The sequence below is a fragment of the Klebsiella sp. I138 genome (genome assembly GCF_051131765.1).
In the GTDB taxonomy this organism is placed as follows: domain Bacteria; phylum Pseudomonadota; class Gammaproteobacteria; order Enterobacterales; family Enterobacteriaceae; genus Klebsiella.
On the sequence record NZ_CP180447.1, the window covers coordinates 4,368,038 to 4,425,708 of the forward strand.

The window sequence follows — 57,671 nt, forward strand, 5'->3', positions numbered from 1 at the left end:
GTCGTCACTGAGCGGTGGGGAGCGGGTGAAAGCGTTGCTGTGCGGGGCCTTTCTGTCAGGCTCAGACTATTTATTGCTGGACGAGCCGACTAACCACCTGGACAGGCAGGGACGCGATTGGCTGTATCAGCAGCTTGAACGCTGGCCCGGCGGGGCGCTAATAGCCAGTCACGATCGCGCGCTGTTGGCCAACATGCCGCGCATACTTGAACTCACGCCCGGTGCGCTGCGCAGCTACGGTGGCAACTACGCTGATTATCAGCAACAGCGTGAAGCAGAGCAGCAGGCGGCGCGTTCGGCGTTGGAACATGCTGCTACCGAGCGCCGTCGCACGCGTGCCCGGATGCAAAAGGAACATGATGCCAGCCAGCGACGCTCTGCTCAGACACTGCGTGTGGTTGATACGCTGAACATCGCCTCCTTTGAGCGGGTGAAATACAAAGGGGCGGCGAAGGAGCGTCCGGGCACATTGCATCGCCAGCACCGGGAACAAAATAGTGCCCTGAACGCTGCGGTTGCTCAGGCACGTGAGCGGGTTGAAGAAGATGCTGTAGTGATGTTTACCCTGCCGGGAAGCCAGGTTGCCGCCGGCAAACAGGTATTTGTCCTCGATGCTTTACGGCTGGCCTTTTCTGACACGCCGCCGCTGGACTGGCGGCTTGACGGGCCGCTACGCGTGGCGTTGCGTGGTCCTAACGGCTGTGGGAAAACCACGCTGCTGAAAACGCTGATTGGCCTGGCGGCACCTTTATCCGGCGAGTGTCGGGTATCGGTGCATGCGGCCTGGTTGGATCAGCACTTGTCGCAGCTGGATTTGTCGCTGTCGGTCATGGCGCACCTTAATCTTGATGATACGCCGCTGGAGGCGGGCGCATTACGCAGCCGTCTTGCCCGGTTGCAGCTGGGGGGGGATAAAATTAATCTGCCGCTGTCGGCATTGAGCGGTGGCGAACGATTAAAGGCCGCGCTGGCCTGTGTGCTGTGGCGGCGTGAAGCGGCGCAGCTTCTGTTGTTGGATGAGCCAACCAACCATCTTGATCTCGCGTCCACCCGGGCTATTGAGTCGGCACTCACGGCGTTTCCTGGCGCGATGATTGTCGTATCGCATGACGATGATTTTCTGCAAGGATTGCGGCTGACCCACTCGCTGGAGTGGCGCAAGGAGGGCTGGCATTTTTCAGCGCTGTGAAGACAAAAAAACCGCCATCAGATGAATGGCGGTTTTTTATGACCAGATAAAAAAATCCCCGCCGTCAGGCAGGGATCTTGAATTTCTGAGCTTAATTTAAGCTTACAGGCTGGTTACGTTGCCAGCTGCCGGGCCTTTAGCGCCGCTTTCGATGGTGAAGGAAACTTTCTGACCTTCATCCAGAGATTTGTAGCCATCGTTCATGATAGCGGAGAAGTGTACGAACACATCTTTAGAACCGTCATCAGGAGTGATGAAGCCGAAGCCTTTGTCAGCGTTGAACCATTTTACGATACCAGTCATTTTACCGGACATAGCGAAATACCTTAAATAATAAATGAACCTTTCGGCGATACGGTCTGGACTACAGATTTAAAGCTATAAAGGTAAAGTTCACTACCGGGGTATCTATGATAACCGCTCAAGGACTACTCTATACTAATGCTCTGTGGTCTGTACATCAAACCTGCGAGCATTAACTCATTTTTGCGGCTCGATAGCAAACGTTTTTTCACATTAATAAAAACGGTCCCTTATGAGGACCGTAACCAGACCTGATTCTTATTATAGAACTTTAGTCGATAAGCTGCCTTGAAAGCTGAGGGTTTGCCTGAATCAGGCGCATTAATTTGAGCTCAGTGGAAGAAGGCTTCACCCGTCTTGACTCCCACTCTTGTACCATCGCCACGCTGACACCCATGGCATTGGCAAAATCATCAATTTTTAAGCCGGTGCCTTGGCGGAGCAGTTCAAACTCGCTAAAGGCGGTCTGCTTACGAGGCTGGGCGATCGTCTGAGAAATATCTTTAAAAACAATTTGTTCCAGGCTGCTAAGCAGTTCAAACACGGGATCTTTATATTCCATTGAGAACTCCTTCTATCACACAGCAAAAGGTAGATGTCATTAAGCCTATTAAGAATAGTCAGAAAAAACGCAAAGAATGATCACGGGGGTGATTATGTGCATGCAGCCTATTACCTGAGAGGCAAAAGGCTGACGAAAACGGCAGATAAGGTGATGATTAATCATCAGACGCGTTGCAATGGAAAATTTTTGTAAACAGGTACGAAAACCAGCAGGCCAGCGGTTTCCCGCTGGCCCGAGAGTCAGGCTTTTTGCATATTTTCGGCTTTTGCCGGAGGGGAGACCGGTTGGCTTTTGCTTGCCTTATATTTCACCAGTAGCGCGATGGCGGATAAGAACGCCGGAATCGACAACACGGTAAAGATGGTAACGAAGGAGAGCTGCGCCTGCATCAGGAATGCTCCGCTGAAGGCACCCAGGATGCCGCCAAACCGGCCAATACCCAGCATCCAGGCGACGCCGGTTGCCCGGCCCTGCGTGGGGTAGAACCCCGCGGCCAGTGCCGGCATCGACGATTGCGCACCGTTCATAATGCTGCCGGCAATAAAGACCATCACTCCCATTAATACCAGGCTGCTGGTTGAGAAACCGACGAGAAAGACAAAAACACCGGTCAGCAGCCAACCCACGGCGACGACTTTATTGGGGTTTATCTTATCCATCAGCGCACCGAGGATCAGGACTCCGATACCGCCACCCAGCGGGAACAGTGCGGTGATAATTGAGGCCTGGCTCATTGAGGCGCCGGTTTCGCGAATCAGCAGCGGGAGCCAACTGGTCAGCAGATAGAAAATCAGCAGCCCCATAAAGTAGGTCATGCACAGCATGACGGTCCCGATGATGTAACGAGGTGAGAAAATCACGGCCAGCGCCGATTTTTCTTTTACCTGGCCGGCTTCATGCAGCTCAAATTCAACCTGTTCAGGCACAGGGGCAATACGACGCAGAATGGCGGCAATGCGCTGCGCTGGCTGGCGCTTAACGACCAGATAGCGCGCCGATTCCGGCAGTAAGAATACCAGGGCAACGGCAAGCAGCAGGGGCATTACGCCACCGAGCACCAGCACGCTCTGCCAGCCGTAGTGTGGAATCATCCAGGCCGAGAGGAATCCGCCCAGTGAAGAGCCCATCGGGAACCCGACGAACATCAGATTGACCAGTAAAGCGCGGCGGCGTTCCGGCGCATATTCGCTCATCAATGTTGCGGCGTTCGGCATCGCAGCACCCAAGCCAAGTCCGGTCAAAAAGCGCAGCAGCGTCAGTTGATTCAGACTGGTAGCGAAGGCGGTCAGCAGGCTAAAGCTACCGAAAACCACAATCGACATGAGCAGCACTTTTTTTCGACCAATGCGGTCGGCCAGCGGACCTGCGGTCAATGCACCTACCGCCAGACCGACCAGCGCGGCGCTCATCACCGGACCTAACGCGGATTTTTCCACGCCCCATTCCTGCACCAGGTCAGAGGCAATAAAACCGATGATGGCGGTATCGAACCCATCCATCGCAACGGTAATAAAGCACAAGGCCAGAATCATCCACTGGTACTTCGTAAACGGATGTTCGTTGATAAAAGCCTGAATATCGATGGTTGTCTTATTCATACGGCATTCCTGGCAGTGCGAGGGAGGAGGCAAGACGGCTGCTGTTTCCCTCGCTGTCATTAATGAAGTTTGTGCGATAATCGAACGTATCGCCGTTAATCGCTCATTTATCAAATCACTGAACCTACTCTCAGGCAACGTAGCCTGGCCAGGAAGCGTGCGATTATCGTTCTCTTTCACCAGTTTTAGTCAGGAATGGAATTTAAATATGAATATAATCAAATGGTTATTATTCGTTTCTCATGGGTGAGTTATGGCGGTAATTGTGATGCGCTTAACAGACGATGGCGATCGTCCATAAAACGCTAAGGATGGAGCTTTTCCTGCGGAAGATTGTCAGGAAAGAGTATCCTGCAAGGCCGACCTGGACTATCCTTGTCAGCGTCTGGCACGTGTGTGTCTGTGTGCGCTTTTTTTGGCTGAAAGGAGTAAAAAAATGGCGACAGGAAAGTCCTGCTCTCGCTGGTTTGCGGCTATTGCGGCCTTATTAATGGTGGTTAGCCTGAGTGGGTGTTTTGATAAAGAAGGCGATCAGCGCAAAGCGTTTATCGACTTCCTGCAAAATACGGCAATGCGTAGCGGCGAACGTCTGCCGACGCTGACTGCCGATCAGAAAAAACAGTTCGGTCCTTTTGTTTCCGATTACGCGGTGATTTACGGCTATTCGCAGCAGGTTAGTCAGGCGATGGATGCCGGTCTGCGTCCGGTTGTAGACAGCGTGAGCGCGATCCGCGTTCCGCAGGATTATGTGACTCAGCGTGAACCGCTGCGCCAGGCAAACGGTGCGCTGGGCGTGCTGAGCCAGCAGCTGGAGAATGCGAAAATGCAGGCCGATGGCGCACATAGCGCGCTGAAGCAAAACGAAGAATTGAAACCGGTCTTCGACCAGGTTTACAACAAAGTCGTGACCGCGCCGGCAAATGCACTGCAGCCGCTGATTCCAGCCGCTCAGGTCTTTACTCAGCAGCTGGTGCAGGTGGGTGATTTTATCGCTCAGCAAAATACCCAGGTGAGCTTCGTGGCGAACGGCATTCAGTTCCCGACTTCGCAGCAGGCCAGCCAGTACAACGCTCTGATTGGCCCGCTGGCTGCCCAGCATCAGGCCTTCAACCAGGCGTGGACGGCGGCAGTTAACGCAACGCGTTAATCGGTTTGCCAGCCCGGGTCAGGCGTTAATGCCGAGCCCGGGTACTGCCCGGCTGGCATTCTGCTAAGCCGGGTAGCGTCAGCTTCTCTCTTCACTTCACCTGCGGGTTGACGCAGTTCTTCTCTACGTGACCATTCAGCGCATCAATCAAATTGTCTACCGCACAGGCCGCCATATTGTAGCGGGTCTCATGAGTGGCTGAACCAATATGCGGCAGCGCGACGACATTTGGCAGACTGAGCAGCGGAGAGTCTTTCGCCAGCGGTTCCTGCTCGAAAACGTCCAGACCGGCCGCGTGAATTTCGCCCGTTTGCAATGCTGAGATTAGCGCTTGTTCATCGACTACCGGGCCGCGCCCGGCATTAATAAAGATGGCGGATGGCTTCATTTTCGCGAACTTTTCCGCGTTGAACAGGTGGTGAGTCTCCGCGGTCAGCGGCAGGATCAGACAGACAAAATCGGCCTCCTGCAGTAGCGTATCCAGATCGCAGTAACGCGCGTTGAAGCGCTCTTCCGCCTGCGGATGCTGGCTGCGGGCGTTATACAGAATCGGCATACCAAAACCGGCGTGCGCCCGCTGTGCCAGGGCCATCCCGATACGGCCCATGCCGACAATACCCAGGGTTTTGTGGTGCACGTCGCTACCGAACCAGTCCGGGCCAATACTTTTAGTCCACTCTCCGGCTTTAACGCGGTTAGCGACTTCCACCACCCGGCGAGACGTGCTGAGCACCAGCGCCATCACGGTATCGGCAACGGTTTCGGTCAGTACGGTCGGCGTATGCATCAGCAGCACCCTGCGCGCGTTCAGCGCATCAACGTCGAAATTGTCATAACCGACGGAGATGGTGGAGGTCGCACGAAGCCTCGGCATTTTCTCCAGTAACGCGGCATTAACTTTTTCGCTCGACCCCAGCAGTCCTTCCGCCTGGGCAAAGGCTTCTGCGTGCTGCTGGATGGTTTCAGGGCTCAGGTTTTTCACCTGAGTGACGGTAAAGTGTTTTTCCAGACGTTGTTGCAGGTCGTCGGGAAGCGTTTTATAGAGAATAACGGACGGCTTCATGCGGATCTCCGTAGTAGTAAAGGTCAGGCGTGACGAGCGCCGATCGGAAGCGTTTGATTGTTAGCAGGCTTAACAATCAAAGTAAGCCATACCGAGGCGAAAAGCGCCACTCCCATGAAAATGTATGAGGCTGACGGACTACCGGTTGTACCGTTGAGATAGCCGACAAACCACGAGCCAAAGAACGAACCCAAGGCACCCATACTGTTAATAAGCGCCATCGCACCGCCGGCGACGTTACGCGGCAGCATTTCCGGAATAATGGCGAAGAACGGGCCGTAAGGGGCGTACATGGCGGCACCGGCAATGACCAGCAGCGTATAAGAGGCCCAGAAATGGTTAGCGCCGACGGCCCAGGAACCAATAAAAGCCAGCCCGCCAATCAGCAGCAGTGGCCAGACGAACAGTTTGCGGTTCTGCATTTTATCGGAGGCCCAGGAGACGACAATCATCGCGATAGTCGCGGCCAGATAAGGTACTGACGAGAGCCAGCCGACTTCCACCATCCCCATATTGACGCCGCCGCTGCGGATAATTGACGGCAGCCACAGAACGAAACCGTACACCCCAATGCTCCAGGCAAAATACTGCATGCACAGCAGGATGACGTTACGTGAGCGGAAGGCCTCGCTGTAGTTACGTACGGCTTTAATACCCTGCTGCTCGCTTTCCAGCTGCGCCTGCAGCGCGGATTTTTCGCTTTCGGACAGCCAGTTCACCTGCGACGGTTTATCTTTTACCAGCACCCACCAGCAGAAGGCCCAGAGCACGGCCGGAACGCCTTCAATAATGAACATTTCACGCCAGCCGAAGGACTGAATCAGGTAGCCGGATACTACCGACATCCACAGCACCGTGACCGGATTACCAAGGATTAAGAAGGTATTGGCGCGTGAGCGTTCGGATTTAGTAAACCAGTTGCTGATATAAATCAGCATTGCCGGCATGACGGCGGCTTCAACGATACCGAGAATAAAGCGGATGGCCGCCAGTGCGGGAATATTGTGCACCATCCCGGTCAGCGAAGCGCAGGCGCCCCACAGGATCAGACAGATGAAAATCAGCTTACGCACGCTACGGCGTTCGGCGTAAATCGCCCCCGGGATCTGGAAAAAGAAGTAGCCGAGGAAGAAAAGGGCCCCAAGAAGCGACGAAATGCCTTTGGTAATGCCTAAATCTTCCGTAATGCCCGCTGCCGAAGCAAAGCTGAAGTTTGCGCGGTCGAGATACGCCAGGCTATACGTGATAAACACGATGGGCATGATGTACCACCAGCGTTTCGTTGCATTGGTTGAGCTATTCATAAGCTTGCCTCTGAAGTTGAGGTTTATGACGCCGCCGCCGTATGTAGGGTACAGGGGAGGCCGTTATGATTACGCCGACCTGGGTTATTCGCCCAGCGCCTCGCGTGTAGGTAATCCTTCGCTGTCTCCCTGGACCTGAATGGCCAGCGAGCCAATTTTATTGCCGCGCTGCACCGCCTGCTGCAACGTTTTGCCTTCCAGCAGGGCGCTAATGACGCCGACGGCAAAGCCATCGCCGGCGCCCACGGTATCCACGACGTTATCGACTTTGATGGCCGCGACGGCGCCTTGCTCACCGGTGGCCGTTTTAAACCAGGCGCCATCGGAGCCGGTTTTAATGATCACCGCCTGAACGCCGCGCGTGAGATAGAAATCGGCAATCCCTTCCGGAGTGTGTTGACCGGTCAGGACCATGCCTTCTTTGATGCCTGGCAGAACCCAGTCGGCCTGGTATGCCAGCTGATTGAGTTTGGCCACCATCTCAGCTTCGCTTTTCCACAGTACCGGGCGCAGATTCGGATCGAATGAAACGGTCTTGCCCTGCGCTTTCATCGTCGTGGCTGCCCGATCCAGCAGGGCGTACGAACTCTCCGACAGCGCAGCGGCCACGCCGCTTAAGTGCAGATGGCGAGCGCTGGCGAAGTAATCGGCGTGAAAGTCTTCTGTCGACAGGTGACTGGCGGCGGAGCCCTTACGGAAATACTCCACGATGGGATCGGTTCCATTTTCGACTTTAGATTTCATCTGGAAGCCGGTTGTATAGCGACTGTCTTCGCTGACGCCGCGCGCATCAATCCCTTCTTTGGCCAGGGAATGAAGGACAAAACGGCCGAAGCTGTCTTTGCCCACGCGGCTGACCCAGCCGACCTTCAGCCCCAGGCGAGCCAGGCCGGTGGCGACGTTCAGCTCTGCGCCGGCCACGCGTTTCATAAAGTGTTCCACTTCGGCCAGGTCACCGGTTTGCGTCGCGACAAACATCGCCATCGCTTCTCCGATGGTGATGACATCTAATGTGTTATCCATGGCTTATTCCTCGCGTAACAAATCTACATAGCGGCGGGTAACGGCCGTCAGGTCGTGGCCAACCAGCGGAAATTCGATCCCGCGCGGGGCGTCGGCTGGCAGGTTGTCGAGCAGGGCCAGCCAGCGCGCCGAAGCTTCATCAGGCGGTACGGCGCGATAGTGAGCATGGTGTGGCTCTGCGGCTTTCACATGGATGTAGCTGACGGCGGGCGCCAGGTGACGTGCGGCCTCTTCCGGCGAATCGCCGACCCACAGCCAGTTGCCCATATCGAAAGTCAGCGTGACAGGCAGTTGATTGACCCGACAGGTGGCTTTAAAGCGCTGCATTGGTGCCAGCTGGCCGCACTGGGTCTGGTCGTTTTCCACCACCAGCGGCATACCGCTCTCCAGCAGAATGCGGCGCAGCGATTCCAGTTCATTGTTGTGGGTGAAGTGGCCGAGGGATAGCTTTAACCACAGGGCGTTGAGGGTCTGTGCTTCGCGTAGCAGCGCCGGCAGGCGCGGGTTAAGTGAGCCATTTTCTTCAAACAGGGCTTCTGGTGCGGAGTAGCAGGCCAGCAGATTGTGGCGCTCGATGGTTGCAGCCAGTTCTGGCAGGTGGCTGAGCTCGTCAGCGCTAAATAGCTCACGACGAATTTCCACGCCGTCGGCGCCAGAACCGGCGATAAACGGCAGTACGGCGGACTGCCCGCCAAGTTTTTTAATGCAATCATGACCATAGGCGGCGGTCACGACAATAATCTTTCTGGTCATCTGACAAACTCCCGGTGCGCTGTAGCGAATCACTCTTTATTACGCTAGATGGTACCGGTTCCAAAGAAAAGGAGAGGATGTCTAATTTATGATCACCATCACGAAGGATGATTAACGGGAGGTTGATCCCCGCACGATCAGCTCGCCAGAAAATACCCGCTCGCAGATGGGGTCATTGCTCCCTTCAATTCGGCGCACAACCTGCTCAACCGCGGCATAGCCAATCTGCCAGGTTGGCTGCTTAAGCGTGGTAATGCCAACGCCTGCCAGTTCCGCCCATTCCAGCTCGTCGAAGCCGAGCAGGCCGATATCGCTGCCCCAGATCAGGTCGACTCGCTTGAGTGCGCGCGCAACCTGCAGCGTCAGGGCGCCGTTGGCGGAAATCAGCGCTTTGCGCATACCGCGGTGGCGGGAGTGAAACTGGCGCAGAACCGTATCCAGCATCGCGCCGTCGTTAAGCGGGACTTCGGCGTTTTCCGCCACAATGCCGGCGTATCGCTGGAGGGTAGCGCGGAACGCACTCAGGCGTTCGCGACGGGTGTTCACCGAGCCGAGCGGTTCGCTCAGGAACAGCAGGGCTTCAAATCCTTTTTCTACCAGATGCTCTGTGGCGGTGGTGGCGGCCTGGGTATTGTCCAGACCCACAACATCACAGGCGAAATCTGGAATTTTGCGGTCAATCAGCACCATCGGCAGCGCCGACTGTTGCAGGCGATTCAGCCCCTCTTCGCGCATTCCGACGGCGTTGACCACGATCCCTTCGACCTGGTAGCTGCGCAGCAGATCGAGATAGTGCAGCTCCTGGTCGAGCTCATTATTGGTATTACACACCAGCAGGGTGAAGCCTTTCTCGCGGCAGGCGGCTTCGATACCGCTGAGCACGTTGACGGAGTAGGGGTTGGTGATATCGGCAATAATCAGGCCAATCAGCCGGGTACGGCCATGCTTCAGGCCACGGGCCATCAGGCTGGGACGGTAGTTGAGTTCGGCAATCGCTTTTTCAATTCTCGCCAGCAGGTCATCGGAAAGCAGATGTTTTTCGCCATTGAGATAGCGTGAAATACTGGTTTTTCCGGTCTTTGCGGCTTTCGCCACATCGCTAATGGTTGCTCGCGCCGCTTTCGCCATGATCGCTTCCTTTGCTGAAATCTGGAGAACACCTTAGCGCGAAAATCCGCTATATCAAGCATTTTGCCCGACAAGTGACCATTGTCGGGCGCTGGAGACGGCGGCTTGAGAGCCGACCGTCGGGCTTACTGGAGCGGGCTGAGAGTGATTTCTACGCGACGGTTCTGCGCTTTCCCTTCCGCAGTGCTGTTGCTGGCGATGGGATTTGCCGGGCCCATGCCGCTGGTGCGGATGCGGTTTGCCGCTACGCCCTGAGTAATAAGGGCACTGGCGACGCTGTCGGCGCGCTGCTGCGACAGGCGCATATTCAGATCCTGGCCGCCGGTGCTGTCGGTATAACCCACGACGTTAACGGCGGTTTTCTCATACTCTTTCAGCACCATGGCCACGCCGGTCAGGGTGTTTGCGCCGGCCGGTTTCAGATTAGCGCTGCTGCTGTCAAAGGTGACGTTGTTTGGCATGTTCAGCACGATGTTATCGCCGTTTCGCGTGACGCTAACGCCGGTTCCCTGCATTTTCTCGCGCAGTTTTGCTTCCTGCACGTCCATGTAATAACCGATGCCGCCGCCCAGCGCTGCGCCAGCCGCTGCGCCAATCAGTGCGCCCTTACCGCGATCTTTTTTCGACGAGGAGAGTGCGCCGACGCCCGCGCCGACCAGTGAGCCGATCCCGGCACCGATGCCGGATTTACCCGCTTCGCGTTCGCCGGTATACGGGTTGGTGGTACAGCCAGAAATCGCCAGTGTGCCGCTAACCATAGCCGCAATCATGAGTACGCGTTTTTTCATGTTATTTCCTTAATCCTTTTTATTCTTTGTCACAGCGCGCGTGACGGTTGATTATGACGTCCAATTACGTAGAAAATTCCCCGGAAGCCCTCTCTTTTTGTAAATAACATTTTGTAAATAACATTGAGCGGCCGCGTAACAGACCGCCACAACACCTGCATTCGCTGACCAGGAGCTCGCTTTGCCAACCTCATCTGCAACTAAAACCATCTTAACCGCGGCCCACTGGGGGCCAATACTGGTTGAAACGGATGGTGAAAATGTCCTTTCTTCCCGCGGTGCGCTGGAGACCTCGTTTGCCAACTCGCTGCAAACCGCCGTGCGCGATCAGGTACATAGCAAAACCCGCGTGCGCTACCCGATGGTACGCAAAGGTTTCCTTGCTTCGCCGGATAGCCCACAGGGCGTGCGCGGCCAGGATGAGTTTGTGCGGGTAAGCTGGCAGCAGGCATTGGATCTTATCCACGCACAGCATCGGCGAATTCGGGAAAGTTACGGCCCGGCATCGATTTTTGCCGGCTCCTACGGCTGGCGCTCGAACGGCGTGCTACACAAGGCGGCGACGCTGTTACAGCGTTATATGAGCCTGGCGGGTGGATATACCGGCCATCTGGGGGATTACTCCACCGGCGCGGCGCAGGCGATCATGCCCTATGTCGTTGGCGGCAATGAGGTGTATCAGCAGCAAACCAGCTGGCCGATGGTGCTGGAACATAGCGAAGTCGTGGTGTTGTGGAGCGCCAACCCGCTGAATACGCTAAAAATTGCCTGGAACGCTTCCGATGAACAGGGGATCCCGTGGTTCGATCGACTGCGTAAAAGCGGCAAGCGGGTGATCTGTATCGATCCGATGCGATCGGAAACCGCTGAGTTCTTTGGCGAGGCCGGCGAATGGATTGCGCCCCATATGGGGACGGATGTCGCGATGATGCTCGGCATTGCCCATACGCTGGTGGAAAACGGCTGGCAGGATACGGCGTTTCTGACCCGCTACACCAGCGGCTACGATATTTTTGCCCGCTATCTGACCGGCGAGAGCGACGGCGTACCAAAAAGTGCAGAATGGGCCGCCGGGATTTGTGGCGTTAACGCAGGTAAGATCCGTGAACTGGCAACGTTATTCCACGAAAATACGACCATGCTGATGTCCGGCTGGGGGATGCAACGCCAGCAGTTTGGCGAGCAGAAACACTGGATGCTGGTGACGTTAGCCGCGATGCTGGGGCAGATTGGCACCCCCGGAGGCGGTTTTGGCCTTTCCTACCACTTTGCCAACGGCGGCAACCCGACCCGTCGGGCCGCGGTGCTGGCCTCGATGCAAGGTAGCGTAGCGGGCGGCACCGATGCAGTAGAAAAAATACCGGTAGCGCGCATTGTGGAAGCGCTGGAAAACCCAGGCGCACCGTATCAGCACAACGGAATGGACCGCCATTTTCCGGATATTCGCTTTGTCTGGTGGTGCGGCGGGGCGAACTTTACTCATCATCAGGATACCAACCGTCTGATTCGGGCCTGGCAGAAGCCAGAGCTGGTCGTCATTTCAGAGTGCTTCTGGACCGCCGCCGCCCGCCACGCCGATATTGTCCTGCCGGCGACAACGTCGTTTGAGCGTCACGATATGACAATGACCGGTGATTACAGCAATCAACATCTGGTGCCGATGAAGCGCGTGGTCGCCCCGCGCGATGAAGCCCGCGATGATTTTGACGTTTTTGCCGATCTCAGCGAGCGCTGGGAAGAGGGGGGACGCGCCCGCTTTACTGAAGGAAAAAGCGACCTGCAGTGGCTGGAGACCTTCTATCGGATTGCCGCGCAACGCGGGGCGAGCCAGGAGGTGACTCTGCCGCCATTTGACCAGTTCTGGCAGGCTAACCAGCTGATAGAAATGCCGGAAAACCCGGATAATGCCCGTTTTGCCCGCTTCGCGGCGTTCCGTGCCGATCCGCAGGCCAATCCCTTGAAAACCGCGAGCGGCAAAATTGAGATTCACTCGCCGACGATTGCTGGCTTTGCCTATCCGGACTGCCCGCCGCACCCGATGTGGCTGGAGCCGGATGAGTGGCACGGCAACGCTCGGGAAGGGCAGCTGCAGGTGCTCTCCGCGCATCCTGCGCATCGTCTGCACAGCCAGCTGAACCATACGTCGCTGCGGGAAAAATACGCCGTCGCCGGTCGTGAGCCTTTAACTCTGCACCCGCTGGACGCCCAGGCGCGGCATATTGTCGACGGCGATGTGGTCCGGGTATGGAACGCACGTGGCCAGGTGCTGGCGGGCGCCGTGGTGACGGAAGGCATTCGTCCGGGGGTTATTTGTTTACACGAAGGAGCCTGGCCCGATATCGACCCGCAGGCCGGTATCTGCAAGAACGGCGCGGTGAACGTCCTGACCAACGATATTCCGACCTCGCGGCTGGGCAACGGCTGCGCCGGCAATACGGCGCTGGCGTGGCTGGAAAAATACGAGGGTCCTGCCCTGACGCTTACGGCGTTTGATCCGCCGGCCAATGCATAATCCAGGTCGGCTGTAGCGTATCGTCCTGCCATGCGCAGTCTTCTATCCTGAAGCCTTGCGCATGGTAGAAACTCACCGCCTGAACATTTTTCTGGTACACCTCAAGGCTGAGCCAGCGGTAGTGCTGCTTGACCTCATTCAGCAGCGCGCTGCCTATCCCGTGGCGGATAGCGTCTGGCGCGACGAATAGCGCGCCGATAAAGCGAGACTCCATCACGCTGACAAAACCCTTTATCGTACCGCTCTCTTCCCATGCCCAGGTGCGGGCGGCAGGCAGATAAACATCGCGAACAACGGCCACGCTCTCATGCCAGTAGGTTTCGTTGATAAAGGGATGGGCATGAATCGTGCTTTCCAGCCACAGTACGAGCAGTGGCCGGGTCTCTTTAGCATCCCACTCGCGGATCATCATCGCCTCCCGGGTGACAGAAACAGCTCGTCACATGATCGTTAACCAGGCCGCAGGCTTGCATAAAGGAGTAGCAGATTGTGGAGCCGACAAACTTAAAGCCGCGCTTTTTCAGCTCTTTTGAGAGCGCGTCAGAGGCCGGTGTGGTGGTCGGGATTTCGGCCAGCGTGGCGGCATGGGAGATTTGTTGCCGATTGTCGACGAAAGACCAGACAAAATCGGTGAAGGAGTCGCCGCTCTCTTCCATTGCCAGGAAGGCGCGAGCGTTGCCAATAATTGCCTGAATTTTCCCACGATGGCGAATAATTCCGGCATTCTGGAGCAGGCGTTCAATATCGTCCTCATTCATCGCGGCGACGCGAACCGGATCGAACTGATGAAAGGCCTGGCGGTAATTTTCGCGCTTTTTCAGTACCGTAATCCACGACAGCCCGGCCTGCTGGCCCTCGAGGCAGATCATCTCAAACAATTTGCGGGCATCTCTTTGCGCAACGCCCCACTCGTCATCATGATACTGAATATAAAGCGGGTCCTGGCTAACCCATCCGCAACGCTGCATGTCTCTCTCCCTTTAGCAATAAAACTTACGCGTTCACCTTGACGGCTGAAAGATAAAGATAATAGTTAATACAGGGATACCGTTCTCAAATATACCCGCCATTCTTCAGGTTGCATGTGCATTGGCAGCATTCGTTCGCCCAATCACATTATTCAGGGTATTCAAGGGAAGCTTATCCCATAAAAACACAACAAGAATGCCGGTTTGGCTCTTTTCTGGAGTCGCATTAATGATAATAAAGAAATGCAATGGCCTTCGGGGGTTAATGCTCCCGGCGTGTGCAGCCGTCTGGGTCTCGTTTGTCGGTAGCGCGAATGCCTGGCAACAGGAATATATCGCTATCGATACCAAAAGTAACACCCCTGAACGCTATACGTGGGATAGCGATCACCAACCACGCTATGAAGATATTCTGGCGGAGCGTATGAATACGTCCGGCGATCTTCCCGGAATGGCGCTGAATCAGGCGGTTGCACCGCCAGATAGCGGCCACGGGATGAGCGTGGGCTGGAATTTTACGCTGGCTAACGGTATCACTTCAGGCCCGGTGGCGAGTTTGCGAAGCGATGTGATATCGACCTCTCCCGCGCGCCGTGCGCCAGAGAATCCCTATGTGAATACGCTTGGCTGGCGCATGGACTATCAGGAGCTGTGGGGCGTACATCCGTGGGCTCAGGTGAGCTACAACCAGCCGCTTTCTGCGGATCTGATCGGGCCAAATCGCGGTCAGGATGGCGCGTGGCGCGATGTCACCTTTGGGGCGGATATGTCGCTGAATTCGCACCTTGCTGCCTGGGCGGCGCTATCGCAGGCGGAGAATGCGACAACGGGAGCAAACTACCTCTATGTGATGGGGGTAAGCGCTAACTTTTAGCGTTTTTTTAGCATGCCAGAAACGTTTGTGTTACCTAAAAAACACAGCAATGGCGCATTGTTGTAAGGTAGTGGTCACTAACTTATTGCCGCCACTCTCATGCGCCCCCTCTTTTTCAATGCCATTCATTCCGGCCTGCATGCATTTCATTCCCTGCTGACGGCATTTCATGCCTTTTTTACCCTGGCGTTCAGGTGACTTCGCTATTGTGGCGGCAGTTAATTATTCAGGATATCTGCTATGAACGCTGCAAACAGTCAATATACCCGCTGGCTTACGCTTGCCGGCACGATCGTGACGCAATTCGCGCTGGGGTCGGTTTATACATGGAGTTTGTTCAACAGTTCCCTTTCCGCAAAACTGGACGAGCCGGTAAGCCAGGTGGCTTTCTCCTTCGGCCTGTTAAGCCTCGGTCTGGCGCTATCCTCTTCCGTCGCCGGCAAGCTGCAGGAACGTTTTGGCGTCAAACGCGTCACGATGGCCTCCGGTGTTCTGCTGGGACTCGGTTTTTTCCTGACCGCTCACGCCAATAGCCTGATGATGCTCTGGCTGAGTGCGGGCCTGCTGGTAGGTCTGGCAGATGGTGCAGGCTATCTGCTGACGCTCTCCAACTGCGTGAAGTGGTTCCCGGAGCGTAAAGGGCTGATTTCCGCGTTTTCTATCGGCTCCTACGGCCTCGGCAGCCTCGGATTCAAGTTTATTGATACTCACCTGCTGGCCACCGTCGGGCTGGAGAAAACCTTTATTATCTGGGGCGCTATTGTCCTGGTCATGATTGTTTTCGGTGCAACATTAATGAAAGATGCGCCGAACCATAGCGCGGCGTCCCACAACGGCGTGGTGGAGAATGACTTCACGCTGGCCGAGTCGATGCGTAAACCGCAGTACTGGATGTTAGCCGTCATGTTCCTGACCGCCTGCATGAGCGGCCTGTATGTGATTGGCGTGGCGAAAGATATTGCTCAGGGGATGGTGCATCTGGATGTGGCGACGGCGGCGAATGCGGTCACCGTTATCTCTATTGCCAACCTGAGCGGACGCCTGGTTCTGGGGATTCTGTCAGATAAAATCTCCCGTATCCGCGTGATTACGATTGGGCAGGTGGTTTCACTGGTCGGGATGGCCGCGCTGTTGTTCGCGCCGCTGAACGCAGCCACTTTCTTTGCCGCGATTGCCTGTGTCGCCTTTAACTTCGGTGGCACCATTACCGTGTTCCCGTCGCTGATCAGTGAATTCTTCGGACTGAACAATCTGGCGAAAAACTACGGCGTGATTTATCTGGGCTTCGGTATCGGTAGCATCTGCGGGTCGCTGATTGCCTCGCTGTTCGGCGGGTTCTACGTAACCTTCTGCGTTATCTTTGCCCTGTTGATTCTCTCCCTGGCGCTCTCCACGACTATTCGCCAGCCCAAAGGTGAAGTTTATCACGCAGCTCATGCCTGACAGGCCATCTTCGCGGCGTTATACCAGCATTTCCTGAGCCATTCGTGCCAATCCAACCAAATGTTTTGTAAATGTTTGGTTGGATCACATTCCCTCCTGGTACTTTTTCGTTTCTCTGTGGTCTACTTAGCGCGCTTTGTAGAGGTTTCTTATACTCTCCGTCCTTCAAACTGCCTTATTGTTGACTGCGCTCGCTCGCCTTAGTCACTTACTTAAGTAAGCTCCAGAGGATTCGCGGGCCCGTTATCTCAAGGCATCTCGAATGGGTTTGAGTAGTTAAACAACCTGAACGCACCCTATTAACCTGCTCGCTTATATTGCGTAAGCAAGGCGGTTTTATCTCTTCTTTTTCCAGGTTTCATGCATGAAATATATTAGAACGATGACACAGCAGAAGCTCAGTTTTTGGCTGGCGCTGTACATCGGCTGGTTTATGAACGTTGCAGTGCTTTTCCGTCGTCTTGATGGATATGCTCAGGAATTTACCTTCTGGAAAGGGCTTTCCGGGATTGTGGAACTGGTTGCCACCGTACTGGTGACATTTTTCCTGCTGCGTATTCTGTCGCTGTTAGGCCGGCGCGTCTGGCGAATACTTGCCACGCTGGTCGTTATTTTCTCCGCTGCCGCCAGCTATTACATGACCTTCCTGAACGTGGTGATAGGCTACGGCATCATTGCGTCGGTTATGACGACGGATATCGATCTTTCTCAGGAAGTCATTGGCTGGCATTTAATTCTGTGGCTGGTACTGGTCAGTACGCCGCCGCTACTGCTTATCTGGAATAACCGCTGCCGGCATACTCTGCTGCGGCAAATCCGTACCCCAGGCCAGCGGATGAAAAATATCGTTATTGTTGCTCTGGCCGGGTTAATGGTCTGGGGGCCGATTCGCCTGCTCGAACTACGCCAGAAGGACGTTGAACGCAGTTCCGAAGTGGATATGCCGAGCTACGGCGGAGTCATTGCCAACTCGTACCTGCCTTCGAACTGGCTTTCTGCGCTAGGCCTGTACGCCTGGGCGCAGGTGGATGAGTCATCAGACAACAAGTCACTGATAAATCCTGCAAAGAAGTTCACCTATGTTGAGCCTCAGGGGCTGGATGATACCTATGTGGTATTCATTATTGGTGAAACCACCCGCTGGGATCATATGGGCATTCTGGGGTATAACCGGAACACCACGCCAAAGCTGGCCCAGGAGAAAAACCTGGTTGCCTTCCGCGGCTACTCCTGTGATACCGCGACCAAACTCTCTCTGCGCTGCATGTTTGTGCGTGAGGGGGGAGCAGAAGACAACCCCCAGCGAACGCTAAAAGAGCAAAATGTCTTTGCTGTCCTGCACCAGATGGGCTTTACCGGCGATCTGTATGCCATGCAGAGCGAGATGTGGTTCTACAGCAACACCATGGCGAACAACATTGCCTATCGCGAGCAGATTGGCGCTGAACCGCGTAACCGTGGCAAGAGCGTCGATGACATGCTGCTGGTGGACGAAGTTAAGCGCTCGCTGGTGAAAAATACCCACGGTAAACACCTGATTATTTTACATACCAAGGGGTCGCACTTTAACTATACCCAGCGTTACCCGCGCAGCTTTGCTCAGTGGAAGCCGGAATGTGTTGGTGTGGACAGTAAATGTTCCAAAGCGGAGCTGATCAACTCGTACGATAACAGCGTCACCTACGTCGATCACTTTATTGTGAGTGTGTTGGATCAGCTGCGTGATAAGAAGGCGATTGTGTTCTATGCCGCCGACCACGGAGAGTCTATCAACGAGCATGAGCACCTGCACGGTACGCCGCGCAAGATGGCGCCGCCGGAACAGTTCCGTGTGCCAATGATGGTGTGGATGTCGGACAAGTATCTGGAAGCGCCTGACCATGCTGCTTCCTTTGCTCGCCTGAAAGAACAGGCGGCGATGAAGGTGCCGCGCCGTCACGTTGAGCTGTATGACACCATCATGGGCTGCCTGGGGTATACCTCGCCAGACGGCGGAATAAATGAGAATAACAACTGGTGTCGCACGCCGGATACGGGCAAAGCCGTAGCGAAATAGCAGGAGTGGCGAGTTTCTCGCCGCTTGAGCCATTTTTTCCAAATAAGGCATTGACGGGTGTGAGTCTCAGCAGTAAGATGCGCCCGCATTCGGTGATTGGCGCAGCCTGGTAGCGCACTTCGTTCGGGACGAAGGGGTCGGAGGTTCGAATCCTCTATCACCGACCAAATTTAAAAGCCTGCTCAATGAGCAGGCTTTTTTGCATCCGAGATTGATGAGGATGAGAACCTCCGGGGGCAAGAGGTTCGACTCGAGCGCAGCGAGAGAACGTTGCTTCAGCAACGGCCCGCAGGGCGAGCCACGCAGTGGCGAGTCATCCTCTATCACCGACCAAATTTAAAAGCCTGCTCAATGAGCAGGCTTTTTTGCATCCGAGATTGATGAGGATGAGAACCTCAGGGGGCAAGCCTCTGTCGCCCGGCCGGGCAGCGTGACCTCGGGAATATATTCAGAGTAGGTTAACGAAAGTTACCAAAAAACCATGAATCCCCATTTTCAAGCGCCTGTTAACTATTTTGTGACATCTTCCATTGTTTTTTTTTATATATGTATAGCCTCTTTTTTCGCGAAGCTTATGGCTAAATCCAGCATTTTACGCTGTGCGTTTTAACGTTCGCGCTATTAATCGCTCACATATTGGCCACATCGCAATAAATTTTCACCATTTACCAGAATTGCTTATCACTAGCTGTTACGAAGTATTAAGGCATTTATGCTGCTTGCTTGCCGCTAGCATAAATTTCTCTGCTGAAAATAGCGCCTTGAAGTTTTTTTAATCTTTGCCTGCTGATTCTCACCCCGGATGTAAAACCGGGTTGGCTGTATTGACGTTTACCCATTCTGTTGACAGATTGTAGGGCATGAGGGGCATTTCATGGAGAATCCGCACTGCAACTCAGTCGCTTTTGTGAAAGGAATCCCCATCTCTCTCAACGCTTTCGAGCACCACCGACCGGACCGGGTATATTCTAAATAGTTCGCGCTGCGGAAAAGCGGCAAGTTTGAGAATCTCCAGGAGCATAAATGACTATGTGACTGAGGTTATCGAGCACAGCCAACTTATCCGTCGCGAGAAATATGGCGAATAAAAATAAATAAAGGCCTGGCGGATATATGCAAACAACATCACATTTGGAGCAGAATAATGAGTATTTCCTTGAAAAAGTCAGGGATGCTGAAGCTTGGTCTGAGCCTGGTCGCCCTGACCGTTGCAGCAAGCGTTCAAGCTAAGACCCTGGTTTATTGTTCTGAGGGTTCGCCGGAAGGTTTTAACCCGCAGTTATTTACCTCTGGTACGACCTATGACGCCAGCTCGGTGCCCATCTATAACCGTCTGGTTGAATTCAAAACCGGTACGACGGAAGTCATTCCGGGCCTGGCGGAAAAATGGGAAGTCAGCGCTGACGGCAAAACCTATACGTTCCATCTGCGCCAGGGCGTGAAGTGGCAGGATAATAAAGACTTTAAACCGACTCGCGACCTGAATGCCGATGACGTTGTATTCTCGTTCGATCGTCAGAAAAACGCACAAAACCCGTACCATAAAGTGTCTGGCGGCAGCTATGAATACTTCGAAGGTATGGGCCTGCCTGACCTGATTAGCGAAGTGAAGAAAGTGGACGATAAAACCGTCCAGTTCGTACTGACCCGCCCGGAAGCGCCGTTCCTCGCTGACCTGGCGATGGACTTCGCCTCTATTCTGTCAAAAGAGTATGCTGACAACATGCTGAAAGCCGGTTCGCCGGAAAAAGTGGACCTGAACCCAATCGGTACCGGTCCGTTCCAGCTGCTGCAGTACCAGAAAGACTCCCGTATCCTCTATAAAGCCTTCCCGGGCTATTGGGGCACCAAGCCGAAGATCGATCGCCTGGTCTTCTCCATCACGCCTGATGCTTCCGTGCGCTATGCCAAACTGCAGAAAAATGAGTGCCAGGTGATGCCATACCCGAACCCGGCCGACATCGCGCGCATGAAAGAAGATAAGAGCATTAACCTGCTGGAACAGCCGGGTCTGAACGTCGGCTATCTCTCATTCAACACTGAGAAGAAACCGCTGGATAATGTGAAAGTCCGCCAGGCGTTGACCTATGCGGTAAATAAAGAAGCGATTATCAAAGCCGTTTACCAGGGCGCAGGCCAGGCCGCGAAAAACCTGATTCCGCCGACCATGTGGGGCTATAACGACGACGTTAAAGACTACACTTACGATCCGGAAAAAGCGAAAGCGCTGCTGAAAGAAGCCGGCATGGAAAAAGGCTTCTCTATCGATTTGTGGGCAATGCCGGTACAGCGTCCGTACAACCCGAACGCGCGCCGTATGGCTGAGATGATCCAGGCTGACTGGGCCAAAATTGGCGTCCAGGCCAAGATCGTCACCTACGAGTGGGGCGAGTATCTGAAGCGTGCGAAAGCAGGCGAGCACCAGACCGTTATGATGGGCTGGACCGGCGACAACGGGGATCCGGATAACTTCTTCGCGACCCTGTTCAGCTGCGCGGCTGCGAAAGACGGTTCGAACTACTCTCGCTGGTGCTACAAGCCGTTTGAAGATCAGATTCAGCCGGCGCGCGCGACCGATGACCACAACAAACGTATCGAGCTCTACAAACAGGCTCAGGTCGTGATGCATGATCAGGCTCCGGCGTTGATCATCGCGCACTCCACCGTGTTTGAGCCAGTGCGTAAAGAAGTTAAAGGCTACGTGGTTGACCCGTTAGGCAAGCACCACTTCGAAAACGTCTCTGTCGAATAATAAACAGTATGTTTCCCCTCTCCCTTAACGGGGAGGGGGGATTTACATTTGTGAGCAATACAGACCTCCTGTCACCAGGCAGGGCGTCACTATAGAGAATCCGGGTTATGTTGCAGTTCATCCTCCGACGTTTGGGACTTGTCATCCCGACATTTATCGGTATTACCCTTCTCACCTTTGCCTTTGTGCATATGATTCCCGGTGACCCGGTGATGATTATGGCGGGCGAACGTGGTATTTCCCCTGAACGTCATGCTCAGCTACTGGCTGAAATGGGCCTTGATAAGCCGATGTGGCAGCAGTATGTCCACTATATCTGGGGCGTATTGCACGGTGATTTAGGCATCTCGCTGAAAAGCCGTATTCCCGTGTGGCAGGAATTTGTTCCACGCTTTAAAGCCACAATGGAACTGGGCGTGTGTGCGATGATTTTCGCCGTCGCTGTCGGGATCCCGGTGGGCGTTCTGGCGGCGGTTAAGCGCGGTTCTATCTTCGATCATACCTCCGTTGGCCTCGCGCTGACCGGCTATTCCATGCCGATCTTCTGGTGGGGAATGATGCTGATTATGCTGGTTTCGGTGCAGCTGAATCTGACGCCGGTCTCCGGGCGCATCAGCGATACGGTCTTCCTCGACGATACCCTGCCGCTGACCGGTTTTATGCTGATCGACACCGCTATCTGGGGTGAGCCCGGTGATTTTATTGATGCGGTGATGCATATGATTCTGCCGGCCGTCGTGCTGGGCACCATTCCGCTGGCCGTTATCGTCCGCATGACCCGCTCATCAATGCTGGAAGTGCTGGGTGAGGATTACATTCGTACCGCGCGTGCCAAGGGGCTGAGCCGGATGCGCGTTATTGTGGTCCATGCGCTGCGTAATGCCATGCTGCCGGTGGTCACGGTCATTGGGCTCCAGGTGGGAACGCTGCTGGCAGGCGCCATCCTGACTGAGACCATTTTCTCCTGGCCGGGGCTAGGGCGCTGGCTGATTGATGCTTTGCAGCGCCGTGATTACCCGGTCGTGCAGAGTGGAGTACTGCTGGTCGCGACGATGATTATCCTCGTCAACCTGCTGGTCGATCTGTTGTACGGCGTGGTGAACCCGCGTATTCGGCACAAGAAGTAAGGGGCCATCATGTCACAAATTACTGAAAATAAAGTTGTTGCCGCACCGGTGCCAATGACCCCTTTGCAGGAGTTCTGGCACTATTTCAAACGCAACAAAGGGGCGGTTGTTGGCCTGGTCTACGTGGCGATTATGATTATTATCGCCGTGTTCGCTAACTTCCTGGCACCCTACAACCCGGCGGATCAGTTCCGCGACGTGCTGCTGGCGCCGCCGGCCTGGCAGGAAGGGGGAAGCTTTGCGCATCTGCTGGGCACCGATGATGTGGGCCGCGATATTCTGTCGCGACTGATGTACGGCGCACGTTTATCGCTGCTGGTTGGCTGTCTGGTGGTGGTGCTGTCGCTGATTCTCGGCGTCGTGATGGGCCTGATCGCCGGCTACTTCGGCGGCGTGATTGACTCTATCATTATGCGTATCGTCGATATCATGCTGGCGCTGCCAAGCCTGCTGCTGGCGCTGGTGCTGGTGGCTATCTTCGGCCCCTCGATTGTGAACGCCTCGCTGGCGCTTACCTTTGTTGCCCTACCGCACTATGTACGATTGACCCGCGCGGCGGTGCTGGTCGAAGTGAATCGCGACTATGTGACCGCTTCGCGGGTCGCAGGCGCGGGAGCAGTACGCCAGATGTTCGTCAATATTCTACCTAACTGCCTTGCTCCGCTGATTGTTCAGGCGTCGCTGGGCTTTTCTAACGCCATTCTCGATATGGCTGCTCTTGGCTTCCTTGGCATGGGTGCGCAACCGCCGACACCGGAGTGGGGCACGATGCTCTCCGACGTGTTGCAGTTTGCGCAGAGTGCCTGGTGGGTCGTCACCTTCCCGGGTGTCGCGATTCTGCTGACGGTGCTGGCATTTAACCTGATGGGTGACGGTCTGCGTGACGCGCTCGATCCCAAACTGAAGCAGTAAGAGGTTCGAGATGGCGTTATTGAATGTTGATAAATTATCGGTGCACTTCGGCGACGAAGGAACACCGTTTCGCGCGGTAGACCGCGTGAGCTACAGCGTTAACCAGGGTGAAGTGGTTGGCATTGTCGGCGAGTCCGGCTCCGGTAAATCGGTCAGCTCGCTGGCCATTATGGGGTTGATTGATTATCCCGGCCGCGTGATGGCGGATAAGCTGGAATTTAACGGTCGCGATCTGAAACGTATTTCGGAAAAAGAGCGCCGCCAGCTGGTGGGGGCGGAAGTCGCGATGATCTTCCAGGACCCGATGACCAGCCTCAATCCGTGTTACACCGTCGGCTACCAGATTATGGAAGCCATTAAGGCACATCAGGGCGGAAATAAGAAAACCCGTATTCAGCGGGCGATCGATCTGCTGACGCTGGTTGGTATCCCCGACCCCGCATCGCGCCTGGATGTCTATCCGCACCAGCTTTCCGGGGGGATGAGTCAACGTGTGATGATCGCCATGGCGATTGCCTGTCGGCCGAAGCTGCTGATCGCGGATGAACCCACCACCGCGCTGGATGTGACGATTCAGGCGCAGATCATTGAACTGCTCCTGGATTTACAGCAAAAAGAGAACATGGCGCTGGTCCTGATCACGCACGATCTGGCGCTGGTGGTCGAAGCGGCACACAAAATTATTGTGATGTATGCCGGTCAGGTTGTGGAAGCGGGTGATGCGAAGGATATCTTCCGCGCCCCGCGCCATCCGTATACTCAGGCGCTGCTCCGTGCACTGCCTGAGTTTGCCCAGGATAAAGCGCGGCTGGCGTCGCTCCCTGGCGTGGTACCCGGTAAATATGACCGGCCCAACGGCTGCCTGTTAAATCCGCGCTGCCCCTACGCCACGGATAAGTGCCGAAGCGAGGAACCAGAACTGAACGTCGTCGCCGGCAGCCGGCAGTCGAAATGTCACTACCCACTTGATGATGCCGGGAGGCCTACGCTATGAGTACCCATGAGGCCACCACGCAACAGCTTTTGTTGCAGGCCATTGACCTGAAAAAGTATTACCCGGTGAAGAAGGGGATGTTTGCGCCTGAACGCCTGGTCAAAGCGCTGGACGGCGTCTCGTTTACTCTCGAACGAGGGAAAACGCTGGCGGTGGTCGGCGAGTCCGGCTGCGGAAAATCGACGCTGGGTCGTCTGTTGACGATGATTGAGATCCCGACCGGTGGCGAACTTTACTACCAGGGCCAGGATCTATTAAAGCCTGACGCCACGGCGCAAAAGCTGCGCCGGCAGAAAATCCAGATTGTGTTCCAGAACCCCTACGGCTCGCTGAATCCGCGTAAAAAAGTGGGGCAGATTCTGGAGGAACCGCTGCAGATCAATACGTCGTTGAGCAAAGAACAGCGCCGTGAAAAAGCGCTGGCGATGATGGCGAAGGTCGGCTTGAAAGCCGAACATTACGATCGCTATCCGCATATGTTCTCCGGCGGTCAGCGGCAGCGTATTGCCATTGCCCGTGGTCTGATGCTGGACCCGGATGTGGTGATTGCCGATGAACCCGTCTCCGCGCTGGACGTGTCGGTTCGCGCGCAGGTGCTTAACCTGATGATGGATCTTCAGCAGGATATGGGACTGTCGTACGTGTTCATCTCCCACGATCTGTCGGTCGTGGAGCATATTGCTGATGAAGTGATGGTCATGTATCTCGGCCGCTGCGTGGAGAAAGGGTCGAAGGACCAGATCTTCAACAACCCGCAGCACCCCTATACCCAGGCTCTGCTGTCGGCCACGCCACGCCTGAACCCGGACGACCGCCGCGAGCGAATTAAGCTGACCGGCGAGCTGCCGAGCCCGCTGAACCCGCCTCCGGGCTGCGCCTTTAATGCTCGCTGTCGCCGTCGCTTCGGTCCGTGCACGCAGCTACAGCCGCAGCTGAAGAACTATGGTGGGCAGCTGGTGGCCTGCTTTGCCGTTGACCAGGATGAAAATCAGGAAAAACACCTCGCCTGATGTCTCGCGCTGCTGTCGAAGGGCCCAGAACTTTCGACAGCAGCCGCAATGCTTCCTCCGGGAAAAATAAAGCATTGAGAATGTACCTGGCTGATGTTTTTTAGCTTAAATAAGCAATTTGACCTATTTATATAACGATATAAAAAGATTAAAATATATTCCAGCAAGCGGCATGGTTATTTATTCTGCGTATTATTTAAAATTTAACGAGATAAAAAACTGGTTATTTTTAATGGTGCGGTGGGTTCAGGTTTTGTGGGCAAAGACCTCCTAAAAAATGGAGCTATCATTTCATATAAGAAATGGTAGGGTAACCACAAAACTATCAGTGAATTACGCCACCCTGACCAATATCCCTATACATAGTCATTGTATTGTTGGTCATCCCGATCAACTTAAGTTGATGAAAAACAATAAAATAAACTATGCTCTAAGGACGTAGTTTCAAAATAAAAACAGCTAAAATATTATGCTTTTAGAATCATGAGGTTATCCATGAACCATTATGATGATTTGCAGCGCTTCAAGGAAAAGACTCGTACGCAAAGTCTACATTTCAAGGACCTCTCATCACACGCAGCCGCCCGGGAACAGGGAGATTGGGTTATCCTCAATCAGCTCACGCCTGGAGAAGAAAAAGAATCCTCGCTGGCCATGGGAGGATCGGTATCGTTGCCGATACCGCAGCAGGTTCCTACCGATATGTTTCATTGGGTCGAAACCGAAGCCGAACCCGTGCACACGCCTTCCGTCTCATCGCCTGTCGTTCCGACTCCGGTCGCGCCACCCCCTGTTGCCGTCTCTGTTCCGTCTGAGCCTCTTCCGGTTGCGGCCACAGTGGTGACAATGGCTCCGGCACCAGCGATGGCAGTACCCGTCTCTGCGCCACCCGTGGCGCCAGCACCACCGGTAGCTGCTCGTCCGGTGATGCCCTCTGCGCAGGCGTCCGAAGGTTATGCTCATTTATTTGCGGCAAAAGCCGCTGAACCGGTGGCGAAAAATAAAGATCAGCCGCTGAAATCACTTTTAGAAAGGATTGCGACATGCCGTTGATCTGCGTGTGTTCTCCAAAAGGCGGCGTAGGAAAAACGACCCTCGCGGCAAACCTGGCCTATTCGTTGGCTCGCGCGGGCAGCAAAGTTCTGGCTATCGACTTTGATGTGCAAAATGCGCTGCGCCTGCATTTTGGCGTCCCTCTGAGCGATGAGCGCGGCTATGTCGCAAAAGCGCTGGAGCTTCATGACTGGAGCCAGTGCGTATTGAGCGCGGGCAGCAATATTTTTGTCCTGCCCTATGGCGATGTGAGCGAGGCGCAGCATCAGGCTTTCGATGAACACCTTGCCAGTGATGCGCATTTTCTTACCCGTGGGCTGGCGGCCTTATTGAACTACCCAGGGTTGATTATCATCGCCGACCTGCCTCCTGGACCTTCACCGGCGTTAACGGCATTAACGTCGCTGGCCGATCTCCATCTGGTACCGCTGCTGGCGGATACGGCCTCGATGTCGACGCTGGCGCATGTGGAAAAGCAGCGTTTAACCGGCGGTAAGCTTAACCACAAACTTGGGCACTTTTTCGTGCTGAATCAGAGTGATAATCGTCGTCAGGTCAGTCGCGACGTGACCGCTCTGATGGAAGAAAAACTGGGCGATCGTCTGTTGGGTATTATCCATCGCGATGAAAGCGTGGTAGAAGCAAATGCTTCTCAGAAGTCGATTCTCGACTTTAGCTCTTCCTCTGCAGCCGCCTTTGACATTGAAATCATTGCAAAAAAAATCTCTGCGCTGTTGGGTATCAAAATTGGCGACGGCACGGTGCACAGCCAGCCTCGCATGTCAGGGCTTTAACTTATTGCAGGGCTGCTGAATGAAAAAGTCTCTTTTCTGGTTGCTGGCACTGGTGCTATCGCCCATTGCCGTTCTGGTTATTATTACGCCGATGGACAGCCAAAAGCAGTATCTCTTTGGCCTGTTGAGTATCGGTATTCTGTTTTTAATGGGCTTTAGCAAAAAGCGCAGTATTTCGGTCATTATGGTCGTGACTTCGCTGCTGATGTCTACCCGTTATATGTATTTTCGCCTGACGCAAACCCTGCATTTTAACTCCGGTATCGAGACGGTGCTGGGGATGGGGCTGTTTCTGGCGGAAGTCTACATCTGGGTGATGCTGCTGCTGAACTACCTGCAAACGGTCTGGCCGCTGAAGCGTGAAATTGTTCCGCTACCGGATGACATGAGCACGTGGCCGACGGTCGATATTTATATTCCCAGCTATAACGAACCGCTGGAAGTGGTACGTGATACCGTGCTGGCAGCGCAGTGCATTGATTATCCGGCGGATAAAATGAAAATTTATCTGCTGGACGATGGCAAGCGCAGTGAGTTCGCGGTGTTCGCCGCCGATGTGGGCGTGGGGTATATCACCCGTAACGATAATAAACACGCCAAAGCGGGCAACCTGAACCACGCAATGACCCTGACCCAGGGCGAGCTGATTTGCGTCTTCGACTGTGACCACGTGGCAACCCGCGTATTCCTGCAGGCGACGGTTGGCGGCTTCCTCAAAGATCCGATGCTGGCGCTGGTGCAGACCCCACACTACTTCTATTCGCCGGATCCATTTGAACGTAACCTCTCCGTTGGCCGCAATATTCCCAATGAAGGGATGCTGTTCTATGGCCCGATTCAGCAGGGCAACGATAACTGGAATGCGACCTTCTTCTGCGGCTCCTGTGCGGTGATTCGGCGTAAAGCGCTGGACGATATTGGCGGCTTTGCGGTTGAAACTGTGACCGAAGATGCGCACACCGCGCTTAAGTTTCAGCGTCTTGGCTGGAAATCATCGTTCCTCGATATCCCACTGGCTGCGGGTTTAGCCACCGAACGTTTAGTGGTTCACGTGATCCAGCGAACCCGCTGGGCGCGTGGGATGACGCAAATTTTCCGCCTCGATAACCCGCTATTGGGCCGCGGGCTGACTTTCCAACAGCGCCTGTGCTACCTCAGCGCCATGCTTTACTACCAGTTTGCCCTGCCGCGGGTGGTGTTTGTCACCGCACCGTTGGCCTATTTGCTGTTTAACCTGAATATTATCTACTCCTCGGCGAGCCTGATTGTCTCGTATGCGCTCCCGCATCTGTTCCTCGCGATCTATGTCGGCTCCCGAATGAACGGTCGCTATCGTTACAGCTTCTGGGGGGAAATCTATGACATCGTTCTGGCATTCCATCTGGTGCTGCCGACGCTGGTGACGATGATTTTCCCGAAACGTGGGAAATTCAACGTGACCGACAAAGGGGGACTGCTGGATGTGGGCTACTTCGACTTTACCGTCGTCAGGCCGCATCTGGTGGTGGCATGTTTGCTGGGGGTCGGTGTGATTGTCGGTATCGTCCGCGCCATCGGGCATGACTATTTCGGCTCGGACCCTAACGTTATCGCGCTGAACGTCGGCTGGGGGCTCTACAGCCTGATCTTCCTGCTGGCGGCGATTGCCGTTGCGCGGGAAACTCGTCAGGTGCGAAAAACTATCCGTATTGACGTAAATATTCCGGTGTTGATTCACTATGCCAGCGGCGTTGTATCACGTAGTCATACCGCAGACCTGTCGATGGGCGGGTGCCGTATTGCTGTCCCGGACGACCGCCATCTGCAGGATGCTATCGAAGAGATTGAACTGATTCTGCAATCCGGCGCCATTTGTATTCCGGCCGAGCAGGTAACGGCTGATGAGAACTTTATTCGCCTCAAGTTTGATGAAAACATTCCTCTCTCTCTGCGCCGTGAACTGGTGCGAGTGGTGCTGGCGCGTGCCGATGCATGGATTAACCCGCCGCGTCCGCAGGATAACCCGTTCCGTTCTTTCGTGACCATCTTACGCTGCGTATTTGAACTGTTCTGGCTGAGCTGGAAAACACGCGGCAGCCGTCGTCGGCAAAAACCTGTTGCGAATACCGCGCAGGAGGATGGCCAACTATGAAGCGATTAACCACGCTTGCGCTCCTGGCCGGCATGTTTTCCGTGCCTGCGCTGCACGGCGAAGAAGCGTCAGCCGATCGTTCGGCACCGCTGAATTTCCCGCTGCAAGGTGCGGCGACGGGCAGTACCGCCGTTGATGAATCAGCATCGGTGTCGACGGCGGGAGCGGCACCCACGGCGACGCCAGAGTCATCAGAAGCACCCACGACGCCTGAAGCGTCGGCATCGCCTGAGCCATCAGAACCCACGGCGGCAGAACCGGCGGCTTCGCTGCCCGTATTACCTCCACCGGTTAATACGGCAACGCCGGATGTTGCACCGCTGACCCCGGTGGTCGGGGGTAGCCTCAATCTGTCACAGATGGGCATGCCGGATGGCATTATTCTCAGCGGCGGGCAGCAGCAGGGCGGCGCGGATTTTACCCTGCCTTCAGACCAGGTTGTTACCCATGCTGAACTGATGCTGGATGTTCAGGTATCGCCAGAAATGGCCGCGCGCAACGCCACGCTGCAATTGATGCTCAACGGTCAGCCTTTGGGCACGGTGCCGCTGGGCACGGACGGCGCGGATATTTCGCACTATCAGCTGGATATTCCGGCGGCGCTGATGGTTTCCAGCAACAACCTGAGCTTTAAAGTGAATGATGGCGACAACATGCAGTGCCAGCTCAATACGCATGACACGTCGGGCATCACCATTTTACCGGCCTCGCGCTTTAACTGGGAAAGCCAGCCGCTGAATCTCAGCAATGATTTAAGCCACTTCCCGCGTCCGTTCTTTGACAGCATGCAGATGACCCCGGCGGACATCGCGGTGGCCTACCCGGATAAATCGGGCGCCGATGTGTTTAGTGCCGCAGCGCTGATCTCGTCATGGCTGGGTATTCAGGCGGATTATCGCGGTATTGCCTTTAGCGCGCTGCGCGACCGTTTACCGGAGCGTCACGGCATTATTATCGGCCATCCGGGTGACCAGGTCGGTGGGTTAACGCTGCCGCAAACCGATAAACCGCTGCTGCAGATTATCGATAACCCGGGTAACCCCACCTACAAACTGCTGCTGATCGTCGGGCAAAATGATGCGGCGCTGCGTGCGGCGGCCTGGCGGCTGACCCGTGGCAATATTGCGCCACAGACCGCGAGCCTGAGCGTGGATCCGCAGGCGATCCCGGTCGGTAAACCGTACGATGCCCCGCGCTGGATCCCGACCGATCGACCGGTAAAAATTAGCGAGCTGCTGCGTAAAGACCAGAGCATGACCGTGAACGGCGTCTGGCACGAACCGCTGCGCGTGGCCTTCCGCGCGGCGCCGGACCTCTATTTGTGGGATGGGGAAACCATCCCCCTGCAGATTGGCTATCGTTTCCCGTCGGAAAGCTGGATTAATGAGGATCAGTCGTTATTAAGCGTGACGCTCAATAATACCTTCCTGCACAACCTGCCGCTGAACAAGCAGGGGCCGCTGGAGAAATTATGGCGTCACCTGGGAGGAGATGCGCGTCAGGAGCGGTTTACCATTCCGCTGGCGCCGTATCTGATCTACGGGGATAACCAGCTGTCGCTCTATTTCAACGTGGCGCCGAAAGAAAACGCCCCCTGCTCGGTGGTGCTCAATAACAACATCAAGAGCCGGATTACCGATGATTCATGGATTGATTTGAGCAATACGCGACACTTCTCCCTGTTGCCGAATCTTTCCTATTTCGTCGGGGCATCGTTCCCGTTCTCACGGCTGGCGGACTATTCGCAAACCACGCTGCTGCTGGCGGAAAAACCGTCGGAAACGCAGGTCGCCACCCTGTTAAACCTGGCCGCTCGCTCGGGCAACGCGACCGGCACGGCGCTGGCGAACAACCGGGTAGTGTTAGGCGTTCCCAGCGGTGGTGCAGGCATGCAGTACCTGCGCGATCGTGATGTGCTGGCGGTCAGTGCTCTCGATCAGAAAACGTTTAACCAACGCCTGTTAGAGGATTCGCCCTATTACCCAGCGGATAACCAGCTGGGAGTCCGTGAGTCAGGATTGGGTTCAAAAGTTCAGCGCTGGATAACCGGCGACTGGACATCCGCCAGCGTTGACGCCGATCGCTACCTCTCCTCCAGCACCGCCTGGCGCGGCTTTATTAGCTATCGCTCGCCGTGGAACCCACAGCGGACGGTGGTGGTGGCGATGGCCAGCAACGACGATCAGCTTGCGAGACTGAAAAGCGACCTTGATTCCCCGCATATTAACGCCGGTATCCGTGGCGATACGGCGGTTATCACCAGTGACAATGGCGTGCGCAGCTTCCAGGTGAGTACGCCATTCCCGAGCGGGCAGATGCCGTGGTACATGATGGCCGTCTGGTATGCCAACCAGCACTCCGGTCTGCTCGCGCTGTTGGGGCTGCTTGCCACAACGGTCATCGGCCTGGCGCTCACCGCCATGTTTAAACGCCATGCACGCAAGCGTCTGAGTTCGGGGGATAGCCAATGAAACGAGCCATTACAATGAAGAGCAGGGCGACCCGCAGATTATCCACATTTTGTCTGTCAGGCGCGTTGACCATAGGGGCGTTCGGGGATGCCGTCGCCGCGGGGAATGATGCCGCACTGCAGGCGCTGTTTGCCCAGGCCAATTACTGGCATGAAAAATCGCACGATGAGCTGGCGATGGAATCACTGCAGAAAGTTCTGCTGGTCGATGCCAACAACACTCAGGCCATGTATCTGATGGCGCTCTGGGCGCAGCAGGGCGGCGATCTTCAGACGGCGGCCCAGTGGCGGGCGCGGCTGGCAAAGACCTCGCCAGGCAGCCCGAATTTACAGGAGCTGGATAACGCCAAAAAAATGGCTCAGGTACCGCAGGGGCAGCTCAGCCTGGCAAGACAGCAGGCGCGTAGCGGCAATATTCCGGCGGCGCTGACGACCTGGCGCAGCATGTTCAATGGCAATACCCCGCCACCGGGGTTGGCCGGTGAATACTACATGACGATGGCCAGCGACAAAACGCTCTATCCACAGGCGGTCGATGAACTGCGCCAGTACGTGGCACAGCATCCGCAGGAGAACGCCCCGCGCGTGGCGCTGGGTAAGGCGCTGACCTGGCGGGAAGATACCCGCAGGGAAGGGATTTCAATGCTGGAATCCATGGCCAGCGGCAGTAAAGATGCCGACAGCGGCCTGCGTCAGGCGCTGCTGTGGCTGGGGCCGCAGGCAGGAGACCAGGCGTTTTACGATACCTGGATGCAGCGTCATCCGCAGGATACCGAAGTACAGAATTACTACCGCACGCGCATCAGCGGCCAGGCGCGCGGACAGGGGTTTGTTAACCTCAATAGCGGTAATACTACCGCGGCGAAACAGCAGTTTGAGCAAGTGCTGCAAACCAACCCGCAGGACGCGGACGCGCTGGCCGGGATGGGGTATATCGCCCAACGTAACGGTGACTTCCAGGCCGCGTCGCAGTATCTCAGCCGGGCGGCGGATCTTGGTGGCAATGATTCGGCGGCGCGACGTCAGCAGGCGGCGGATGCGTTATTCTACGGCCAGCTGGCTCAGGCGCAGCAGGCTTACAAGCAGGGCAATATTAGCCAGGCGCTGGCGCTTTCTGCTCCGCTGGCTCAGCAGAGCGGAACGCGCGGGGCATCGGCCAAACTGTTCCGTGCCGATGTGCTTCGCCATAACAAAGATCTTCCTCAGGCGGAGCAAACGCTGCGTTCGTTGCTCAACGATCAGCCGCAAAATGGTCCGGCGCGTGAAAACCTCTACTACGTTCTGCGTGAGCAAAATAAAACGGCGGAAGCGCAGGCGATGCTGCGTACGCTGCCGGAGAATTTGCAGCAAAAACTGCAGCCGCGAATCGTGACCGGTATGCCGGGCGATTCACTACGTCGGCAGGCGCAGGAGCAGGCCAACAGCGGCAACGTTAACGGCGCCATTGCGACGCTGCGCCAGGGCGTCTCTCGCTACCCGGACGATGCCTGGATGCGTCTCGATTTAGCCCGATTGTTACAAAAATCAGGTAATGACAGCGAAGCGGCATCCACGATGGCAGCCGCGTATCGTCCCGGCGCCAGCAGTAATTCGCTGTACGCCGCTGCGCTGTTCGCCAGTGAGAACGGCGGCTGGCAGCAGGCGCAGACGCTGCTCGGGCGGATCCCCGCGGCCAGCCAGACCAGCCAGATGCGAGACCTGCGCCAACGGGTGAACTACAACCTGCAGCTGGCGACCGCGCAAAACTATCTCGCCCAGGGCAACAGCGTGGCGGCAGCGAATACCTTAAAAGCGCTGTCATCGACGCCGCCAAAATCACCGGCTGACGTGGGCAAGCTGGCGCGATTGCTGGCGCAGAGCGGCGATGTTTCCACGGCGGTTACGCTGGTGCGTAACAATATCAGCGGTGGGATCACGGGAAATGCCGGTGATTACGCCGATCAGGTGTCGGTTCTCAATCAGGCGGGTCTGACGAACGAAGCACAGGCGCTGCTAACCAACCCGCAGCTTCAGGCAAGCAGTACCCCAACGCAGCTGGCCAGTATCCGCAATGGTTACGTGATCAACGAAGCCGACCGACTGCGGGAGCAGGGCAACTACGCCGCAGCCTATGACAAGCTGATGGGGGCGATGCAAAGCGACCCGCAAAATACCGATCTGATGTTCGCGATGGCGCGTCTCTATCAGAGCGGCAAAATGAACAAAGAAGCCGGCGTGGTCTATGACTACCTGATGACCCGCGATACGCCGGATCAGGCGGCGCGCACCGGTGCCATCGACGTTGCACTATCGGCTGGCGATAACGACCGGGCGGAACAGCTGGCCGGCGGGCTGCGCCAGGATAACACCCCGGATCGTTTACTGCTGTTGGCACGCGTTGCAGAATCGCAGGGGCATCATCAGCAGGCGATGACGTATCTGCGAAGTGCGCGTGGCAAACTGCTGGGACTGCAGAGCAGCAACAGCGCACAGACGCCGACCGTTGGCGGCGTGCTGGCGGCGGATAACCCGTTTGTGGGTGTCTCCCGGACACCAACCACCACGCGAACGGCTTCAACCTACGGGCAGTATATGCCGTGGCAGGTTTCTCAGGTATCGACAGGCGGCGGAACCACGTTGCCCGGCATCCAGCGTCCCGACCTCCCGGTGGAGACCGCGCAAACCCGCATGCTGCGCCAGGTCGATACCATGATGGAGTCGTTACAGGATAAAACCGGCACCTGGCTCCAGGGCGGTATGGAAGTGCGCGGGCGCGACGGCGAATCCGGGACCAGTAAGCTGACCGAGATGAAAACGCCGCTGACCTGGTCTTCATCACCGTTTGGCGACTCGCGTTTTGATTTTACCGTGACGCCGATTTCGCTTAACGCCGGTACCGCCAGCGGCGACGCCTGGCGGCGCTACGGCTCGAACCCGCTCTCCAACGCGGTATCGAACATGGTATCCACCGCCACCAGTGAACAGGCGGCGATTGCGGCGATGACCGAAGCGGAGCGCCTTGCCTATTTCGCGAGTAACCCAGGCGCGGCAGCCTTGAGCTCCCTGGGGACGCTGGATCCGTCTGATTTCAACGCAACGACCAGTAGCGGGATGGAGAATCTGGCGAAACTGGGAGCCTATGATTCTGGCAAAGTGGCCAGCTATCTTGCCTCATCGAGTCTGAAACCGAATGTCGATCAGGCCAGCGGTTCAACGGATTCGCAGAAGGCAAATGGCGTTGAATTGGCCCTGGCCTTGAGCGGCGATGATTATCGTGTGGACATCGGCAGTACGCCGCTGGGCCAGGATCTCAACACCGTGGTGGGCGGCGTGAAGTGGTCGCCGAAGCTGACCAACTATCTGTCATTGATCTTCACCGGTGAACGCCGTTCACTGACCGACAGCCTGCTCTCCTACGTGGGCCTGAAAGATTCTTACTCCGGGAAAACCTGGGGGCAGGTGACGAAGAACGGCGGCACCCTGCAGCTGAGCTATGACGATGGCGATGCCGGTTTCTACGTCGGCGGCGGGGGCTACAGCTACATTGGTAGCGACGTGGCCAGCAACACCAGCATCAACGCCAATGCCGGAGTTTATTTACGCCCTTACCATGACGAATATCGTCAGCTGCAGGCCGGTCTGAGTATGAGCTACATGGATTACTCGAAGAACCTGAGCTACTTCACCTATGGTCAAGGGGGCTACTTCAGCCCGCAAAACTACGTGAGCGTTTCGCTGCCGGTCAACCTGACGGAGAAGTATGACAACTGGACGATGAAGCTTGGCGGCTCGGTGGGTTATCAATCTTACAGCCAGGATAAGAGCGCCTACTTCCCGACGAATTCCGAGTGGCAACAGACCCTGGAGACTGCGGTGGCCAATGGTTTTGCCAAAGAGGCTTACTATTCAGCGACCTCGAAGAGCGGCATTGGCTATACGCTGCGCGCCGGGGCGGATTACAAGGTGAACAAACAGATGACGCTGGGCGGCCAGATTGGCTACGACACCTTCGGTGATTACAACGAGAGCACCGCCGGTCTCTATATCCGCTATATGTTGGGAGATAACTGATCATGACGGAGAAAAACAACGCGGAAGTCATGGCCTGGTTTCAACAGCAGCAAACGCCCGCCGGATGGTTTGATCTGCTGCTCATTATGGTTGACGGGATGCTGAACAACGCCGGTGAGCTGGAGAGCCAGCCATTTTTACGCCAGATGGGGGAAACCCTGGCGGATAGCTACCCGCTGCCGGAGTCTGAGACGGTGGGGCAGCTGGAGGCCAATATCAATCAACTGCTCAGCCGCTTTCAGTGGGGCGTCGTTAGCGTGGATGTCGGCGAGGAAGGCCTGCGCCTGCGCCATCGCGCGCTGCCGGTAAGCCGCGATGATGCGCGCCGCGTGCGCTGGTGCAATGCATTTTGTGCCATACTCGAGGGGCTTTATTCTCGCTGGCTACAGGGGCAAGGGGGCGGTGCGCACGTGGTTTTACAGCGCGAGCGGCTATTCTCGGTTTCTGATGTTCAGTTCCTCTACTTCCATCCATAACGGGTGAACATATGTCTTTGCGTGCTGTAATCGCAGTCATGGTGACGATGATGGTCCTTCCCCGCGCGTGGGCAGACACCGCGTGGGAAAGCTATAAATCACGCTTTCTGATGGCTGACGGGCGGATCGTCGATACCGGTAACGGGAATATTTCCCATACCGAAGGTCAGGGGTTCGCGATGCTGCTGGCGGTTGCGAAGAACGATCGACCGGCCTTTGACAAGATGTGGCAATGGACGGATAAAACGCTACGCAATAAAGACAACGGACTCTTTTACTGGCGCTACAACCCGGTCGCGCCGAACCCTATTGCTGACAAGAACGATGCGACCGATGGCGATACCATGATTGCCTGGGCGCTGCTGCGCGCGCAGCAGCAGTGGGGGGATAAAGCCTACGGAAATGCGTCAGACGCCATTACCGCATCGCTGCTGAAAAATACGGTGGTGACCTTTGCCGGCTATCAGGTGATGCTACCCGGCGCCAAAGGCTTCAACCGCAACGACCATCTCAACCTTAATCCTTCCTACTTTATTTTCCCGGCGTGGCAGGCCTTTGCCGCACGTACGCACCTGACCGCCTGGCGCAAGCTGCAAAGCGATGGTCAGGCGCTGCTGGGCAAAATGGCATGGGGCAAAACGCAGCTTCCTACCGACTGGGTTGCTCTGAAAGCTGACGGTAAGATGGAACCGGCGAAAGAGTGGCCGCCGCGCATGAGCTATGACGCCATTCGTATCCCGCTGTATCTCTACTGGGCCGATCCGCAAAGCGCCTTACTGACGCCGTGGAAAAACTGGTTCCAGAGCTATCCGCGGCTGAAAACGCCCGCATGGATTAACGTGAGTACTGATAACGTTTCCCCGTGGTTTATGACCGGCGGCCTGCTGGCGGTTCGCGATCTGACGATGGGCGAGACGCAGGGCGACCCGCAAATTACCGCTCAGGATGATTACTACTCCGCCAGCCTGAAACTGCTGGTCTGGCTGGCAGGACACGATCGATAATCTGTCCAGCCTTCCGCACCCTATGGCGTGCTGAAGGCTGTATCGATAGGCCTGAACGGCTTAGTGCGAGATGTTTTCGTCCTGGCGTAGCGTCAGGACTTCGACGCCGTCGGCGGTGACGGCGACGGTGTGTTCCCACTGCGCAGAGAGCTTCTTATCGCGGGTTACCACGGTCCAGCCATCCTTCTTGATTTTCGTCCGGCAATCGCCCTGATTGACCATCGGCTCGATGGTAAAGACCATGCCTTCCTGCAATACGGTACCTTCGCCAGGCTTTCCATAATGCAGTACCTGCGGCTCTTCATGCATCTCCTGGCCGATACCGTGCCCGCAATACTCCCGGACAACGCTGTAGCCGTTGCTTTCGACATGGCTCTGAATGGCATGGCCAATATCGCCCAGCGTGGCGCCGGGCTTAACGGCTTTGATACCTTTCCACATCGCTTCGTACGTTTTCTTCACCAGACGACGGGCTAGCGGCGAAACGTCACCGATTAAGTACATCTTGCTGGAATCGGCAATCAGGCCGTCTTTTTCCAGCGTAATGTCGACGTTGACGATCGCGCCTGATTTCAGGTGTTCCGTTTCTTTGGGCATACCGTGGCAAATCACTTCATTCACCGAGGTATTTAACACGTAAGGATAATCGTATTGCCCTTTACTGGCCGGGCGCGAATGCAGTTGATTAACGATAAATGCCTCCGCCAGGTTGTTGATCTCCATGGTGGTTATGCCTGGCTGAATATGCTGATCCAGCATGTCAAATACCGAGGCCAGCAGCGCGCCTGCCCGGCGCTGTCGGGCTAACTCATCCGCCGTTTTAATGGGAATTGATGGCATTGATGACCTCCAGTAAACGATCGGATCCCGATTTAAGCATCATCATCTTGATTTGCTGGTGGTTAAGCTCCGGGTAGAGCTCGCTCATCATCCCCAGTCGGATCCAGTATTCCGCCTGAGCATTCACCGAGCGTGACATGGCCTTGCTGGCGTCGCGGATGTCGTCATGCAGCAGGTCAGAGATTTTTACGATTCCCATGTATATATGTTCCGTAATGATTCATATATATATCGTATATCCCCAGGCGTTCGCTGTCACTGCGTTTTTTGGCCGGCGTGTGCCACAGGAGACCGCGTGCCTGTGGGGCAGCGGGTTTTTCGGGAGAGGAGTAGCGATAGGATAAGGGGAGAGAGCGGGTTGAGAGACCGGTCAAATACTGGCCGCAGGGCTTGCCCCTGCGGCCATGTAAGGGATTACTGCGGGTACGGTACCCAGCTTCCGCCGTTCAGCTGAACGTAAGGTTTCCCCTGGTACTGCAGAACGATGGCGTTAGCATTTTCTGAGACCGCTGCGCTTTGCGGCAGGTTAGCGGTGTACTGCTGCCAGTCCACGTTATCTTCGGTAAACATCTTACCGTCCAGCGCGCGCACCACCAGCTCCGATACGGCCAGATAACTGGTTGGCTGGTCGATAACCACCGGGGCACCCTGATGCGGAGCCTTCATCCCGAAGAATTTAACCGCCGTCGGTACGTTGGTGATAGACGGGCTCGGGATATCGCGCAGGCCGGAAACCTGCATTTTGTCGCCCTTCAGCGCGCCGCCGTGCTCCGGAACCACCACGACCATCACTTTGCGGCCCGATTTTTCCAGCTCGGTAAAGAAGTTATCCAGCTCGTCGAACAGTTTCTGCGCGCGGACTTTGTAATCCGCCGTTTTGCTCTGGCCCGGGAAGTGGTTGCCATCGTGCAGCGGCAGGATGTTGTAGAAGGTCGCGTTACGCGCGTTGCCCTGTTTATTTTCGGTTTCCAGCCAGCGGTTCAGGGTCGCTAAATCGTCATAGACCGGCGAGCCGTCAAACGCCTGCAGGCTGACCGGCAGCCCGGTTTGATCCATCAGCGGACTTTGCATCCCGCCTAAGCTGCGCAGCTCTTTCAGGAAGTCGCCGAACTGGCCGTTGTGGCCGAGCATCAGCTGCTGGGTAAAGCCGAGTTTGGCCAGGTTTTCAAACAGGTAACAATCGCTGCCCGACGGTTGATAGAGGTTTGAATGCGACAGCTGGCCGCAGCTGGCACGCAGCAGACGTACCGCCGCCGGTCCGCTGTAGGACGTCGCCGAGTTAAAGTTTTTGAACACAATATCAAAATGCTTCCACAGCGGGTGGTCCATCAGCCCGGCGGCTTCAATATCAGACCACGACAGCGAGCAAATATTGATAACCAGCAGGTCAAACGGCTGTGCATCTGCCGGGAGCTGATCCGGGAACGGGGTCTTGCGCTTCTGCTCTGAGGCATAGAACGCGTTGAGCCAGTTGGTCAAATTCGCCGAAGTCGGCGGTTCGGTTTGCGCAGGAATATCGCCGCTGGCGGCGGGAGTGCCCGCCGAGGCGGTTGTTGTGGTGTTGGTCTTCGCGGTGGTCGCGGCGGCCGTGGTTGGCTGACCCGCAGGCCACAAGGTAAAGGCCGGGAGCAGCGGGCTGACCGCCAGCCAAACCATAATGGCGGAAACCAGAACCGTCACGCGCAGCCACTGGCTGATGAACATCCACAGCACCAGCAGCAGGAAGAAGGCACCGACCATATTCCAGTTAATAAAGCGGGTCACCAGGTCCCAGAGATAATCGGCGCTGAAGCCGGCAAGCTGTGAACCCTGGCTGAAAATACTCTCCGGACCCGGCAGCCAGGTGTCATGCCAGAACAGGGCGATGCCGAGAGGAATGGCAATCCAGTGCCGTACCCGGTGCAGCTTATATTTTGGCAGGGGAACCAGTAAAAATGCGAGAAAGACCAGGTTGAGCATCGGATGAAAATTAAGATATCCCGCCCAGAGCAGCGCAAACTTCACCAGAAAGTAAAAATTCCAACCGGCCAGGCCACGCCAGTACTGCCAAAGCGGCAGCGGCGTCGCATTAGTTTTTGCATTCGTCATTTATTCAGTTTGCCTTGCTGAGTTGTTGCTTCCCGGCGTAACACGCCAGCCGGTTTGACATAACGGGGTTTAAAGAACATCAAACGTAAGGTGGTGCGAATTCGGCGCTGGTAGTGGCGCGTCAAATATCCCAGCGGAAAAAACAGCAGGGCACAGAGCATGACCAGTTGAAGAATATCACTGATGGACATCATGACGTTTTCTCCCTGTCGGTAGACAAACGATGCGGCTCGGGAATACGTCGCCAGCTGCGTCCATCATGGGTCGCGTTGATGGGGGTGTTTTTCTCCACCGTGATGGGCAACGGCGTGTTCCACTGCGACGGCGCAATGCCCCGCATCAACAAAATTTCTGCCGTGATCTGTTTATCTTCAAACCAGACCATGCGGTTGGAAAAAATATCGCCGGTGGGCAACGGGAAAATATGGTTTAACGCGGTGTCCAGGTCATTTACGCGACAAAACGACAGAAACAGCACCAATCGGTTGTTACCAATCGTCATGATATCGCCCATGCGATTCGGGCGGCACAGCGTCAGCGCCTGCTCGACGCGCAGCCCCGGAGCCGGACGCAGCGCGACCATTACCCCCTTACTGTCCGCAGGCAGCATGGTGTTGGCCATGATGTTATGTACCGCAGAGCAGAAATCTCCCCACTTCTGGTAGCCGCGTAGTTTGAGCGGCTGACTCCAGGTCAGCAGGGTGGCGAAATCTTCCGGAATATGTCGGGTAAACTTCTGTTTTTGTACACTTTCTACCAGTGTCAGGCAGCGGGAAAGCGGCGCGCTGAAAGGGATAACCATATTAGCGCCGCTGCTGAGTAACAGCCGCTCATCGGTGGTTCTCAGGCTCGGAAGCTGTTCGCGCACGATGATTTTCAACGCGCTGCCACGCTGGCGGCGCAGCGTGTGGATATAGCGCCCCAGCTGCTCAATCTGTTCATTTTGCGTTACGGAAAACAACAGCGTCGCCGCCTGCGCGGTTCGGGCAGCGTTAAATACGGCGTCGTTAGTATCAAACAGTGTCCAGTATTCGGACAGCGCAGGGGCGCCTTCCAGTACCCGCAGGTTGCTCAGGACAACTTTCTCATCGCTGCGCGGCTGCACCGTCGCTTCTTCGTTTTCCGCCAGCCGCCAGCCTTCGTCATCCTGAATAACGGTCAGCTGCTGCTGTGCGCTCATGCCTTTTTCACTGCCCCACCAGGCAATATCATAGAGAAAATTATCACCCTGATAGCGAATGCTTGCCAGCCCGGAAAGTGCGCGATATTCGTGTAATAACGGTGAAAGCTGCTGGTCTATATCATTATCCGAATTAAGTATTAATAAGGAACATTGATGATATTTAGCCCATCGGTGAGATTTTTCTACCCACTCGCTTATTTTCTCGCTTTTTATGTTTTGCCAGGCATTTTCCGCACACAGCAATATAAAAAAATAATTGGCAGGATCGACCGAGCAGAGTAAATCACGATGCATTTCTTCCAGCCCTGCCGTCAGGTCAGGCATGCTGAATAATGCCACTTTTTCCGGGCCACGGTCTTTGTCTAATGATATAATTTTATTTGGTTTTTCACCCATGACAATCGCGGCGACCTTACACTCTTTATCCTGGGCCGCCAGGGTATGATTGAGCAGGCTTACCGCGTCAGTATAGCGGTCGACATTGAGCCACCACACGCCCCCGACGGGCATATGACAGACTTCGTCCCATAATGATGAAATACCTAAAGTATAAACGATATTCACGTCGTTCCTCGTGAGCCCTGATTCATACTGGATCAGTTTACTAGCGAAAGCGTCAGAGTAAACCTAACATTGAAATTAAAGGGTATCAGTTTTAGCATATATAGGTGACTTGAGAATGAGCCTTTTACACATCGGGTTTTATTTATGTGTTTTTTGAATGGACAGCGAAATGCCGGGAAAAGAGCCTGCAGTACCTTCAGATGCAACGCTGGGTTATACCTTTCAAAATGATTTCCTGGCTTTAAGCCGGGCATTTTCTCTGCCCGAAATTGATTACCACGACATTTCCCGGCGCGAGCAGTTAGCCGCGGCGCTGAAACGCTGGCCATTATTGGCTGAACTCGCAGAGAAAAAGTAAGGACGCCGTCGATGGCTATTCTTGGATTACAGGGTATACGCGGTGGCGTGGGCACCACGTCGATTACCGCTGCGCTGGCCTGGGCGTTACAGCTACTCGGTGAAACGGTTCTGGTGATCGACGCCAGCCCGGACAATATGCTGCGCTATTTTTTCAACGTTGATGCGACGCACAGTGATGGCTGGGCGCGCTCGTTGATTGACGGGCGCGACTGGCGTGACGCCGGCATCCGCTACACCTCGCATATCGATATTTTGCCCTTCGGTCTGCTGTCACCCGGGGAGAGAGAGAACGTCGATAAGCTGTATCCGACGCTGGAGCCTCTTGCCGGGATGGTGGAGAAGCTGGCCCAGCAGGGCGATCATCGCTGGCTGCTGCTGGATTTACCGGAAGGATATTCTCCGCTGACCCGCGCGCTGATTAGCGCCTGCGATCGCACGCTGGTGGTGGTGCATCCGGATGGCAACAGCCATATTCGTCTGCATCAGCAGGCGCTGCCGGCGAATGGCGATATTCTGATCAACGATCTGCGCGTCGGCAGCCAGCTACAGGAAGATTTATATCAGCTGTGGCTTGAGAGCCAGCGCCGTATTCTGCCGATCACGGTCCATCGTGATGAGGCGATGGCGGAATGCCTGGCGGCGAAGCAGCCGCTCGGAGAATATCGCCATGACTCGCTGGCCGCCGAAGAGATACTGACCCTCGCCAACTGGTGTTTACTGCACTATTCCGGCAAGGAGACGCAATGATGCGCCTGAGCACCTTGCTGCTGGCCCCCCCGGTCGCGGAACGTTTGAGCGAACGCTACAGCGACTATCGCCAGCACGGTGCCTCGTGGCTTTCCGCCGCGCTGGGCTGCCTGTGGGCGTCGCTGGCCTGGGCGCTGATGCCGCTGGAAACGCCGCGCTGGCAGGCGATTCTGACAAATCACCATGATTATTTTCCACATATCAATCCTCATCGCCCGCGCCTGCTGGACCCGCTGCGCTATCTGCTCCAGTCTCTGTGGCTACTGGCAACGCGTGTACCCGAGGCGGATAAAAAGGCCAACTGGCGGTCGTTTGTCGCCCTGGAAGGGGTGCACGGGCGCTACACGCAGTGGCTGGATGAACTTCCCGAACGGATGAACAACCGCACCGGCCATCTGAATAAACATAAAGAGCTGGCGCACGTCAGCCCGAAACTGCGCAAGACGATTCTTGGCGTGGTGGTGACGTTCTCTCTGGTGCTGGCGCTGCTGTGTATTACCCAGCCCTTTAACCCGCTTTCGCAGTTTATTTTCCTGCTGCTGCTGTGGGGCGTGGCGCTGCTGGTGCGCCGTATCCCGGGGCGTTTTTCTGCCCTGATGCTGATTGTTCTCTCGCTGACCGTCTCGTGTCGCTACATCTGGTGGCGCTATACCTCGACGCTGAACTGGGACGATCCTGTCAGCCTGGTGTGCGGTATCGTGCTGTTGTTTGCTGAAACCTATGCCTGGGTGGTACTGGTTCTGGGCTACTTCCAGGTGGTATGGCCATTGAATCGTCAGCCGGTGCCGCTGCCGAAAGATATGGCCGAATGGCCAACGGTGGATATTTTCGTTCCCACCTATAACGAAGACCTTAACGTGGTGAAAAACACCATTTATGCGTCGCAAGGTATCGACTGGCCGAAAGATAAGCTCAATATCTGGATCCTCGATGACGGCGGACGGGAAGAGTTTCGCCAGTTCGCCAAAGATGTTGGCGTGCATTACATCGCCCGAACGACCCACGAGCATGCGAAGGCCGGGAATATCAACAACGCCCTGAAGTACGCCAAAGGCGAATTTGTATCGATATTCGACTGCGACCACGTTCCGACCCGCTCCTTCCTGCAAATGACCATGGGCTGGTTCCTGAAAGAGAAAGAGCTGGCGATGATGCAGACGCCGCACCATTTCTTCTCGCCCGACCCGTTTGAACGCAACCTGGGCCGTTTCCGGAAAACCCCGAACGAAGGCACGCTGTTTTACGGCCTGGTGCAGGACGGTAACGACATGTGGGACGCGACCTTCTTCTGCGGCTCCTGCGCGGTGATTCGTCGCGGCCCGCTGGATGAGATTGGCGGTATCGCCGTTGAAACGGTTACCGAAGATGCCCACACTTCCTTGCGCCTGCACCGTCGCGGCTACACTTCCGCCTATATGCGTATTCCGCAGGCCGCGGGCCTGGCGACCGAGAGCCTTTCGGCGCACATTGGCCAGCGTATTCGCTGGGCGCGTGGCATGGTGCAGATTTTCCGACTGGATAATCCATTGTTTGGTAAAGGATTGAAGTTCGCCCAGCGGATCTGCTACGTCAATGCGATGATGCACTTCTTATCCGGTATTCCCCGGTTAATCTTCCTCATCGCGCCGCTGGCGTTTTTACTGCTGCACGCCTATATCATCTATGCGCCGGCGCTGATGATCGCGCTTTTCGTCTTGCCGCATATGATCCACGCAAGCCTGACGAACTCGAAGATTCAGGGTAAATATCGCCACTCTTTCTGGAGCGAAATCTACGAAACGACGCTGGCCTGGTATATCGCCCCGCCGACCTTTGTTGCGCTGATTAACCCGCATAAAGGCAAGTTCAACGTGACGGCGAAAGGGGGGCTGGTAGAAGACGAATACGTCGACTGGGTCATTTCCCGCCCCTATATCTATCTGGTGCTGCTGAACCTGGTTGGCGTGGCGGCCGGTATCTGGCGTCATTTCTATGGCCCGCAAAATGAAGTCCTGACCGTCTGGGTCAGTATCATCTGGGTGTTCTATAACCTGATTATCCTCGGGGGTGCAGTAGCGGTCTCAGTGGAGAGTAAGCAGGTCCGTCGCTCGCACCGCGTGGAAATGAGCATGCCGGCGGCGATTGCCCGCGAAGATGGTCACCTGTTCTCCTGTACCGTTCATGACTATTCCGATGGCGGTCTGGGGATCAAAATTCACGGTAAGGCGCAGGTGCTGGAAGGGCAGAAGGTGAATCTGCTGCTCAAACGCGGACAGCAAGAATATGCCTTCCCGGTCAGGGTTGCGCGCGTGAACGGCAGCGAAGTTGGTTTGCAGCTGATGCCGTTGACCAATCAACAACATATTGATTTTGTACAGTGTACGTTTGCCCGTGCTGATACGTGGGCGCTTTGGCAGGATAGCTTCCCGGAAGATAAACCGATGGAAAGCCTGCTGGATATCCTGAAGCTGGGGTTCCGTGGATATCGTCACCTGGCGGAGTTCTCACCGCCGTCGGTGAAGGTTATTTTCCGCTCGCTCACCATGCTGGTTGCCTGGATAGTCTCGTTTGTTCCCCGTCGGCCTGAACGTGCCGCGGCGATACTCTCTTCAGAACCAGAAATGGCTCAACAATGATGATAATGCGATGAAAAGAAAACTCTCCTTAATTTGTGCAGTGGCGGTGGGAATGGCTGGGTGGTATTCCTTCGCCTCTTTTGCGGAACCCACCACAGCGATTACTGCGGCACCGACGCCTGTGGCGGCGGATCCGGTAGCCGGCGCCCTGACGGCACCAGCCCCTGTCATCGCCCCTAATCAGCCGACGGCAACGCTTGCGGACCCCGCGGCACCTGCCGTGGTGATGGAGAATGTCCCAAGCCGCGACGTGAAGCTCTCCTTCGCCAGCATCGCTCCGGCTCCGGGCAGTATGATACTGCGCGGGGCGCATCCTGACGGTGCGGTAGAATTCGGTATGCGTAGTGATGAGGTCGTCACGAAAGCCCTGCTCAATCTCGACTATACGCCGTCACCCTCGCTGCTGCCGGTGCAGTCGCAGCTGAAGGTGTACCTCAATGATGAACTGATGGGCGTTCTGCCAGTCACCAAAGAGCAGCTGGGCAAAAAAGTCAGCGCGCAGATCCCTATCGATCCCCTGTATATCACCGATTTTAACCGCGTGCGTCTGGTGTTCGTCGGCCATTATCGCGATGTGTGTGAAAACCCGGCCAGCAGCACGCTATGGCTGGACATCGGGCGTGACAGCAACCTGGACCTGACCTATCAGGCGCTGGCCGTGCGTAACGACCTGTCGCACTTCCCGGTACCGTTCTATGACTCCCGGGACAACCGGCCTCTGACGCTACCGATGGTTTTCGCCTCCTCGCCGGATGCGCAGCAGCAGCAGGCTGCGGCGATCGTGGCCTCCTGGTTTGGCAGCAAAGCCGGCTGGCGCGGCCAGGCATTCCCGGTGCTGTTTAACTCCCTGCCGGATCGCAACGCCATCGTGTTTGCGACCAACGACAAGCGCCCGGACTTCCTGCGTGAACATCCGCCGGTGAAGGCGCCGACTATCGAAATGATCAACCATCCGGACAACCCGTACGTCAAACTGCTGGTGGTCTTCGGGCGTGATGATAAAGACCTGCTGCTGGCCGCCAAAGGCATTGCGCAGGGCAATATTCTGTTCCGTGGCAGCAGCGTGGTGGTCGATGACGTCAAAGAACTGCAGGCGCGTAAACCTTATGACGCGCCGAACTGGGTACGCACCGACCGTGAAGTCACATTTGGCGAGCTGAAAACCTACGAACAGCAGCTGCAATCCAGTGGCCTGGTGCCGGATTCGATTAACGTGGCGCTGAACCTGCCGCCGGATCTCTATCTGCTGCGCGCCAACGGCATTGATATGAAGCTGAACTATCGCTACACCATGCCGCCGATCAAAGACAGCTCGCGTATGGATATCAGCCTCAATGACCAGTTCCTGCAATCCTTCAGCCTGAACAGCTCTCAGGATGTGAATAATTTGATATTGCGCCTGCCGGTATTGCAGGGGTTGCTGGACGGGAAGTCTAACGTCAGTATCCCGGCGCTGCGCCTTGGGGCGATGAACCAGCTGCGTTTTGATTTCCAGTACATGAACCCGATGCCGGGTGGGTCTATCGATAACTGCATCACCTTCCAGCCGGTGCAGAACCACGTGGTGATCGGCGATGACTCGACGATCGACTTCTCGAAGTATTACCACTTTATCGCCATGCCGGACCTGCGCGTATTTGCCAATGCGGGCTTCCCGTATAGCCGGATGGCCGATCTCTCCGACACCCTGATTGTGGTGCCGCCTGCACCGACTCAGGGTCAGGTCGCAACACTGCTGGAATCCGTTGGCGGCATCGGCGCGCAGACCGGCCTGGCGGCGATCAATATGCAGGTCACCGATGATGGCACCAAAATTAAGGATAAAGATGCCGATCTGCTGCTGATTGGCGCGATCCCGCCGGCGCTGAAGGATGAAACCAAAATCAACCTGCTGGTCGATGCGACGAAAAGCTGGGTGAAGATGCCGATGCGTCATTACGATCTGCCGAGCATTTACCCGGATGATGATGCCAGAACGCCAAATACGCGTGCGGATATCACCTCCTCCGGGCCGATGGCGGCCATCATCGGCTTCCAGTCGCCTTATTACGATCAACGTAGCGTCGTGGCGCTGCTGGCGGATAGCCCGCGCGGTAACGAACTGCTGAACGAGGCGCTGAACGACAGCGGCAAGCGGGCGGTCATGTTCGGTTCCGCCGCGGTCATTCGCGAATCCGGGGTGAACAGCCTGCGCGTGGGCGACGTCTATTATGTGGGTCACCTGCCGTGGTTTGAACGTATCTGGTTTGCGCTGTCCAGCCATCCGGTGCTGCTGGCGATTCTGGCAGCCGTCAGCATTGTCCTTCTGGCATGGGTGCTGTGGCGTATGCTGCGTATTGTCAGCCGTCGTCGCCTCCACCTTGATGATGATGAGTAAACCATGATGAACCCGGTACGCGGAGTCATCCTGTCGGTTCTGATGCTGGCGGCGGTGCAGGTCAGCGCCGCCTGCCAGTGGCCGGCCTGGGAGCAATTTAAAAAAGAGTATGTGAGCACGGAAGGGCGGGTGGTTGATCCTGCCGATTCGCGCAAAATCACGACCTCCGAAGGGCAAAGCTATGCGCTGTTCTTCGCGCTGGCGGCAAACGATCGCGATGCGTTCGGCAAGCTGTTCCAGTGGACCCAGAACAACCTGGCGGCGGGCGATCTGCGTGCCCGCCTGCCGGGCTGGCTGTGGGGTAAGAAGAGCGATGAGTCGTGGACGCTGCTGGACAGCAACTCCGCGTCAGATTCCGATTTATGGATAGCCTGGTCGCTGCTGGAAGCCGGCCGTTTGTGGCAGGTGCCGCAGTATACCGAAGTGGGTAAAGCGCTGTTGTCGCGCATCGCCGATGAAGAAGTCGCGGATGTGCCGGGAATTGGGCCGATGGTGCTGCCAGGTAAAGTCGGTTTTGCCGATGATAAAGGCTGGCGCTTTAACCCCAGCTATCTTCCGCCGCAGCTTGCCAGCTACTTTAGCCGTTTTGGCGCTCCCTGGCCGAAGCTGCGCGACAGCAATTTACGTTTTCTGTTGGAGACGGCGCCCAAAGGTTTCTCTCCTGACTGGGTGCGGTATGAAAAAGGACAAGGCTGGCAGCTGAATGCCGACAAACCGATCCTGGGCAGCTATGACGCGATTCGCGTCTATCTGTGGGTCGGCATGCTGGACGACGGCGATAAACAAAAAGCGCGGCTGCTGGCACATTTTAAACCGATGGAAGCACAGACGGTTCGCCAGGGCGTGCCGCCGGAAAAAGCGAATATTGCGACCGGTAAAACAACCGGGAATGGTCCGGTCGGATTTTCAGCGTCAATGCTACCGTTTTTGCAAAACGATGACGCCCGGGCAATACAGCGCCAGCGCGTCGCAGACCACTATCCAGGCGCAGATGCCTACTATAGTGCAGTCCTGACTCTTTTTGGCCAGGGATGGGATCAACATCGTTTTCGTTTCACTGAGGGTGGCGAATTACGACCTGACTGGGACCAGGAATGCGTAAGTTCAGATTAAGTATTATCACGCTGTCTCTGGGGATCGCCCTGCTGCCGTTGGCACAGGCGGCGACAACGCCTGCCCAGGAGCATCTGCTGGAGCAGGTACGGCTGGGCGAGGCGAGTCATCGTGAAGATCTGGTTAAGCAATCCCTCTATCGCCTGGAGCTGATTGACCCGAATAACCCGGGATTCATTGCCGCACGAATGCGTTACCTGTTGCGCCAGGGCGATACCGCTGGCGCGAAAAAACAGCTCGACAAGCTGGCGACGCTGGCCCCTGATTCCGCAGAGCTGAAATCTTCCCGTAGCGAAATGAACCTCAATACCGGCGACGGGCGCCAGGAGCTTCAGCAGGCGCGCCTGCTGGGCGTCTCGGGGCGTGTCGAAGAAGGTGTGGCTGCCTTTGAAAAATTATTTGGCGGCGTGCCGCCCGATCAGACCCTGGCGGTTGAGTACTGGACGCTGGTGGCGCGTCTTCCTGCCCGGCATAAAGAAGCTGTCGCCCAGTTGAAGAAGCTGGATGCCAGCTCTCCCGGCAATGCTGATCTGCAGGCGGCGCTGGCCAAACAGATGTTCGCTGACAATAAACCGGCGGAAGGGTTTGCCTATTTAGAGCAAATGTCGCGTTCGGCCGCCGGTCGCGGTACCGCGGCCGATATGTGGCTCAGTGAAATCAAAGATATGCCGGTCAGCCGGGGCAGCGTACAGGAGTTGCAGCGTTTCCTGACCCTCTTCGCAACCGGCGAATCGGCAGCGAATGCCCGCGTGTTGCTCGCTCAGCAGCAGGCTCAACTTCAGGATCCGGCATTCCGCGTCCGCTCTGAAGGACTGGCGGCGGTCAAAAGTGATAACCCCGCTCAGGCCGTGGCCAGTTTACAGCAGGCCGTTCGCGCCGATGCCAGGGACAGCGATGCCGTGGGCGCGCTGGGTCAGGCCTACTCGCAGCGTGGCGACAGAGCCCGGGCCGTCGCACAGCTGAACAAAGCGATCGCCATGGATCCGAAAAGCCCGAATCGCGATAAATGGGACAGCCTGCTACAGACGAACCGCTACTGGCTGCTTATCAAACAGGGCGATAACGCGCTGAAGGCCGGGCAGTTGGATCAGGCGCAAAATGACTATGCTCAGGCACAGCGGGTCGACAACACGGACAGCTATGCGGTTCTCGGGCTCGGTGACGTGGCGGCGGCGCGCAAAGATAATGCCGCAGCGGAGCGTTATTATCTGCGTACCCTGCGGATGGATCGCGGCAACAACCTGGCGGTTCGCGGGTTGGCTAACCTTTACCGTGCTGAATCGCCTGAAAAAGCCAGCGCGTATATCGCCAGCCTGTCGCCGGCTCAGCGACGCAGCATTGATGATATCGAACGTAGCCTGACCAATGAACGGCTGGAAAAACAGGCCGAAGCGCTGGAGAGCCAAAGCAACTGGGCGCAGGCGGCAGAAGTGCAGCGCCGACGCCTGGCGCTTGATCCGGACAGCGTATGGATTACCTACCGCTTATCCCGTGATTTGGTCAGCGCAGGCGAGCAGGCACAGGCCGATACGCTGATGCGTAATATGGTTAGCCGCAAGCCGGGCGATGCCGAACGAGTTTATGCCTGGGGCCTTTATTTATCCGGTAATAATCAGGATGACATGGCGCTGGCGCAGATCAACGCCCTGCCGCGCAGCCAATGGACGGATAACATTCGTGAACTGGATGCGCGCCTGCAGAGCGATAAGGTGATACGTCAGGCGAATCAACTACGCGACAGTGGCCAGGAAGAGCGCGCAATCGCCCTGATTCAGCAGCAGCCGCCGCTGGTACGCTACGAGCTTACGCTTGCGGACTGGGCGCAGCAGCGCGGTGATAACCAGACGGCGATTGCCCAGTACAACGCGGTGCTGAGTAAAGAAGCCGATAACGGTGATGCTCGTCTGGGGCTGGCCGAAGTCTATCTTGCTGAAGGCGATAAAAATGCCGCGCGCGCGCAGGTCAGCCAGCTGAAGGACGGTGAGGCTGACTCCATCAATATGCAGCGGCGGGTGGCCCTCGCGAACGCTGGCTTTGGCGATACCGCCCAGGCCCGGCAAATTTTTAACCGTATTATTCCGCAGGCAAAAGCACAGCCGCCGTCAATGGAAAGTGCGCTGGTGCTGCGCGATGCGGCCCGCTTCCAGACCCAGAACGGCCAGCCGCAGCAGGCGCTGGAGAGTTACAAAGACGCGATGGTGGCTTCTGGCGTGACCACGGTTCGTCCGCAGGATAACGACGCCTTTACCCGCCTGACCCGTAACGACAGCAGCGATGACTGGTTGAAGCGCGGGATCCGCAGTAACGCTGCGGATCTGTATCGCCAGCAGGATCTTAACGTCACCCTGGAACATGATTTCTGGGGCTCCAGCGGCACAGGCGGCTATTCCGATCTCAAAGCGCACACCACCATGCTGCATGTGGATGCGCCGCTCGCCGACGGACGGATGTTCTTCCGTACCGACCTGGTCAATATGGACGCCGGTAGCTTCTCAACGAACAGCGACGGTAGCTATTCGCCAAACTGGGGTACCTGCGGTGAAATCGCCTGTACCAGCGGCAGCAAGAACCAGAGCGACGGTGGGGCCAGCGTTGCGGTAGGCTGGAAGAACGCGACCTGGAGCGGTGATATTGGCACCACGCCGATGGGCTTTAACGTGGTTGATGTGGTGGGTGGTCTGAGCTACAGCAACGATCTCGGGCCGATTGGCTATACCCTCAATATGCATCGTCGGCCGATTTCCAGTTCCCTGCTCGCCTTTGGCGGACAGAAAGACAGCAGCAGCCATACCGGGACAACCTGGGGCGGCGTGCGTGCAGACGGCGGCGGCGTGAGCCTGAGCTACGATAAGGGCGAAGCCAGCGGCGTCTGGTCTTCCCTGGGCGCCGATCAGCTCACGGGGAAAAACGTGGCCGATAACTGGCGCGTGCGCTGGATGACCGGGTACTACTATAAAGTCATCAATGAAGATAACCGCCGCGTCACGGTTGGCCTGAACAATATGCTCTGGCACTATGACAAAGACCTGAGCGGCTATACCCTGGGCCAGGGCGGCTACTACAGTCCGCAGGAGTATATCTCGTTCGCCGTGCCGGTCACCTGGCGTCAGCGTACCGAAAACTGGTCCTGGGAGCTGGGCGGATCCGTCTCCTGGTCCCACTCGCGCACCAAAACCATGGCGCGCTATCCGTTACTGAATTTGATTCCCTCAGAATACCGTGCCGATGCCAGTCAACTGACGGAGGAAGGGAGCAGCAGCCAGGGCTTTGGTTATACCGCCCGGGCGCTGGTTGAGCGGCGGGTCACCGGAAACTGGTTCGTCGGGGCAGCGGTGGATATTCAGCAGGCGAAGGATTATACCCCGAGCCATGCGCTGCTCTACGTTCGCTACTCGGCAGCCGGCTGGCAGGGTGACATGGATATGCCGCCGCAGCCGCTGGTTCCTTATGCGGACTGGTAGCAGAATAGCCTGAATTACGCGATCGGGCGTCACTCCACCCGCCTGTTCGCGTATACTCGTCAAACTTCGCTCGTTTTTGTCAACACCGGCCGTTTTTCCCCGGTGGCGCAGCCCTTACCGGGAGACCTGGCCGGAGCGGCCGTGTCGCCGTGTAGACCGGACCAGGCATCAGCCGCAATCCGGGAAAATAACCTGAAGACATCACTTCACGCCTTACGGGCGCGGGCGAAGGATTTAAGTATATAATCAGCCTGAAAACGACCGGTTTTGATGGAACTAAACCGGGTATGTGTTAAGTATCAGTGGAGAACACAGTTGCGCGTCAGCCGTTCACTTACAATTAAACAGATGGCGATGGTCGCGGGCGTGTCCATGGCATTTGTATTGGTCTTTTGTTCTATTTTGCTGTTTCACTTTGTGCAACAGAGTCGCTTCATTACGGCCACGCAATTAGAAAGTATCGCTCGTTCCGTTCGCGAACCGCTATCGGCGGCTATCCTGAAAGCGGATATCCCCGAGGCGGAAGCCATCCTGGGTCGTATTCAGCCTGCTGGTATTGTCAGCCGGGCTGATGTCGTGTTGCCTAATCAGTTTCAGGCGCTGCGGATGCGTTTTATCCCGGAGCGTCCGGTGCCGGTGACGGTCACCCGTATTTTCGAACTCCCGGTACAGATATCGCTGCCGATTTACTCCCTGGAAAGACCGGCTAACCCGCAGCCGATAGCCTATCTGGTGCTCCAGGCCGACTCCTGGCAGACCTACAAATTTGTCATGAGCGTGCTTTCTACGTTAGTGACTGCTTACTTCTTGCTGGTACTTGTTCTGACGGTATCTATCACATGGTGCATTAACCGGCTGATTGTGCGACCGCTGCGTAAGCTTGCCCGCGAGCTCAATGATGTTTCGCCCCAGGACCGGCTCGGGCACCAGCTGACGCTGCCGCGACTGCATCATGATGATGAAATTGGCCTGTTGGTCCGTAGCTATAACCGCAACCAGCAAACCCTGCTGCGCCAGCACGATGAACTGACGTTGCAGTCCACTCGCTTTCCGGTATCCGAGCTGCCGAATAAGGCTTTTTTAATGGCCCTGCTGGAGCAGACGGTCGCCAGGCCGCAAAGCTCAGCGCTGCTGGTCATCGCCTGTGAAACGTTGCAGGACACGGCGGGGGTACTGAAAGAGACTCAGCGCGAGATCCTGCTGTTGACGCTGGTGGAGAAGCTGCGGGGGATTATTCCATCGCGGATGGTGCTGGCCCAGATTAGCGGCTATGACTTCGCCATTCTGGCCCACGGGATGAGCGAGCCGTGGCACGCGGTGACATTAAGTAAGCAAGTGCTCACTGTTATTAATGAACGACTGCCGCTACAGGGGATTCAGCTGCGCCCCTGCGCCAGCGTGGGGATCGCGATGTTTAACGGCGAACTGAGTGCGGAACAGCTCTATCGTCGGGCATTTTCTGCCGCCATCGCCGCACGGCATAAAGGTAAAAACCAGATTGAATTCTTCGACCCGGCGCAAATGGAAAAAGCCCAGCGTCGGCTGATGGAAGAACACGATATCCTGACGGCGCTGGATAATCATCAGTTCGCTATCTGGCTCCAGCCGCAGATAGAGGCCGCCAGCGGTGACGTCTGCGGAGCGGAAGTGCTGCTCCGCCAGCGCCAGACGGACGGCAGCTGGTCGCTCCCCCCTGATTTGATTGAGCGTATTGAAGCCTGTGGGCTGATGGTACCGGTGGGCCACTGGGTAATGGAAGAAGCCTGTCGCCAGCTGGCCGCATGGCAAAGCCAGGGGATCATGTTGCCGCTGTCGGTGAACGTTTCGCTGTTACAGCTGCTGCACCACGATCGTGGCACGGAGATGCTGACGTTACTTGAACGCTACCGTATTGCGCCGGGAACGCTGGTGCTGGAGATTACGGAAAGCCGTCATCTGGACGATCCACAAACGGTGGTGTCGCTGCTGCGCCCGCTGCGCGATGCAGGCGTGCGGATTGCACTGGATGATTTTGGCATGGGCTACGCCGGGCTGCGTCAGCTCCAGCATATGAAATCCCTGCCGGTGGATATCCTGAAAATCGATAAAGCCTTTATTGATATGTTGCCGGAGGATACCAGCATGGTCCCGGCGATTATCCAGCTGGCACGCGGGCTTAATCTGCGCATCGTGGCAGAGGGGGTCGAAAAGCAGCCGCAGTATCACTGGCTGCAGGCGGCGGGGGTGGATGTGGTTCAGGGGTTCCTGTTTGGCTGCGCGCTGCCGCAGGAGGCTTTTATGGCGCAGTTCTTGCGGGGCACTGATGAAGAGGGTGAAAGTCTGTAACGCGAGTGTGAACTTATGCGTGTCAGCTCAAAGTTTTTAACAATTCCGTTGCATTATTGCGGTTAGTTATTTCTGAAATGTTTCCCTGGTGTTACTTTTAAGCCACAGACACCCAATACCCCTTCAAGGTCTGTGGTTTTACCCAAAGGACACCCTATGAAAACCTCTCTCTTCAAAAGCCTCTATGTGCAGGTTTTGTCGGCCATTGCCATCGGTATTCTGCTGGGCCATTTCTACCCGGAACTGGGCGCGCAGATGAAACCTCTCGGCGATGCCTTCGTTAAACTGATTAAAATGGTTATCGCACCGGTTATCTTCTGTACTGTTGTCACAGGGATTGCCGGGATGGAAAGCATGAAGGCCGTCGGTCGCACCGGTGCGGTGGCGCTACTCTATTTCGAAGTGGTGAGTACCGCTGCGCTGATTATCGGCCTGATCATTGTTAACGTGGTGCAACCCGGCGCCGGAATGAACGTTGACCCGGCGACCCTTGATGCCCATGCCGTAGCGGTCTACGCCGAGCAGGCGAAAGAACAAGGCATCGTGGCTTTCTTGCTGGATATTATCCCCGGCAGCGTCATCGGCGCCTTCGCCAGTGGGAACATCCTTCAGGTTCTGATGTTTGCCGTGCTGTTTGGCTTTGCGCTGCATCGCCTGGGAAGCAAAGGCCAGCTCATTTTTAACGTCATCGAAAGTTTCTCGCAGGTCATCTTCGGCATCATCAACATGATTATGCGCCTTGCGCCGATCGGTGCCTTCGGGGCCATGGCCTTTACCATCGGTAAGTACGGCGTGGGTTCGCTGGTGCAACTGGGTCAGCTGATCGTCTGCTTCTATATCACCTGTATCCTGTTCGTGGTGGTGGTACTGGGTTCTATCGCCCGGGTGGCCGGCTTTAGCATTTTCAAGTTTATCCGCTATATCCGTGAAGAACTGCTGATTGTGCTCGGAACCTCTTCGTCTGAATCCGCGCTGCCGCGCATGCTGGATAAGATGGAGAAGCTGGGCTGTCGTAAATCGGTGGTGGGACTGGTGATTCCAACCGGCTACTCCTTTAACCTGGATGGGACCTCGATTTATCTGACGATGGCGGCGGTCTTTATTGCCCAGGCGACGAACAGCCATATGGATATTTTCCACCAGATTACCCTGCTGGTTGTGCTGCTGCTCTCCTCAAAAGGCGCAGCGGGTGTGACGGGGAGCGGCTTTATCGTTCTGGCGGCAACCATTTCTGCGGTGGGGCATTTACCGGTCGCTGGCCTGGCGCTGATCCTCGGGATTGACCGCTTTATGTCTGAAGCCCGTGCGCTGACTAACCTGGTAGGCAACGGTGTGGCGACTATCGTCGTGGCAAAATGGGTCAAAGAACTGGACAGCAAACAGCTGGACGATGTCCTGAATAACCGCGAGCCGGCCAACAAATCGCACGAATTATCCTCTTAAATCCTTCTGTTAGGCCCGTTGTCCTTGCTGGACTCCGGGCTCCTGCGCATAATTAGGTATCATTCCCCGGAGCAGGGGAATGATACGAAATGATTATTTTACGTCTCCGTGCGACATTTTCATCTCCGCGTGGTCTAACCGACGTACTTCGTTCACCATATTTTTGGCAGCCCGCGCGCGGGTTGCTTTTGTAACCAGGAATGTTCATCAGGGGTTCACATGCAGGGCACAAAAATTCGACTGTTAACGGGTGGTTTGCTGATGATGGCAGCAGCCGGTTATGTGCAAGCAGAAGCGCTCCAGCCGGACCCGGCCTGGCAACAGGGGACTCTCGCGAATGGGCTACAGTGGCAGGTTTTAGCTACGCCTCAGCGTCCTAGCGATCGTATTGAAGTCCGCCTGTTCGTGAATATTGGCTCGCTGAGTGAAAGCACTCAGCAGAGCGGCTTTAGCCACTTTATCCCTCGCCTGGCGTTGACGCAGAGCGGTAGCCTGCCGACGATGCAGGCGCGTTCGCTCTGGCAGCAAAGCATCGATCCCAATCGTCCGCTACCGCCCGCGATCGTCTCGTACAGCTACACCATGTTTAATCTCAGCCTGCCGAATAACCGCAATGACCTGCTGAAAGAGGCGTTGAGCTGGCTGTCGGATACCAGCGGAAAGCTGGTGGTGACGCCGGAATCGGTGAATCATGCCCTGCAGGGGGATGATATGGTTGCCACCTGGCCGCTGGACACTAAAGACGGCTGGTGGCGCTATCGTCTGAAAGGTTCCACCATGTTGGGCCATGACCCAGGCGCTTCGCTGAAAAAACCGGTCGATATTGCGCAGCTGAAGGCGTTTTACCAGAAATGGTACACCCCGGATGCAATGACGCTGATCGTGGTGGGTAACGTCGATAGCCGCAGCGTAGCGGAACAGATCAGCAAGAACTTCGGCGAGCTGAAAGGTAAACGCGAAACGCCGGCTGCGGTACCGACGCTGGCGCCGCTTCCGACGACGCCGGTCAGCATCATGACCAATACGGTGCGTCAGGATAAGCTGTCAATCATGTGGGATTCCCCGTGG

Annotated in this window: 42 protein-coding genes, 1 tRNA gene, 1 other RNA gene and 1 pseudogene (2 of these 45 running past the window's edge); 29 read left to right on the plus strand and 16 right to left on the minus strand. The window is 56.1% G+C overall.

The features are described from left to right. On the plus strand, positions 1–1,189 hold the 3' portion of the coding sequence (locus ACMYSK_RS20400; RefSeq protein WP_434638196.1) for an ABC-F family ATP-binding cassette domain-containing protein. Its footprint begins 431 nt before the window's first position; 1,189 of the gene's 1,620 nt are visible here — the last part of the coding sequence; the start codon falls outside the window, past its left edge; the stop codon is at positions 1,187–1,189. Between the two features lie 102 nt (positions 1,190–1,291). Here the strand turns inward: ACMYSK_RS20400 and cspE are convergent, their stop codons facing one another. The 3 genes from cspE to ACMYSK_RS20415 form a co-directional block, all read right to left on the minus strand. Beyond that, positions 1,292–1,504 (minus strand): transcription antiterminator/RNA stability regulator CspE, encoded by a 213-nt coding sequence (cspE, locus tag ACMYSK_RS20405; RefSeq protein WP_004868803.1) that lies wholly within the window; start codon positions 1,502–1,504, stop codon positions 1,292–1,294. A gap of 259 nt (positions 1,505–1,763) precedes the next feature. Beyond that, entirely contained in the window at positions 1,764–2,054 is a 291-nt protein-coding gene (locus ACMYSK_RS20410) for an HTH-type transcriptional regulator (RefSeq protein ID WP_434638198.1), read from the minus strand. Between the two features lie 242 nt (positions 2,055–2,296). Further along, a complete protein-coding gene (locus ACMYSK_RS20415) occupies positions 2,297–3,655 on the minus strand; it encodes an MFS transporter (RefSeq protein WP_434638200.1) in 1,359 nt (452 codons plus the stop codon). A gap of 436 nt (positions 3,656–4,091) precedes the next feature. On the opposite strand from ACMYSK_RS20415, the gene ACMYSK_RS20420 reads away from it, so the two are divergent. After that, entirely contained in the window at positions 4,092–4,802 is a 711-nt protein-coding gene (locus ACMYSK_RS20420) for a DUF3053 domain-containing protein (RefSeq protein ID WP_434638202.1), read from the plus strand. Positions 4,803–4,893: 91 nt separating this feature from the next. Here the strand turns inward: ACMYSK_RS20420 and ghrB are convergent, their stop codons facing one another. From ghrB to ACMYSK_RS20450, 6 genes are all read right to left on the minus strand, one after another. Further along, positions 4,894–5,865 (minus strand): glyoxylate/hydroxypyruvate reductase GhrB, encoded by a 972-nt coding sequence (gene ghrB / locus ACMYSK_RS20425; RefSeq protein ID WP_434638204.1) that lies wholly within the window; start codon positions 5,863–5,865, stop codon positions 4,894–4,896. Between the two features lie 23 nt (positions 5,866–5,888). Beyond that, positions 5,889–7,169, minus strand: a complete 1,281-nt coding sequence (locus tag ACMYSK_RS20430; protein ID WP_434638206.1) for an MFS transporter — start codon at positions 7,167–7,169, stop codon at positions 5,889–5,891. 84 nt (positions 7,170–7,253) lie between these two features. Then, entirely contained in the window at positions 7,254–8,192 is a 939-nt protein-coding gene (locus tag ACMYSK_RS20435; RefSeq protein WP_434638208.1) for a sugar kinase, read from the minus strand. Positions 8,193–8,195: 3 nt separating this feature from the next. Further along, positions 8,196–8,945 carry a sugar phosphate isomerase/epimerase family protein gene (locus ACMYSK_RS20440; protein ID WP_434638210.1) on the minus strand — a complete coding sequence of 250 codons (750 nt, stop codon included), beginning with the start codon at positions 8,943–8,945 and terminating at the stop codon, positions 8,196–8,198. 111 nt (positions 8,946–9,056) lie between these two features. Next, on the minus strand, positions 9,057–10,073 hold the full coding sequence (locus ACMYSK_RS20445) for a LacI family DNA-binding transcriptional regulator (RefSeq protein ID WP_434638212.1): 1,017 nt from the start codon (positions 10,071–10,073) through the stop codon (positions 9,057–9,059). 125 nt (positions 10,074–10,198) lie between these two features. Next, positions 10,199–10,861 carry an OmpA family lipoprotein gene (locus ACMYSK_RS20450; RefSeq protein WP_434638214.1) on the minus strand — a complete coding sequence of 221 codons (663 nt, stop codon included), beginning with the start codon at positions 10,859–10,861 and terminating at the stop codon, positions 10,199–10,201. A 181-nt stretch (positions 10,862–11,042) separates the two neighbouring features. Between ACMYSK_RS20450 and ACMYSK_RS20455 the strand changes: the two genes are divergently transcribed. Further along, positions 11,043–13,373: a molybdopterin guanine dinucleotide-containing S/N-oxide reductase gene (locus ACMYSK_RS20455; protein ID WP_434638216.1), complete on the plus strand. Its 2,331-nt coding sequence runs from the start codon at positions 11,043–11,045 to the stop codon at positions 13,371–13,373. Here the strand turns inward: ACMYSK_RS20455 and ACMYSK_RS20460 are convergent. Both ACMYSK_RS20460 and tag read right to left on the minus strand, forming a co-directional pair. Further along, a complete protein-coding gene (locus ACMYSK_RS20460) occupies positions 13,342–13,782 on the minus strand; it encodes an N-acetyltransferase (protein WP_434644253.1) in 441 nt (146 codons plus the stop codon). The two genes, ACMYSK_RS20455 and ACMYSK_RS20460, sit on opposite strands and share 32 nt — an antisense overlap. Continuing rightward, positions 13,760–14,341, minus strand: coding sequence for a DNA-3-methyladenine glycosylase I (gene tag, locus ACMYSK_RS20465; RefSeq protein WP_434638218.1), 582 nt, complete (start codon positions 14,339–14,341; stop codon positions 13,760–13,762). Before tag ends, ACMYSK_RS20460 begins: the two co-directional genes overlap by 23 nt. A gap of 229 nt (positions 14,342–14,570) precedes the next feature. Here tag and ACMYSK_RS20470 point away from each other — a divergent pair, with 229 nt between their 5' ends. The 17 genes and pseudogenes from ACMYSK_RS20470 to ACMYSK_RS20550 all read left to right on the plus strand — a co-directional run bounded on the left by ACMYSK_RS20470 (position 14,571) and on the right by ACMYSK_RS20550 (position 37,487). Then, positions 14,571–15,215 (plus strand): autotransporter outer membrane beta-barrel domain-containing protein, encoded by a 645-nt coding sequence (locus ACMYSK_RS20470; RefSeq protein ID WP_434638220.1) that lies wholly within the window; start codon positions 14,571–14,573, stop codon positions 15,213–15,215. 240 nt (positions 15,216–15,455) lie between these two features. After that, a complete protein-coding gene (locus ACMYSK_RS20475) occupies positions 15,456–16,658 on the plus strand; it encodes an L-lactate MFS transporter (protein ID WP_434638222.1) in 1,203 nt (400 codons plus the stop codon). A 364-nt stretch (positions 16,659–17,022) separates the two neighbouring features. Beyond that, a complete protein-coding gene (eptB, locus tag ACMYSK_RS20480) occupies positions 17,023–18,714 on the plus strand; it encodes a kdo(2)-lipid A phosphoethanolamine 7''-transferase (RefSeq protein ID WP_434638224.1) in 1,692 nt (563 codons plus the stop codon). A gap of 90 nt (positions 18,715–18,804) precedes the next feature. Continuing rightward, a tRNA-Pro gene (locus ACMYSK_RS20485) sits at positions 18,805–18,881 on the plus strand. A gap of 33 nt (positions 18,882–18,914) precedes the next feature. Then, positions 18,915–19,047, plus strand: a non-coding RNA gene (locus tag ACMYSK_RS20490) — RtT sRNA. A gap of 811 nt (positions 19,048–19,858) precedes the next feature. After that, positions 19,859–21,466, plus strand: a complete 1,608-nt coding sequence (gene dppA / locus ACMYSK_RS20495) for a dipeptide ABC transporter periplasmic-binding protein DppA (protein WP_434638226.1) — start codon at positions 19,859–19,861, stop codon at positions 21,464–21,466. Between the two features lie 107 nt (positions 21,467–21,573). Continuing rightward, a complete protein-coding gene (gene dppB / locus ACMYSK_RS20500; protein WP_434638228.1) occupies positions 21,574–22,593 on the plus strand; it encodes a dipeptide ABC transporter permease DppB in 1,020 nt (339 codons plus the stop codon). 9 nt (positions 22,594–22,602) lie between these two features. Then, positions 22,603–23,505, plus strand: coding sequence for a dipeptide ABC transporter permease DppC (gene dppC, locus ACMYSK_RS20505; RefSeq protein WP_434638230.1), 903 nt, complete (start codon positions 22,603–22,605; stop codon positions 23,503–23,505). Positions 23,506–23,515: 10 nt separating this feature from the next. Beyond that, positions 23,516–24,499, plus strand: coding sequence for a dipeptide ABC transporter ATP-binding protein (gene dppD, locus ACMYSK_RS20510; RefSeq protein WP_434638232.1), 984 nt, complete (start codon positions 23,516–23,518; stop codon positions 24,497–24,499). Further along, positions 24,496–25,509: a dipeptide ABC transporter ATP-binding subunit DppF gene (dppF, locus tag ACMYSK_RS20515; RefSeq protein WP_434638234.1), complete on the plus strand. Its 1,014-nt coding sequence runs from the start codon at positions 24,496–24,498 to the stop codon at positions 25,507–25,509. Before dppD ends, dppF begins: the two co-directional genes overlap by 4 nt. A 495-nt stretch (positions 25,510–26,004) precedes the next feature. Next, positions 26,005–26,562: a cellulose biosynthesis protein BcsO gene (bcsO, locus tag ACMYSK_RS20520; protein ID WP_434638236.1), complete on the plus strand. Its 558-nt coding sequence runs from the start codon at positions 26,005–26,007 to the stop codon at positions 26,560–26,562. A gap of 1 nt (position 26,563) precedes the next feature. Beyond that, positions 26,564–27,356: pseudogene (locus ACMYSK_RS20525) on the plus strand (cellulose synthase operon protein YhjQ/BcsQ). A gap of 19 nt (positions 27,357–27,375) precedes the next feature. After that, complete coding sequence (gene bcsA, locus ACMYSK_RS20530; RefSeq protein WP_434638238.1) at positions 27,376–29,487, plus strand: UDP-forming cellulose synthase catalytic subunit; 2,112 nt, start codon at positions 27,376–27,378, stop codon at positions 29,485–29,487. Beyond that, positions 29,484–31,958 carry a cellulose biosynthesis cyclic di-GMP-binding regulatory protein BcsB gene (gene bcsB / locus ACMYSK_RS20535; RefSeq protein ID WP_434638239.1) on the plus strand — a complete coding sequence of 825 codons (2,475 nt, stop codon included), beginning with the start codon at positions 29,484–29,486 and terminating at the stop codon, positions 31,956–31,958. Before bcsA (ACMYSK_RS20530) ends, bcsB (ACMYSK_RS20535) begins: the two co-directional genes overlap by 4 nt. Then, positions 31,955–36,007, plus strand: a complete 4,053-nt coding sequence (locus ACMYSK_RS20540) for a cellulose synthase subunit BcsC-related outer membrane protein (protein ID WP_434638241.1) — start codon at positions 31,955–31,957, stop codon at positions 36,005–36,007. Before bcsB (ACMYSK_RS20535) ends, ACMYSK_RS20540 begins: the two co-directional genes overlap by 4 nt. Next, positions 36,007–36,483: a cellulose biosynthesis protein BcsD gene (gene bcsD / locus ACMYSK_RS20545; protein ID WP_434644256.1), complete on the plus strand. Its 477-nt coding sequence runs from the start codon at positions 36,007–36,009 to the stop codon at positions 36,481–36,483. Before ACMYSK_RS20540 ends, bcsD begins: the two co-directional genes overlap by 1 nt. Before the next feature lie 11 nt (positions 36,484–36,494). Next, a complete protein-coding gene (locus tag ACMYSK_RS20550) occupies positions 36,495–37,487 on the plus strand; it encodes a glycosyl hydrolase family 8 (protein ID WP_434638243.1) in 993 nt (330 codons plus the stop codon). Between the two features lie 60 nt (positions 37,488–37,547). Here ACMYSK_RS20550 and map read toward each other — a convergent pair whose 3' ends face one another. The 5 genes from map to bcsE all read right to left on the minus strand — a co-directional run bounded on the left by map (position 37,548) and on the right by bcsE (position 42,162). Continuing rightward, the gene (map, locus tag ACMYSK_RS20555; RefSeq protein ID WP_434638245.1) at positions 37,548–38,327 is read right to left on the minus strand and encodes a type I methionyl aminopeptidase; all 780 of its coding nucleotides are present in this window, start codon (positions 38,325–38,327) and stop codon (positions 37,548–37,550) included. Beyond that, positions 38,308–38,526: a ParD-like family protein gene (locus tag ACMYSK_RS20560; protein WP_004868736.1), complete on the minus strand. Its 219-nt coding sequence runs from the start codon at positions 38,524–38,526 to the stop codon at positions 38,308–38,310. The genes map and ACMYSK_RS20560 overlap by 20 nt, the downstream gene beginning before the upstream one ends. A 215-nt stretch (positions 38,527–38,741) precedes the next feature. Further along, the gene (gene bcsG / locus ACMYSK_RS20565; protein WP_434638247.1) at positions 38,742–40,415 is read right to left on the minus strand and encodes a cellulose biosynthesis protein BcsG; all 1,674 of its coding nucleotides are present in this window, start codon (positions 40,413–40,415) and stop codon (positions 38,742–38,744) included. Beyond that, on the minus strand, positions 40,412–40,609 hold the full coding sequence (bcsF, locus tag ACMYSK_RS20570; RefSeq protein WP_434638248.1) for a cellulose biosynthesis protein BcsF: 198 nt from the start codon (positions 40,607–40,609) through the stop codon (positions 40,412–40,414). Before bcsF ends, bcsG begins: the two co-directional genes overlap by 4 nt. Beyond that, on the minus strand, positions 40,606–42,162 hold the full coding sequence (gene bcsE / locus ACMYSK_RS20575; protein ID WP_434638250.1) for a cellulose biosynthesis protein BcsE: 1,557 nt from the start codon (positions 42,160–42,162) through the stop codon (positions 40,606–40,608). Before bcsE ends, bcsF begins: the two co-directional genes overlap by 4 nt. 169 nt (positions 42,163–42,331) lie before the next feature. Between bcsE and bcsR the strand changes: the two genes are divergently transcribed. The 9 genes from bcsR to ACMYSK_RS20620 form a co-directional block, all read left to right on the plus strand. Beyond that, the gene (gene bcsR, locus ACMYSK_RS20580) at positions 42,332–42,520 is read left to right on the plus strand and encodes a cellulose biosynthesis protein BcsR (protein WP_434644258.1); all 189 of its coding nucleotides are present in this window, start codon (positions 42,332–42,334) and stop codon (positions 42,518–42,520) included. 11 nt (positions 42,521–42,531) lie between these two features. Next, entirely contained in the window at positions 42,532–43,269 is a 738-nt protein-coding gene (bcsQ, locus tag ACMYSK_RS20585) for a cellulose biosynthesis protein BcsQ (protein ID WP_434638252.1), read from the plus strand. After that, a complete protein-coding gene (gene bcsA, locus ACMYSK_RS20590; RefSeq protein WP_434638254.1) occupies positions 43,266–45,884 on the plus strand; it encodes a UDP-forming cellulose synthase catalytic subunit in 2,619 nt (872 codons plus the stop codon). The genes bcsQ and bcsA (ACMYSK_RS20590) overlap by 4 nt, the downstream gene beginning before the upstream one ends. 10 nt (positions 45,885–45,894) lie before the next feature. Next, the gene (gene bcsB, locus ACMYSK_RS20595) at positions 45,895–48,261 is read left to right on the plus strand and encodes a cellulose biosynthesis cyclic di-GMP-binding regulatory protein BcsB (protein WP_434638256.1); all 2,367 of its coding nucleotides are present in this window, start codon (positions 45,895–45,897) and stop codon (positions 48,259–48,261) included. A 3-nt stretch (positions 48,262–48,264) separates the two neighbouring features. Beyond that, complete coding sequence (bcsZ, locus tag ACMYSK_RS20600; protein ID WP_434638258.1) at positions 48,265–49,374, plus strand: cellulose synthase complex periplasmic endoglucanase BcsZ; 1,110 nt, start codon at positions 48,265–48,267, stop codon at positions 49,372–49,374. Then, on the plus strand, positions 49,356–52,835 hold the full coding sequence (bcsC, locus tag ACMYSK_RS20605) for a cellulose synthase complex outer membrane protein BcsC (protein WP_434638260.1): 3,480 nt from the start codon (positions 49,356–49,358) through the stop codon (positions 52,833–52,835). The genes bcsZ and bcsC overlap by 19 nt, the downstream gene beginning before the upstream one ends. A gap of 315 nt (positions 52,836–53,150) precedes the next feature. Then, positions 53,151–55,160, plus strand: coding sequence for a biofilm formation regulator HmsP (hmsP, locus tag ACMYSK_RS20610; RefSeq protein ID WP_434638262.1), 2,010 nt, complete (start codon positions 53,151–53,153; stop codon positions 55,158–55,160). A gap of 156 nt (positions 55,161–55,316) precedes the next feature. Continuing rightward, positions 55,317–56,603 carry a dicarboxylate/amino acid:cation symporter gene (locus ACMYSK_RS20615; RefSeq protein ID WP_434638264.1) on the plus strand — a complete coding sequence of 429 codons (1,287 nt, stop codon included), beginning with the start codon at positions 55,317–55,319 and terminating at the stop codon, positions 56,601–56,603. Between the two features lie 219 nt (positions 56,604–56,822). Beyond that, positions 56,823–57,671, plus strand: the 5' portion of a protein-coding gene (locus ACMYSK_RS20620) for a M16 family metallopeptidase (protein ID WP_434638266.1). It continues 648 nt past the right edge of the window; 849 of the gene's 1,497 nt are visible here — the first part of the coding sequence; it begins with the start codon at positions 56,823–56,825; the stop codon falls past the right edge of the window.

What these genes read in the sequence shown, in the direction of transcription:
- ACMYSK_RS20560 (WP_004868736.1), bottom strand. Translation starts at nt 38,526, where the DNA reads ATGGGAATCGTAAAAATCTCTGACCTGCTGCATGACGACATCCGCGAC.
- bcsZ (WP_434638258.1), top strand. Translation starts at nt 48,265, where the DNA reads ATGATGAACCCGGTACGCGGAGTCATCCTGTCGGTTCTGATGCTGGCG.
- ACMYSK_RS20440 (WP_434638210.1), bottom strand. Translation starts at nt 8,945, where the DNA reads ATGACCAGAAAGATTATTGTCGTGACCGCCGCCTATGGTCATGATTGC.
- ACMYSK_RS20445 (WP_434638212.1), bottom strand. Translation starts at nt 10,073, where the DNA reads ATGGCGAAAGCGGCGCGAGCAACCATTAGCGATGTGGCGAAAGCCGCA.
- ACMYSK_RS20410 (WP_434638198.1), bottom strand. Translation starts at nt 2,054, where the DNA reads ATGGAATATAAAGATCCCGTGTTTGAACTGCTTAGCAGCCTGGAACAA.
- bcsB (WP_434638239.1), top strand. Translation starts at nt 29,484, where the DNA reads ATGAAGCGATTAACCACGCTTGCGCTCCTGGCCGGCATGTTTTCCGTG.
- bcsA (WP_434638254.1), top strand. Translation starts at nt 43,266, where the DNA reads ATGATGCGCCTGAGCACCTTGCTGCTGGCCCCCCCGGTCGCGGAACGT.
- ghrB (WP_434638204.1), bottom strand. Translation starts at nt 5,865, where the DNA reads ATGAAGCCGTCCGTTATTCTCTATAAAACGCTTCCCGACGACCTGCAA.
- ACMYSK_RS20450 (WP_434638214.1), bottom strand. Translation starts at nt 10,861, where the DNA reads ATGAAAAAACGCGTACTCATGATTGCGGCTATGGTTAGCGGCACACTG.
- ACMYSK_RS20460 (WP_434644253.1), bottom strand. Translation starts at nt 13,782, where the DNA reads ATGATCCGCGAGTGGGATGCTAAAGAGACCCGGCCACTGCTCGTACTG.
- ACMYSK_RS20470 (WP_434638220.1), top strand. Translation starts at nt 14,571, where the DNA reads ATGATAATAAAGAAATGCAATGGCCTTCGGGGGTTAATGCTCCCGGCG.
- bcsB (WP_434638256.1), top strand. Translation starts at nt 45,895, where the DNA reads ATGAAAAGAAAACTCTCCTTAATTTGTGCAGTGGCGGTGGGAATGGCT.
- ACMYSK_RS20420 (WP_434638202.1), top strand. Translation starts at nt 4,092, where the DNA reads ATGGCGACAGGAAAGTCCTGCTCTCGCTGGTTTGCGGCTATTGCGGCC.
- bcsA (WP_434638238.1), top strand. Translation starts at nt 27,376, where the DNA reads ATGAAAAAGTCTCTTTTCTGGTTGCTGGCACTGGTGCTATCGCCCATT.
- tag (WP_434638218.1), bottom strand. Translation starts at nt 14,341, where the DNA reads ATGCAGCGTTGCGGATGGGTTAGCCAGGACCCGCTTTATATTCAGTAT.
- bcsC (WP_434638260.1), top strand. Translation starts at nt 49,356, where the DNA reads ATGCGTAAGTTCAGATTAAGTATTATCACGCTGTCTCTGGGGATCGCC.
- ACMYSK_RS20475 (WP_434638222.1), top strand. Translation starts at nt 15,456, where the DNA reads ATGAACGCTGCAAACAGTCAATATACCCGCTGGCTTACGCTTGCCGGC.
- map (WP_434638245.1), bottom strand. Translation starts at nt 38,327, where the DNA reads ATGCCATCAATTCCCATTAAAACGGCGGATGAGTTAGCCCGACAGCGC.
- cspE (WP_004868803.1), bottom strand. Translation starts at nt 1,504, where the DNA reads ATGTCCGGTAAAATGACTGGTATCGTAAAATGGTTCAACGCTGACAAA.
- bcsQ (WP_434638252.1), top strand. Translation starts at nt 42,532, where the DNA reads ATGGCTATTCTTGGATTACAGGGTATACGCGGTGGCGTGGGCACCACG.
- ACMYSK_RS20435 (WP_434638208.1), bottom strand. Translation starts at nt 8,192, where the DNA reads ATGGATAACACATTAGATGTCATCACCATCGGAGAAGCGATGGCGATG.
- ACMYSK_RS20430 (WP_434638206.1), bottom strand. Translation starts at nt 7,169, where the DNA reads ATGAATAGCTCAACCAATGCAACGAAACGCTGGTGGTACATCATGCCC.
- eptB (WP_434638224.1), top strand. Translation starts at nt 17,023, where the DNA reads ATGAAATATATTAGAACGATGACACAGCAGAAGCTCAGTTTTTGGCTG.
- dppB (WP_434638228.1), top strand. Translation starts at nt 21,574, where the DNA reads ATGTTGCAGTTCATCCTCCGACGTTTGGGACTTGTCATCCCGACATTT.
- dppD (WP_434638232.1), top strand. Translation starts at nt 23,516, where the DNA reads ATGGCGTTATTGAATGTTGATAAATTATCGGTGCACTTCGGCGACGAA.
- bcsF (WP_434638248.1), bottom strand. Translation starts at nt 40,609, where the DNA reads ATGATGTCCATCAGTGATATTCTTCAACTGGTCATGCTCTGTGCCCTG.
- ACMYSK_RS20615 (WP_434638264.1), top strand. Translation starts at nt 55,317, where the DNA reads ATGAAAACCTCTCTCTTCAAAAGCCTCTATGTGCAGGTTTTGTCGGCC.
- bcsG (WP_434638247.1), bottom strand. Translation starts at nt 40,415, where the DNA reads ATGACGAATGCAAAAACTAATGCGACGCCGCTGCCGCTTTGGCAGTAC.
- bcsR (WP_434644258.1), top strand. Translation starts at nt 42,332, where the DNA reads ATGCCGGGAAAAGAGCCTGCAGTACCTTCAGATGCAACGCTGGGTTAT.
- ACMYSK_RS20540 (WP_434638241.1), top strand. Translation starts at nt 31,955, where the DNA reads ATGAAACGAGCCATTACAATGAAGAGCAGGGCGACCCGCAGATTATCC.
- ACMYSK_RS20550 (WP_434638243.1), top strand. Translation starts at nt 36,495, where the DNA reads ATGTCTTTGCGTGCTGTAATCGCAGTCATGGTGACGATGATGGTCCTT.
- dppA (WP_434638226.1), top strand. Translation starts at nt 19,859, where the DNA reads ATGAGTATTTCCTTGAAAAAGTCAGGGATGCTGAAGCTTGGTCTGAGC.
- dppC (WP_434638230.1), top strand. Translation starts at nt 22,603, where the DNA reads ATGTCACAAATTACTGAAAATAAAGTTGTTGCCGCACCGGTGCCAATG.
- dppF (WP_434638234.1), top strand. Translation starts at nt 24,496, where the DNA reads ATGAGTACCCATGAGGCCACCACGCAACAGCTTTTGTTGCAGGCCATT.
- ACMYSK_RS20415 (WP_434638200.1), bottom strand. Translation starts at nt 3,655, where the DNA reads ATGAATAAGACAACCATCGATATTCAGGCTTTTATCAACGAACATCCG.
- bcsO (WP_434638236.1), top strand. Translation starts at nt 26,005, where the DNA reads ATGAACCATTATGATGATTTGCAGCGCTTCAAGGAAAAGACTCGTACG.